Here is a 56,526-nt window from a genome sequence, read left to right as displayed (position 1 = left end):
TCGACCATCAATACGGCGCGGTCGCGGGCGACCTCGCGGATGATCGAGGAGACGACGCCGACATCCTCCTGCCCCATGCCGGCCATCGGCTCGTCGAGCAGCAGCACTTTCGGATCCAATGCCAGCGTGGTGGCGATCTCCAGCACGCGCTTGCGGCCATAGGAAAGATCTGCGGCGATGTGATCGCGCTCCTTGGACAGCCCGACGCTGGCGAGCAGTTGCTCGGCCCGCTCGTTCAGCCGGTCGAGTGCGGAAAGCGGCCGCCAGAACTGTGTGGAAAGATTGTTCGGCCGCTGCAGCGCCACGCGGACATTGTCGAGAACGGTCAGATGCGGGAAGACCGCCGAGATCTGGAAAGAGCGGACCAGCCCCATGCGCGCCACCTTGTCGGGCGGCGTCCTGGTAATATCGGTGCCCATCAGCGTGATGGTGCCTGAGGTCGGCTGCAGGAACTTGGTCAGCAGGTTGAAGACCGTCGTCTTGCCGGCGCCGTTCGGGCCGATCAGTGCATGCACGCTTGCATCATGCACGTCGAGATCGACGTTCTTGACGGCCGTGAAGCCGCCAAAATCGCGGCGCAGGCCACGGGCGGACAATACCACCCGCGGCTTTTCCTGAGTTTCAATTGCGGAAACCGCCATCGTGCTTACTTCACCAGATCGCAGCCGCTCTTGGCGGGATCGATATAGGCTTCCTTGCCGGGAATGGTGGCGAGCACGTTGAAGTAATCCCACGGCTCCTTGCTTTCGGAAGGCTTCTTGACCTGTAGCAGGTACATGTCGTGGATCATGCGGCCATTGGCGCCAACCGTGCCGCCGCGGCCGAAGACGTCGTCGACTGGCATTTCATGCAGCTGCTTGGCGACGGCTTCCGTTTCGTCGGTACCGGCCTTCTGCACCGCCTTCAGATATTGCGTCACCGCCGAATAGGTGCCGGTATGGATCATGTTCGGCATCTTGCCGGTGCGGGCGAAGAACTTCTTGGCGAAGGCGCGGCTTTCGTCGTCGCGGTTCCAGTAAAAACCTTCCGTCAGCGTCAGGCCCTGGGCCGCCTCAAGGCCGAGACCATGGACTTCGGCGAGCGTGAAGAGCAGTGCCGCCAAATGCTGGCCGCCCTGGGTGATGCCGAATTCGGCCGCCTGCTTGATGGCGTTCGCGGTATCGAGGCCGGCATTGGCAAGACCGATCACCTTGGCGCCGGATGATTGCGCCTGCAGCAGGAAGGACGAGAAGTCCTGGGTCGAGAGCGGATGGCGGACGGCGCCGACGACCTTGCCGCCGCTCGCCTTGACGTAATCGCTGGTTTGCTGCTCCAGCGAGTAGCCGAAGGCATAATCGGCCGTCAGGAAGAACCAGCTGTCGCCGCCCTGCTTGACGAGTGCGCCGCCGGTGCCGACGGCGAGTGCATGGGTGTCGTAGGCCCAATGGAAACCGTAAGGCGAGCAGGCCTTGCCGGTGAGATCGGTCGTCGCAGCACCCGTGACGATGTCGATCTTCTTCTTCTCCTTGCCGATCGCCTGCACGGCGAGCGCCACAGACGACGTTGTCAGTTCCATGATCGCATCCACCTGCTCGGTGTCGTACCACTGGCGGGCGATGTTGGAGGCAATATCAGGCTTGTTCTGGTGGTCGGCATCGACGATCTCGACCGGAACGTCGAGCACCTTGCCGCCGAAATCTTCGACCGCCATCTTGGCGGCTTCGACGGAGGACTTGCCACCGAAATCGGCATAGACACCCGACTGGTCGTTCAGGATGCCGATCTTGACCTTGCCGTCGGTCGCGCTCTGCGCGAGCACCGCAGTGCTGCTCGCAAGCAGAAATGCAACTGATGCAATGAGATTCTTACGCATATTCTCTCCTCCCAGAGATTGGCCAGATTGCGGATCTGTTCAAATTTGGCCAGCCGTATTCCTCAGAACGACCGACCCTCACCTTACGATCACGGAAATTCCGCCCTGAGGCAACGGGTGATTTACAACTAATTCCAAACAGTATCTGTTCATTTTTGAACAGAGAGGATCGCGATGAACAATCCACCGCAGTTTACTTGGGACGATCTGCAGTTTTTTCTAGCCGTCGCCCGCACCGGACAGCTGTCGACCGCGGCCCGTCAGCTGCGTTCCAGCCATGCCACCGTCTCGCGCCGCATCGACCGGCTGGAGTTCACCCTCAAGGTCAAGCTGTTCGAGCGCAATCCGCGCGGCTATGTGCTGACCGCCATGGGCACGCGCTTCGTCGAGACGGCCGAGAAGATGGAGCAGGAGACCGAGCGGCTGCGCGCCGATCTTGCCGCCGGCTCGATGGCGCAGCGCGGCCTGGTGCGGCTGAGCGCACCGGAGGGTTTTGCCAATTTCTTCTTCGCAACCGTGCTACCGCAGTTTGCCGCCCAGCATCCGCATCTCTCGCTCGAACTGGTGACGATCCAGCAGATCATGTCGCTGTCGCGAAAGGAGGCCGATCTTTCCGTCGTTCTCGACGAGCCGAAGGGCGGGGCTTATTTCGCCGAGAAGCTGACGGACTACCACCTGCAGGTCTATGGCTCGCGCGACTATCTGGCGAAGGCAGCGCCGATCACCTGCCGCGAAGACCTGCTCGGCCATCCTTTCGTCAGCTATATCGAGGAGATGATTTTCGCGCCGGGCCTGGATTATCTCGGCGATGTGCACCCGCGCATCAAGCCGCAATTCCAGAGCTCCAGCATCTTCGCGCAGCTGACTGCCACCAGAAACGGCCTCGGCCTCTGCATCCTGCCCTATTTCTTCGCCAGCCGTTATCCCGAACTCGTGCGCGTGCTGCCGGAGGAAATCGACCTCAAGCGCCATTACTGGATCACCTGCCACCGAGACCTGAAACAGGCGCCGCGCGTGCGCGCCGTCATCGATTTCCTGCGCGAGGCGGTGCGCGGCGAGGATACGCGCTTCGTACCGCCCTATGTCACCGCCGCCGGTCCGGCGCGCCGGGCAAAGGTGGAAACCTGACTATTTCAGGAATTCGGCCCGGTGCGGAGTGAATGCATCAATCAGCCGGCCCTTTTCCAGCGCCTTGACGCCGTGGACCAGATTGGGGGGCACGATGAAGCTGCCGCCCTGTTTCAGCACCTCGGTCCGGCCATCGATCGTCACTTCGAAACTGCCTTCGGCTACATAGCTCGCCTGAATGTGCGGATGCGAATGGGCCGCACCCACGGCGCCACTTTCGAAGGCCACTTCCACCATCATCATCTCGGGCAGATAGGTCATGATGCGCCTGACGACGCCGGGCTCGGGATTGACCCATTCGGCGCCTTCGGCCGATACGAACAGATCGCTTGACGACATTTCCGCCTCCTCGTTCCAGAATCGATCGCGGGCAAAGTGGATCATACCGACGCTTTTGAAAAGATGGCGCGGCCTGTCTTTTCGATGCGACCGCTCTCTGTTGACGCGGTCGGCTGGCGGGTCTATGCGACCTTGAGCGAGGCAAGCCTGAAGAAACGGTGAGGAGACGCCGCCATGCAGCATACGCGCGAAGTTTTCGACTGGGCCGATCCGTTCCGCCTGGTGGAGCAGCTGACCAGCGAAGAGCGCATGGTGCAGGACACCGCCCACGCCTATGCGCAGGAAAAGCTTGCGCCCCGCGTTCTCGACGCCTTCCGCAATGAAAAGACCGATCCTGAGATCTTCCGCGAAATGGGCGAACTCGGCCTGCTCGGCCCGACGATCTCGCCGGATTATGGCGGCGCCGGCCTCGGTTACGTCGCCTACGGCCTGATCGCCCGCGAGGTCGAAAAGGTCGACAGCGGTTACCGCTCGATGATGAGCGTCCAGTCCTCACTCGTGATGGTGCCGATCGAAACCTTCGGCTCCGAAGCGCAGAAGCTGAAATACCTGCCGAAACTCGCCACCGGCGAATGGATCGGCTGCTTCGGCCTGACCGAACCGGATCACGGCTCCGACCCCGGCTCGATGGCAACACGCGCCAAAAAGGTTGACGGCGGCTACAGCCTCACCGGCTCGAAGACCTGGATCTCCAACGCGCCGATCGCCGATGTCTTCGTCGTTTGGGCAAAGACCGAGGACGGCCTGATCCGCGGCTTCATCCTCGAAAAGGGCTGGAAAGGACTTTCGGCGCCTGCGATCCACGGCAAGGTGGGCCTGCGTGCCTCGATCACCGGCGAGGTGGTGATGGATAGGGTCTTCGTGCCTGAGGAAAACCTTCTGCCTGATGTGACCGGCCTCAAGGGACCCTTCACCTGCCTTAACTCGGCCCGCTTCGGCATCGCCTGGGGCGCGCTCGGTGCGGCCGAGGATTGTTATGCGAGAGCCCGGCAATACACGCTGGAGCGCAAGCAGTTCGGCCGGCCGCTTGCCGCCAACCAGCTGATCCAGAAGAAGCTCGCCGACATGGCGGCGGAAATCTCGCTCGGCCTTCAGGGCTGCCTGCGGCTTGGCCGCATGAAGGAGGAAGGCCATCCGCCGGTGGAGCTGACCTCGATCCTCAAGCGCAACAGCTGCGGCAAGGCGCTGGAGATCGCGCGGGCGGCCCGCGACATGCTCGGCGGCAACGGCATCTCCGACGAATTCGGCATCGCCCGTCATCTCGTCAACCTCGAAGTGGTCAACACCTATGAGGGCACACACGACATCCATGCGCTGATCATCGGCCGGGCGATCACCGGCATTGCCGCCTTTGCGAATTAGCGCATCGGCCCGAAAATCGGAATCGATTTTCGGAAAGCACGATGCGTAGATTCAAAGGTGTTAGAGCGTCCTTTGTGCATCCGAAAGGACGCACGGCGCTCTAGGCTCCAAACCCAATCAAGCCATTGATCAAAATGGATCGCTGTGATTCATTATGATGACAATGGGAGTTTTGATGATGGCAGGAGAGTTCTGGCTTGATGATCAGCAGTGGGCGGTGATTGCGCCCCTACTTCCCACGAACCAACCCGGTGCTCATCGCACTGACGACCGTCGAGTGATTAGTGGAATCATCCATGTCCTGCGATCGGGTTGCCGATGGCAGGATTGTCCCACTTGCTACGGGCCTTCAACAACCATCTACAATCGCTTCCATCGCTGGTCTGCGAAAGGAATATGGCGGCGGCTGTTTGAAGCTCTGGCGCAAACAACCGATCGGGATCTTCATATGATCGACAGCACCACCGCCAAAGCCCACCGATCAGCCGCTGGCGGAAAAGGGGGGCGGATGCCGAGGCAATCGGCCGCTCGCGAGGCGGCAGATCGACAAAAATCCATGCTGTTGTTGATGGTTGCGGCCGTCCAATCGCGCTGCGAATAACGCCCGGGCAGCGCGGCGACGCACCCGTTGCCGTTCCGCTGCTCACGCCCTTGCCTGCGAGCCGCCTATGTGCCGCAGACACCGCTTATGACAGCGACACATTACGCGACTTCCTCACCGCCCGCGGCACGCAGCCGGTCATTCCCAACAATCCTACTCGAAAGCGCATACAGCCCTTCGACCCCATTGCCTACAAGCGCAGGAATATTATTGAACGCACCTTCTGCCGCCTGAAGGATTGGAGGCGCATCGCAACACGATACGACAAGCTCATGATCAACTTCGAGGCAACTTGCTACATCGCTGCTCTCGTCATTTGGTGGGCATGATTGAGTCTGGAGCCTAAAGCGCCGCACGTCCGACAGGACGCGCTAAGGACGCTCTAACACTTTGAATCCGTGCATAATCCTTTCCGAAAATCGGAATCGATTTTTGGGGTTATGCGCAGGTCAGATGACGAGCGGCGAAACGCCGATCAACCATTCGTGCAGCTTCCAGATGATCAGCGCCCAGACGACGATGCCGATGATGATGGCATAGAGGTCGTATTTGGCCGAGACGAACGGCCGGAGCGTGATCTCGCCCGCCCGCTGCCGCCGTTTCAGGGAAATGCGCAGGATGACGCCCCAGGCGAGAAAGGCGGCAAACAGCAGGACCGACGACGTCTCGCCATTGGCAAGCAGGTGCGCCAGCGCCCAGATCTTCACCGACAGCACCATCGGATGTTTGGTCTTGGTCGCGATATGCCCCGCCGGCAGCAGCGAGGCGACGAGACAGATCATCGCGATCAGCATCAGCGTGATTGATATATGCGCCATCCAGACTGGTGGATTGTAGAGCATTCCGGTCACTTGCCTCGCCTGCCCGAAGCCGTAGATCAACAGGATCAGTGTGGCGATGCTGGCAATCGAATAGGCCGCCCGCCAGCCCTTCTCGCCGAGGCTTGCAATCATTGAGCGGCGAAAGTCCGGCAACAGCACCCGCACCAGATGCACCCCGAGGAAAAGTATGATGCCGACGATAAGCAATGTCATTGCGGATCCCTTTCGTGCCGTTTGTGTTGGCTTAGCCGCTGGCGTGAAAAAATGCCAGCGCGACCGCAGCTTCGCCGCAATTCTGTCGGAGGGAAACCGCGAACAAATTGTCGCGGTGCCCATGTCTCGTTCCCTCCTCTCCGCCTGCCTTTCTGTTTCGCTCCTCGTTCCGGCAATTGCAGAGGCGGCCGACCGGCCGAAACAGCTCGTCATCATTTCCTTCGATGGGGCCCACGACAACGCGCTCTGGCTGAAGAGCCGCGAGATGGCGGCGAAAAACGGCGCCCATTTCACCTATTTCCTTTCCTGCACTTTTCTGATGAACGAGGCGGCGAAGAAGGCCTACCAGGCGCCCCATCAGAAACGCGGAAAATCCAATGTCGGCTTCGCCCAGAGCGACGACGAGATCCGCGAGCGCCTCGGCAATATCTGGCACGCCCATCTCGAAGGACATGACATATCGAGCCATGCCTGTGGCCATTTCGACGGCCGCCTCTGGAGCGAGGCCGACTGGTCGGCCGAATACGCCACCTTCCATGCGACGTTGAAAAACGCCTGGAAGAGCGTCGACCTGCGGGAGCCGGCCGGCTGGCAGGATCTGGTCGATCACGGCATCACGGGCTTTCGCGCCCCCTATCTCTCGGCAACCGCGGGCGCTGACATGATCGCCGCCGAAAAGAAGGCGGGCTTCACTTATGATGCGAGCCTCGTCACCAAAGGGCCTGCCATGCCTGTCGAGGAAGATGGCATCATCCGCTTCGGCCTGCCGCTGATCCCCGAAGGCCCGAACGACAAGCCGATCATCGGCATGGACTACAATCTCTTCGTCCGCCATTCGAAGGGTGAGGAGGATACGGCCGACTCCGCGGAATTCGAGGACCGCGCCTATGCCGCCTTCAAGGAGGCTTTCGACAAGCAATATGCCGGCGCCCGCATTCCGCTACAGCTCGGCTTCCATTTCGTCGAAATGAACGGCGGCGCCTACTGGCGCGCCCTCGACCGACTGGTCAGCGACGTCTGCCACCGAACGGATGTGGCCTGCGTCAGCTATTCTGAAGCGATCCCGATGATCGAGGCGCGCGGGAAATTGCAGACGTCCGGTCTTTGACGGCGGCTGCTACCAAGACTGCAAGGTGTCTCTAGATCCGATTGGATGAGACGGCGTGCCGTGTCGCCCCCTCATCCGCCCTACGGGCACCTTCTCCCCGCTGGGGAGAAGAGGGAATCGAGACGTTGCGGAAAGTCTCTTCTCCCTGGCGAGGAGAAGGTGCCGGCAGGCGGATGAGGGTGCCACCCGCGCCGACGTTTCGATCACGAACAAGCCCTATCCATCAACCGTCGGCATGAACAACTCCCCCCTCACGCTCCAGGTAGCGCTGGTCAATCTCCGGCAGCGGTTCGTCGTCGATCGCCGCCTCGAAGGCCTTGAGGCGTTTGTGGATCGAGAGCAGTTCAATGATCGTCGTCCAGGAGTTGACGAGATATTGGAACGAATTGCTGACCTGTCCGAAGGCGGTCGAGATCTGCTGGAAGATACCATAGGTGATCGTGCCCGCCACGATCGTCGGCACCAGCATGAAGACCACGAAGAGCGCGTCGGCCTGGATATAGAAATAACGGGCGACATTGAAATACATGTAGTGGAAATACATGCGGTAATAGTTCCGGCGAACATTGCCGAAGAGCTCTCTGACGGTCAGCGGCTCAGCCCGTTCCGCATGGTCCTCGCCATAGACCAGCTCCTTGCGATATGCCGCTTCGACGCGCTGGTTGCGAAAATTCAGCCCCGGCAGCTTGACGCCGGCGATCGCCAGCAGGAGCGTCCCGAACGCCGACCAGAACAGCGCCAGCCAGAAGAGCGAATTCGCCACCGGCCCGATGAACGGCAGTTCGGTCACGTAATGCGACAGCGCCAGAAGGATTGGGAGGAATACCACGAGCGTCATCACCGAGTTGATGAGGCTGATACCAAGACCTTCGAGCGTGCTCGAAAAGCGCATCGTATCTTCCTGAACACGCTGGGAGGCACCTTCGATGTGACGAAGCTTTTCCCACTTCGACATATAGAAATTGTTCATCGCCGTTCGCCAGCGGAAGATGTAATGGCTGGTGAAGAAGTCAGTCATGATCGATACGAACATGCTGAGGAATGCGATCTGGCAGAAGACCCACATTAGGCTGTAAAAATTGTCGACGGAAATGCCTGGCTGTTTGGACAATGCGTTCTGCAGGAGGTCGCCAAAGGGCCGGCGCCAGTTGTTGATCACAACGCTGATCTGGACGCCGAAGTAGGTCACGAAGATGATCAGTGCCGAACCCCAGATCGACCAAATCTTCCAGGGGTGGTTCCGCGCCTTCAGATGCCATGCGCCGCAGAAGATCACCGCCGACAGAAGGAAATAGCCGTAGAACCAGACATTTTCGGGCAGCAGGAAGAAGGAGAGATCGATCGGCTGCTGCTCTTCAGGAACTGATGCAAAACCGAGAGAAGCACCAAGACCAGCGGCGAAGAAATACCAGCCAAAAATCGCAGCCAGCGTCCAGATTACGAGCGAAGTAAAGAACGCTTTTGGCTGAGGGAAGAAGGAATGAAACACGGGGAGCTTGCTTTCCTGAACTGTGAGTCTCGGGAGTTCGTCGAACACTGATTGTGCCGGAAACTAAGGCAGTTCGAAGGACGCAGCAATGGGTTCAGCCGATTGTTACGGAGTTGTAACCGGTTAAGCAATTTTCTTGATCACCGGCATCACCAGCGCTGCGCAGGCGACAAGTGCCACGGCGGCGATCATCGTGGGCACGGTGAAGCTGCCCGTGCGCTCAGCGATCCAGCCGGCAACAACAGGCCCGACGATCTGGCCGACACCGAAGGCGGCCGTCATCATCGCCAGGATCCGCCGCGGACTGTCAGGCGAAAGCTTGCGGCCGATCTGCAGCCCAAAAGCAGTAATCGCCAGGAACGTCGCCCCGAACAGCGCCCCGCCGATCAGCGGTGCGGCAGAAGGCGGTAGCGCGACCGTCGCAAGCACCCCGGCGGCCTCGACCAGAAGGGCTGCGACGTAGACGCCCCCAAGCCCGAGCGGCTTGACCAGCGGCTTCCAGGCAAACAGCGCCACCGCAGCCGTCAGGCCGGCGATGAACCAGCAGAGGAATTCGACGAAGGGTCCCGTTGCAGAAAGACGTGCGATGGTGACGAGGAAGGTCGCGGTGATGACGTAGCCGAAGCCGAACAGGCCGTAGGACAGCGTCAGCAGCACCATCGGCCGGTTCCAGACCAGCGCCGGCTCCTTGCCCGTCTGCGCCGATTGCGCCGGCGCCGACGGCAATAGCAGGAAGACGACGACGAGGCTTGCCGCGCAGTAGAGCGCCCCGCCAATCCAGTCGGCGCGCCAACCGCCCGGCCCGTCGTGAAAGGCAAGTCCGATCAGCAGCACCATGACCGAAGAAAGCGCAATACCTGCCCCCGGCCCGCCGAAATGTGCCGCCTGCACATGGTCGTTGCCGGCAGCAGCCCCGTGGCTGAGCACGATCGACGAGGTGAAGACCATCGCAAAAGCGCTGGCGATGCCGGCCAGGAAGCGAATGATGGCAAAGACGGCGACAGAATCGGTGGCGGCCATGGCGGCAAGCAGGATCGCGGTTGCCAGCAGCGACAGCAGCGCCACCAGCCGCTCACGTCCGGCCGCCCAGCCATAGGCGGCAAGCACAGCACCGACGAGATAACCGACAAAATTCGCCGATGCGATGAAGCCGGCATCTGCCGCCGAAAGCGGCACACCGCTGATCATACCGGGCAGGATCGGCGTGTAGGAGAAGCGCCCGAAGCCCATGGCAGCAGCCATGGCAACGGCGCCGGCAGCGGCGGTGGAGACGAGGTTCGGTGGGGAGTTTCGGGTGCGGGCGAGCATGCCCGTGTTTATCGCGCTGCAGCACCGGCATCACAATCAAGTAATTCTGATCGATCGATCAATTTCCCGAAACGTCGGAAAATTTCTCCCCCTCTTGAAAACAATTATCTTACGATGTATATTTTACGATATAGTTAACGATACATCTAACGATGAAAGGAAGGACCATGAGAGGTTTTAAAGGCGGCATGTTCGGCGGAGATTTCCGCATGGGCCGCAAATTTGCGGCTGGCGATCTCCAGCTCGTCATCCTGGCCCTGCTCGCTGAGCAGCCGCGCCACGGCTATGAATTGATAAAGTTGCTGGAGGAGCGGTCCGGCGGCTTCTACGTGCCGAGCCCCGGCGTCATCTATCCCGCCCTGACCTATCTCGAGGAAACCGGCCTTGCCGAGGTCGAGGTGGAGGGCGCCAAGAAGCTCTACCGTATCACCGAGGCCGGCCGCGGTCGCGTCGAGGAAAACCGCGCCATGATCCTGCATACGTTCGCCAAGCTGGAACGTATCGGCGAGAAGATGGCCCATGTGAAGCGTGTCTTCGAAACCGACCGTCACGGCGCCGACGAAGGCGATGACGGCGATTTCATGCAGGACGGTGGTGATATCCGCGCCGCCCGCATGCTGCTGCGCTCGGCCATGCGGATGCGCTATCCCTGGTCGAAACCCGAAGCCGCCCGCATTGCCGGCATCCTCGAACGCGCCGCCACCGAAATCCTGCAAGGCGGCAGGCCGGGAACGCGGGGCTGAGGCGAAGACTGTGTGGCGGGATTTGAAACGGAGTTAGCTCCCGCCATCTTCATTGTCCAGCGTCGGTCTTACGCCCGCTCATCCGGCAAGGTCAAAATCACCGGCCCGTTGCGCGTCGCGACCACCGTGTGTTCGTATTGCACGGTCGGCGCCTTCGGATCGGCATAGAGCGTCCAGGCATCGTCGCCGCCTTCGGCCCATGTCGCGCCGAGCGAGAGAAACGGCTCGACGGTGAAGACGAGACCTTCCGTCATCATCCGTTTTTCCGAAGGGTCCGGCCAGGTCGAGAGCTCGGTCGGCTCCTCATGCAGCGAGCGGCCGACGCCGTGGCTCGCAAGATTGGCGACCAGCGTATAGCGGTTCTTTTGCGCAAAGGCGCCGACGGCTGTGCCGATCTTTGCCAGCGGCTCGCCCGATTTGACCTGGTTGAGCCCGACCCAGAGCGCCCGCTTGCCGTCGCGGCAGAGCCGCTCGATCTTCGGCTTGACCGGCGGCATCGTGAAGGAGGCGCCGGTATCGGCGAAGAAGCCGTCCTTTTCCGCCGAGACGTCGATATTGATGAGATCGCCGGCGCGGATGACGCGCGGGCCGGGAATGCCGTGGGCGATTTCCTCATTGATGCTGATGCAGGTGGCGCCGGGAAACTGGTAGCAGAACTCCGGCGCCGAGCGGGCGCCCGAATCCTCGAGCACCTTGCGGCCGATCCGGTCGAGCTCCAGAGTCGTCATGCCGGGCTCCATCGCCGCCGCCATCACCTGAATGGCGTTGGCGCAGATGCGGCCAATCTCCTTGAGCTTTACCAGTTCGTCGTCGTTTGCGATAACCATTCGTCTGTTCCGGCCTTGCGCAGGGCGGCAGCGGCCGCCTTAGAGCGCCGCGCCTCCAACAGGAAGCCCTAAGGACGCTCTGTCACTTCGAATCTGCGCATACTCCGTTGCGAAAATCGATTCCGATTTTCGGCATTATGCGCTCGTCAAGCCGTGGCTTTCGCCTCTTCGCTGCTATCAGTCAACGCCTTTCTGACGATCGGCGCGACTTTCGTGCCGTAAAGCTCGATGCCGCGCATGATCTCGGCATGCGGCATCAGGCCGATGGCCATCTGCAGCAGGAAGCGGTCGTTCTTGAAGAGTGCATGATGGGCGATGATCTTTTCGGCAACCACCTCGGGATCACCGACGAAGAGCGCACCGTTCGGCCCGCGCGACATGTCGAAATGCGCCCGGTTCGTCGGTCCCCAGCCGCGCTCGCGGCCGATGCGGTTCATCACCTCGGCCTGCGGACCGTAGAACTGGTCGGCGGCGGCGGCCGTCGTATCGGCGATGAAGCCGTGGACATTGATGCTGGTCTTCAGCTTCGACTGATCCTGCCCTGCCCGGCGCGCGGCCTCGCGGTAGAGATCGAAGAGCGGCGCAAAACGGCGCGGCTCGCCGCCGATGATCGCCAGCGCCACCGGCAGGCCCAGCGCGCCGGCGCGCGCCACCGACTGCGGCGTACCGCCGACCGCGACCCAGAGCGGCAACGTATTCTGCAGCGGCCTGGGATAGACGCCGCGCCCGTTGATCGGCGCGCGAAGCTCACCCTTCCACTCCACAACCTCGCTGTCGCGCAGCGCCAGCAGCAGATCGAGCTTCTCCTCGAAAAGCTGGTCGTAGTCTTCGAGATTATAGCCGAACAGCGGGAAGGACTCGATGAAGGAGCCGCGCCCCGCCATGATTTCGGCCCGGCCGTTGGAGATCAGATCGAGCGTCGAAAACTGCTGGAAGACACGCACCGGATCATCGGAGGAGAGCACGGTGACCGCACTCGTCAGCCGGATATTCCTGGTCTTGACGGCAGCCGCCGCCAGCACGACTGCCGGAGCAGACGCCGCATAATCCGGCCGGTGATGCTCGCCGAGGCCGAAGACGTCGAGCCCCACCTGATCGGCAAGCTCGATTTCCTCGATAAGATGCTTCAGCCGCTCGGCCCCTTCCGCGCCCTTGGTGCGGGAGGGGTTGGGATTGACGTCGGCGAATGTGTAAAGCCCCAGTTCCATCATCGGCATCCTGTTGAATTCTCGGCTGAGATAAGGATGCCGGGGATGGAGCGCAAATACAAATTCTGGAACGGAATGTTCGAGAATTTCGATAGGCGGCATGATGTCTCTGACGATCTGGAAGATAGATCGAAGACCAATTCGAATCTGAATTCAACGACTTCGAAGCACCGGCGGAATCATCTTTCGAACCGCCTTAAACCTTACTTGAAGCGTCAGGACGACGCGGTCTCGCCGCGCCGCCTCACCTCGCCGCTCACATCTTCGCCAGCAGCTCCGCCAGTTGGTCCGCAGCCTTGCCCCATCCTTCGTGGAAACCCATCTTCTCGTGCGCTTCCTTGTCCTCGGCGCGCCAGTGCAGCGCCTTGGCCGTATATTTCGTGCGACCCTTGCCGAGATCTTCGAGCAGGATGACGCCCGTGAAGAAAGGTTTCTCGGCCGGCACCCAGGCGCTGGTATAGGCATCGGTGAAGACGATCTTCTCGTTTTCGACGATCTCGAGATAGACGCCACGGTTCGGGTATTGATTGCCCTCGGGGTCATGCATGACGACGACGCTGGAGCCGCCGGGGCGGACGTCGAGCGTTGCTTCCGCCACACCCCAAGGACGCGGCACGAACCACTGCTTCAGCAGGTCGGGATCGGTCCATGCCTTGTAGATCTTCTCGCGCGGCGCGTCGAATTCGCGAACGAGGACGAGTTTATGTTGCGTGCTGGCGGTCATTTCGACATCTCTCCATCTTGAGTGAAACCTGTTTCGTATCAGGTTGTTACAAGGACGTGTCGCAGTTCGCCGTTCCGACATCGCGCCGGCTTTTTCTTGATTTATTTTGCGATCGGCTGCGTCGCCTCTTCCTGCATCTTGTCGATCTGCCGGCGAATATGGGCTGCCTCAGCCGCCGAATGGGCCACTGCAATGGCGCGATCGAAGGCTTCGCGTGCCTGGTCGGCCAGGCCAAGCTGCTTCAGCAACCCGCCGCGAAGGCCATGATAATAGAAATAGCCGCAGAGCTTTTCGGCAAGTGGATCGATGAGATCGAGAGCATCCTGCGGACCTTGGAGCTTGGAGACGACGACGGCCCGATTGAGCGTTATCACTGGCGACGGCTGGATACGCTCCAGCGCGCGATAGAGCAGATCGATCTCCACCCAGTCTGTATCCTCGGCGCGTTTTGCACGGGAATGAACAGCGGCGATGGCAGCCTGAATCTGATAAGGAGCGGGCTTGCGGTGGCGCAGCGCCTTGTCGAGCAGCGCTAAAGCCTCATTGATGAACGGTTGGTTCCAGAGCGACCGGTCCTGATCTTCGAGCAGCACGATCTCGTCTCCGGCATTGAAGCGCGCCGGCCGGCGCGAGATCTGCAGGAGCATGAGCGCAAGCAGCCCCATCAGTTCCGGCTCGGATGGGAAGATATGCAGCATCAAGCGCGCCAGCCGGATCGCTTCGTCGCTGAAGGCAGCCGCCTCATGCCTGGGATCGGCCTGGCTGTAGCCCTCGTTGAAGATCAGGTAGATCATTGTGCTGACGATCGAGAGCCGCTCGGCCCTCTCCTGCGGGCTCGGTGTTTCGAAAGGCACACCGGCCTTGGCGACGCGCGCCTTGGCCCGGGTGATGCGCTGTTCCATGGCGCTTTCGGAAACCAGGAAGGCACGCGCGATCTGCTGCACCGAAAGGCCGGAAACGATGCGTAGCGCCAGCGCGATCTGCTGGGTTGCCGGCAGATCGGGATGGCAGCAGATGAACAGCAGCCGCAGAATATCGTCGCGATAATTGGAATCGTCCAGCCGCTCGGCGATATCGCTTTCGGCATCCTCGGTATCGGAGATGGCGTCCTCATCCGGCAGAGCCTGGATCTTTGCCCGCTTGCGCACCGCATCGATGCCGCTATTGCGGCCGACGAAGATGAGCCAGGCTGTGGGATCACGCGGTGGCCCTTTCTCCGGCCATGTCCGGATCGCCCTGAGACACGCTTCCTGAAACGCCTCTTCCGCGGTATCGAGATTGCGGAAATAGCGCAGCAGCGCGCCGAGCGCCTTCGGGCGGGCCGATGCAAGCGCGAGGTCGATCCAGGCAATGTCTGTCATGATGAAGCATCTCCGGGCCTGAAGACGTAGAAAGGCCGAATTTCGTAAGAGGTGGAACCTGGATTGACGGATGAAAGCTGCTTCGAGAAGGCGATCGCCTCGTCGAGCGTTTCAAAGTCGACGACATAGAAGCCGAGAAGCGCCTCTTTCGTTTCCGCAAAAGGCCCGTCGATGACCAGGGGCTCGTCCTTGCCCTTGCGCACCGTGGTCGCAGCCGTGGTCGGCATCAGCCGGCCGACAGGGCCGAGTTTGCCGGATGCGGCAAGTGGCTCCTGCACGGCGTAGAGTTTCTCCATGACGGCAGCTTCTTCCTCCTTGCTCCAGGCGAAGACGGTTTCCTCATGGGCGTAACAAAGGATTGCATAAAGCATCGCTCACTCCTCTTTTTGAATGACGAAGGAGTAACCGCTTACCCGACAGGCCGCATCAAAAAATTATTGATGGGAAATTCGTAATCTTCTCGAACACGGCGACGCCGTGGCTGAAAAAATGGCCGGGCGTCTCCCGGGACGAGCGGAGCTATAGTACGGCGCTGATCGCCCCTTAGCCCTCGCTCAAGGTCCGCTTGACCGCATTCTTCCAACCCTTGAGCTTTGCCGCCCGCACCTTCTCGTCCATCTCGGGCTCAAACCGCCGATCGCGTTTCCACGTCGCCGAAAAACCGTCCCGGTCCGGCCACACCCCTGCCCGGCTGCCGGCGAGCCAGGCGGCCCCCAGCGCCGTCGTCTCGAGAATGACCGGGCGGTCGACCGGGGCATCGAGCAGGTCGGCAAGGCGCTGCATCGTCCAGTTAGAGGCGACCATGCCGCCGTCGACGCGCAGCACCGTGTCCTCCGTGCCGTTCTTCCAGTCCTTCTGCATGGCGTCGAGCAGATCGCGGGTCTGGTAGCAGACGGCTTCCAGTGCTGCCCGGGAGAGTTCCGCCGGCCCGCTGTTGCGCGTCAGCCCGAAGATCGCGCCGCGCGCCTTGGCATCCCAATGCGGCGCGCCGAGACCGGTGAAAGCGGGAACAAGATAAACCTCCTGTGTCGGATCGGCCCTTTCGGCAAGGGCATTGGTCTCGGCGGCGCTGCCGATGATGCCGAGCCCGTCCCGCAGCCATTGCACCGCTGCGCCGGCGATGAAGATCGAACCTTCCAGCGCATAGGTCGTCTCGCCGTTCAGGCGATAGGCGATGGTGGTCAGCAGCCGGTTTTTGGACCGCACCATATCGGCGCCGGTGTTGAGCAGCGCGAAACAGCCGGTGCCGTAGGTTGATTTCATCATGCCCGGCGCAAAACACGCCTGGCCGATGGTCGCTGCCTGCTGGTCGCCGGCCACGCCGAGAATCGGGATAGCAGCACCGAAAATATCAGGATCGACCGTGCCGAAATCGGCGGCGCAATCCTTGACCTCCGGCAGCATGGCGGCGGGGACCCTCAGAATATCGAGCAGATCCTCGTCCCACGCGTTTTCGGCAATGTTGTACATCAGCGTGCGCGAGGCGTTGGTGGCATCGGTGACGAAGCTCTTGCCACCCGTCAGCCGCCAGATCAGGAAGGTGTCGATCGTGCCGAAGCAGAGATCGCCCCTGGCGGCGCGCGCCCGCGCGCCCTTCACGTTAGCCAGCATCCAGGAGAGCTTGGTGCCGGAAAAATACGGATCGAGGATCAGCCCGGTCTTCTTCGTGAACAGCCGCTCGAGATCCTGCCGTTTCAGATTGTCGCAATAGCTTGCCGTACGCCGGTCCTGCCAGACGATGGCATTCTGGATCGGCCGGCCCGTTTCGCGCTCCCAGACGACGACCGTTTCGCGCTGGTTGGTGATGCCGAGCGCGGCAAGATCCCTAGCCTCGATCCCGGCATCGCGCAGCGCCATGTGGACGGTGGAGACGACCGAATCCCAGATCTCCTCGGGATCGTGCTCGACCCAGCCGGAGCGCGGATAGATCTGGGTGAATTCCTTCTGGCCCTTGCCGGCGACATGCATGTCGCCATCGAAGACGATCGCCCGCGTCGACGTCGTTCCCTGATCGATCGCCAGAACATATCCGCTCATGAAAACCCTCCCTCAGCATGTCAATTGTCGAAGCAAATCAATAGGACACGGATGCGGGTGAGAAAAGCGAATAAAGCGGAATTGCCAGCCCGCCGGCTTTGGGCATAACTTCGCAGCCAACGCTGCAACGCAGCGTCGCGATTTCAGGGAGAACAGCATGAGCAGAACAGTCGTCGTCACCGGTTCCACCAGCGGCATCGGCCTTGCGATCGCCACTGCCTTCGCCGAAACGGGCGACAACATCGTCATCAACGGTTTCGGAAAGGCAGATGAAATCAAGGCGATCGTCGAACGGCTTGAATCATTGTCCAAAGGCCGGGCGCTCTATCATCCGGCCGACATGACGAAGCCCGCCGAGATCGCCGACCTGATCGAAACGGCTGCCAAGACCTTCGGTGGCGTCGATGTCCTGGTCAACAATGCCGGCATCCAGCACGTCGAGAAGATCGAGGATTTTCCGATCGAGAAATGGGACCAGATCATCGCGATCAATCTGTCGAGTTCCTTTCATACCATGCGCGCCGCGATCCCGCTGATGAAGGCAAAGAAACACGGCCGCATCATCAACATCGCCTCCGCCCACGGGCTCGTTGCCTCCCCCTTCAAATCCGCCTATGTCGCGGCAAAACATGGTATATTGGGCCTGACCAAGACGGCGGCGCTGGAGCTTGCCGAACTCGGCGTGACCGTGAACGCCATCTGCCCCGGCTACGTGCTGACGCCGCTCGTCGAGAAGCAGATACCGGATACCGCCAAGGCGCGCGGCATGACCGAGGAACAGGTAAAGAGCGAGGTCATCCTCAAGGCGCAGCCGACGCATGAATTCGTCAAGGCCGAGGAAATCGGCGCGCTGTCGCTCTACCTTGCCAGCGATGCGGCCCGGCAGGTGACCGGAACGCATATCTCGATTGACGGTGGCTGGACGGCGGCTTAACCATTTGGAAAAACAACCGGGAATATCATGAACGACAGCATCCGCTTCATCCTGAATGGCGAGGACATCGCGCTCACCGATGTCAGGCCAACCGAGACGCTTCTCGATTTTCTGCGGTTGAAGCGACGCCTGACGGGCACCAAGGAAGGATGCGCGGAGGGCGATTGCGGCGCCTGCACCGTGCTCGTCGGCCGGCTGGCGGACGGCAAGCTCGCCTATGAATCCGTCAATGCCTGCATCCGTTTCATGGGCTCGCTGCACGCCACCCATGTGGTAACGGTCGAGCATCTGGCCGGCAGGGACGGCGCGCTGCATCCAGTGCAGCAGGCATTGGTCGATTGTCACGGCTCGCAATGCGGCTTCTGCACGCCGGGCTTCGTCATGTCGCTTTACGGCCTCTGGCTCGCCAAGGAAAAGCCGAGCCGCCAGGAAATCGAAAAAGCGCTGCAAGGCAATCTCTGTCGCTGCACAGGCTACGAGCCGATCGTCAAGGCCGCCGAGCAGGTGAGCCTGATGCGGCCGAGCACGCTCTTCGATCCGCTGGAACGGACGCGCTCTGAAATCGTCGCGCGGCTTTGGGCAATGCAGGCGAGTGGCACGATCAGGATTGCGAATGGCGAAGACCGGCTGATCGTGCCGGCTTCGATGCAGGCACTGGCCGAAGTCCTCTCGCAGGAACCTGACGCAATTATCGTCGCCGGCGCGACTGATGTCGGCCTCTGGGTGACGAAGCAGATGCGCAGGCTAAGCCCGGTCGTCTTCATCAGCCACCTCAGCGAATTGCAGTCGGTCACGGAAGGCGAAGATGGCGTCACCATCGGCGCCGGCGTCAGCTATACCAAGGCCTTCGAGGCGATTTCTCAGAAAATCCCGGCGCTCGGGCGGCTGATCGATCGCATTGGCGGCGAGCAGGTGCGTAACATGGGCACGATCGGCGGCAACATCGCCAACGGCTCACCGATCGGCGACAGCCCGCCGCCGCTGATCGCGCTCGGCGCGACGCTGACGCTGCGGTCCCTGCAAGGCCAGCGCAGAATGCCGCTCGAGGATTTCTTCATCGCCTATGGCAAGCAGGACCGAAAGCCCGGCGAATTCGTCGAGAGCGTCTTCGTGCCCTATCCGGCAGCCGCCAGCCGCTTTGCTGCCTACAAGATCACCAAGCGCCGCGACGAGGACATCACTGCCGTGCTCGGCGCCTTCCTGTTGACGCTCGACGAGGCCGAAATGATCACCGACATCCGCATCGCCTTCGGCGGCATGGCGGCAACGCCGAAACGCGCCCGCACGGTGGAGGCGGCGCTGATCGGCAAACCATGGACGGAAGCGACGATCGAGGCGACCCGGTCCGCCTTCGACGCCGACTACCAGCCGCTGACCGACTGGCGCGCCTCGGCGGAATACCGACAACTGACGGCGAAGAACCTGCTGACGCGGTTCTATCTTGAGACCGTCGGCGCGCCGGCGGAGCTGAAGCGGTTCGAGGAGGTGGCGTGATGGTTTGTTTCGCTAACTGGCCTCCCAAAGTCACCACATCGCCCCTCACCCTAACCCTCTCCCCGCCTGCGGGGAGAGGGGACGTGCCCTGCGAGAGGTGGCGAGGAACGGAGACGGCGCGGCATATCCCTTCTCCCCGCAAGCGGGGAGAAGGTGGCGGCAGCCGGATGAGGGGCCGCCAAAACGGTGCCGGCCGTAGAGGACGCCGCTAATGGACAAATCCACCTTCGAAGACCGCAAGGCCATCATCGCAGGCCCGATGCACGGCTCGCTGCGGCATGATTCAGCGCATAAGCATGTCACCGGAACCGCTGATTATATCGACGATATTCCCGAACCCGCAGGTCTGCTGCATGGCGCCCTCGGCCTCTCCGACCGGGCGCATGCCGAAATCCTCAGCATCGACCTGTCCGCGGTCGCCGCCTATCCCGGCGTCGTCTGGGTCTTCACCGGCAAGGATGTGCCTGGCGTCAACGACGTCAGCTCCAACGGCAGCCATGACGAGCCGCTGCTGGCCGAAACTTTAGTTCAGTTTCATGGCCAGCCGATCTTTGCCGTCATCGCCGAGACGCGTGATGCCGCCCGCCGCGCCGCGCTGCTGGCCAAGATCGACTATCGCGACCTGCCGCATTGGAGCGATATCGACGGCGCGCTCGCCAATGGCAGCCCGCTGGTCATCACCCCGATGACGCTGCGGCGCGGCGAGCCGGACACGGAAATGAGCAACGCCGCCATGCGTCTGAAAGGTCAGATGCGCATCGGCGGACAGGAGCATTTCTACCTCGAAGGCCATATCGCTGTGGCGATCCCCGGCGAAGACGACGAGGTCACTGTCTGGTCCTCGACGCAGCATCCGAGCGAGATCCAGCACATTGTCGGCCACGTGCTCGACATCCCTTCGAACGCCGTGACCGTCAATGTGCGCCGCATGGGCGGCGGCTTCGGCGGCAAGGAGACGCAGGGCAACCAGTTCGCAGCCCTTGCCGCCATCGCGGCCAAGAAGCTCGGCCGTGCAATCAAATTCCGCCCTGATCGTGACGAGGATATGAGCGCCACCGGCAAGCGCCACGATTTCCTCGTCGATTACGAACTCGGCTTCGACGCCGAAGGCCGCATCCATGCGGTCGACGCCACCTATGCGGCGCGCTGCGGTTTCTCCTCCGACCTCTCGGGACCGGTGACCGACCGTGCCCTCTTCCATGCCGATTCCAGCTATTTCTATCCGCATGTGCATCTGACCTCGAAGCCGTTGAAGACGCACACCGTCTCCAACACCGCCTTCCGCGGTTTCGGCGGGCCGCAGGGCATGCTCGGCGCCGAACGCTTCATCGAGGAGATCGCCTATGCCGTCGGCAAGGATCCGCTCGATGTCCGCAAACTGAATTTCTACGGGCAGCCGGGTTCGGAGCGCACACTCACCCCCTACCATCAGGAGGTTGAGGACAATATCATCGCCCGCATCGTCGAGGAGTTGGAGGAAACGGCCGAATACCGGGCGCGGCGCAACGCCATCATCGCCTTCAACCGCGACAGCCGCTATATCAGAAAGGGCATCGCGCTAACGCCGGTGAAATTCGGCATCTCTTTCACCATGACCGCCTTCAACCAGGCAGGCGCCCTCGTCCACATCTACCAGGACGGCTCGATCCACCTGAACCATGGCGGCACCGAAATGGGCCAGGGCCTCTATACCAAGGTGGCGCAGGTGCTGGCCGACAGCTTCCAGGTCGATATCGACAGGGTGAAGATCACTGCGACGACGACGGCCAAGGTGCCGAACACCTCAGCCACCGCCGCCTCCTCCGGCTCGGACTTGAACGGCATGGCCGCCTATGACGCCGCCCGCCAGATCAAGGAACGGCTGGTGGCCTTCGCCGCCGAGAAATGGGATGTTGGGACCGCCGACGTCGTCTTCCTGCCGAACCGCGTGCGCGTCGGCGAGATCGAGATCCCCTTCCCCGATTTCATCAAGCAGGCCTATTTCGCCCGCGTCCAGCTTTCCGCCGCCGGCTTCTACAAGACGCCGAAGATCCATTGGGACCGCAAGGCCGGCCGCGGCACGCCCTTCTATTATTTCGCCTACGGCGCCTCCTGCACCGAAGTTTCGATCGACACGCTGACGGGCGAATATCTGATCGATCGCACCGACATCCTCCACGATGTCGGCCGCTCGCTGAATCCGGCGATCGATATGGGCCAGGTCGAAGGCGCCTTCGTGCAGGGACTGGGCTGGCTGACGACGGAAGAACTCTGGTGGGACGACAAGGGCCGGCTGCGCACCCATGCCCCCTCGACCTACAAGATCCCGCTCGCTTCCGACCGTCCGAAGATCTTCAACGTGCGCCTCGCCGAATGGTCCGAGAATACCGAAGCCACCATCGGCCGCTCCAAGGCCGTCGGCGAACCACCCTTGATGCTGGCGATCTCGGTGCTGGAAGCGCTGTCGATGGCGGTAGCAAGTGTGGCCAACTACAAGGTCTGCCCGAGGCTCGACGCTCCGGCGACACCGGAACGGGTGCTGATGGCGGTCGAGCGGATGAAGCAGGTGTAGGAGATGGAAACGCGTCCGGCTGGTTTGTTGCCCACGACGGTTGATCGGGGCGGGCAGGGAGCTTGGAGTGAGCGATACCCCTCTCTGTCCTGCCGGACATCTCCCCCACAAGGGGGGAGATCAGCAAGACGGAATGCTCTGCGCCTCGCTACCCTGCCGCTACATCACCAAAGTCCGACTCTACGCTACGACTTCTCTGTTTCGGAAAGCCGCCGCCTCATACCGATCTCCCCCCTTGTGGGGGAGATGTCCGGCAGGACAGAGGGGGGTGACACACCTACCAACCCATCGACCATCCACCGATGACCGACATCCACCCCTTCCTCACCGCCCACCCCGACGCGATCCTGGTCGACATCACCGGCACGCAGGGCTCGACCCCACGCGAGGCCGGCACCTTTATGCTGGTATCGCAAACCGCATTGTGGGGCACGATCGGCGGCGGCCAGTTCGAATTCATGGCGATCGCGAATGCGCGGGACATTTTGGCGGGAACCGGCGGGGTGGCGGAGATGGATATCCCGCTCGGGCCTGACATCGGTCAGTGCTGCGGTGGGCGCACGCAATTGCGGTTTCGCCGGGTGACGCAGGCGGTTGCCGAAGAAATCGGGGCCAGGCTAACCAGTGAGATCGAGCGCCTGCCCGAGGTCTATCTCTTCGGCGCCGGCCATGTCGGCCGGGCGCTGGCAACGGCCCTTGCGCCGCTGCCGCTGTCGGTGACGGTCGTCGAAACGCGGCAGGAAGAGCTCGCAAACCTGCCTGCCGAGACGAAGACGCGGCTCATGCCGATGCCGGAAGCGCTAGTGAAGGATATTCCGGCCGGCGGTGTGGTGGTCATCCTGACGCACGATCATGCGCTGGATTTCCTCATCGCCCGCGAAGCGCTGGAAAGAACGGATCTCGCCTATGCCGGCATGATCGGCTCGGCGACCAAGCGCGCCACCTTCGCTAGCTGGCTTTCTCGCGAAGGCGGCGGCAAGCGCGGCTGGATGGAGCGGCTGACGTTGCCGATCGGCGGCACGGCGGTCAGAGACAAGCGCCCTGAAGTGATCGCCGCCATGACCGCCGCCGAGATCCTGACGGCGCTTGGCGCCTACCGCATGCGCTCGTCTTCGTAATAGGGATCGCGCCCGTCGAGGAAACCGAGATCGCGCTTGACGCGATCGGGCGCCGTATCGAGATCAAGGCTGGGCATGCGCCAGATCCGCGCCAGCCGGCCGCCGAGGCGCCGGAAAATTCCGATGGTCGGCTGCGGCGGGCTCTGTTCGATAGCATAGCAATCCATGACATCACCTCGATGGTTTGATGGTATGAGTTGCAGTTTGCGGCCAAAAGTGCTGCAATTCCAATCGAACAACCGTCTGCCTGCATCAAGAGAACTTATCCATGAAACTCTCCAAACAATTCCCGTTGAATGCGTTACGCGTCTTCGAGGCCGCTGCCCGGCTGGGAAGTTTCACCAAGGCGGGCGACGAACTCGGCATGACGCAGACCGCCGTCAGCTACCAGATTAAGCTGCTGGAGGAGAATGTCGGCGAGCCGCTCTTCCTGCGCCGTCCCCGCCAGATCGCACTGACGGACACCGGCGAGCGGCTGGCGCCGAAGGTGACCGAAGCCTTCGCCATGCTGCACGACGCGATGGCGACGGCGCGCGATAGCGTCGAAGGCACGCTCGCCATCAGTTCGACCCATACCTTCGCCTCGAAGTGGCTGGCGCCGCGCCTCGGCTCCTTCCATTTGAAACATCCGGCCATCGCGGTGCGCTTTCAGGCGAGTTCGGATATCATCGACTTCGCCCGCGAGCAGATCGATGTCGGCATCCGCTGGGGCGACGGCAACTGGCCGGGGCTGGCGCTGCACCGGCTGATGGGCCTGGAATTCACGCCGATGCTGAGCCCCAAACTGGCGGAGGCGGCAGGCGGCATCAGGGAGCCGCGCGATCTCCTGAACTTCGATCTCTTCGACGCCGGCGACATCTGGTGGAAACAATGGTTCGAGGCTGCCGGCGTCACGGAGACGGATCTCGATCGGCGCCCGCGCAACCAGCTTGGCTCTCAGGCAGTGGAAGCCGATGCCGCGATCGCCGGCCATGGCGTCGCCATCCTTCATCCAGCCTTCTATGCGGCCGAGATAGCGCTCGGCCGGCTCTATCAACCCTTCGAACTGACCCGCAGCGACGGCAAGGCTTACTGGCTCGTCTACCCGGAAAACCGTCGCAACGTGCCCAAGATCAAGGCCTTCCGCAACTGGATCCTCGAAGAGATGAAGGCAGCCGGAAATTGATGCATGCCACCTAAAGTGTGCAGCCATTTTCGGACAACGACATGTCGGACCCGGTTCGTGAGCCGGGTCCGGTCCTCTGGCTCGGCTTCAAAATCCCATTTCCGGCGCATAGAAACAGCGCGGCGTATCCTCGTTCGGGAACAGACAGAGATGATAGTCGTTATCGCCGGATTGCATCGCCTTCGTCATCGGCAGCAGGAAGACATGAGCATGCGTGACCAGCCGGTGGTCGCCCGGCATCAGCGTCACTCGATATCCGCCTGGCGTCACCGTCACGCTTTTCGAAGGGATCATTTGGCAATCGCCATTATGACTGTTGCCGTTGCAACAATAGGGGTCGTAACTCCACCCCAAGGGTGCGTCGTGAGCCATCGCCAACGACGCATACGCAATCATCACACACGTCAGAATGCTGCGCATGGGCATCTTCTCCGTCGATGAATGCGCCGCCGATGATCTAACGGTTCTTATTTTATTCCGGCGGCCCGCAAAATAACTGTAATCGAGTCGTCGTAGTTCAAGGCCTGCTGAATTAGCAGATCAAGTATAAGGCAGGGATAATACACAGCCTTCTCGGCAGCTTTTAGGCACGCGACAGCAGATCGGCGACGCGGCCGCGATCGGCAGCTTCGGCAAAACCGCCGGAAATCGTCAGCGGAGCGCCGAAGATCTCGACGAGCCCGTTGCCGAGGATGAGACCTTCGCCGTCCCGGCATGCGAAAATGGGGGTTGCCGTCGTCTCGCTGTAGCGCAGCAGCGCGGAGAGATAGCCGGGATCGTCGTTCAGATGCGGGAAGAAATCGAAGGGCAAGAGATCAAGAGCCGCGCCATCCTGCACCGCATCAGGCGGACCGCCGGAAAAGAGCGCGTCGACGGCGATCGTCGGCGTCATCAAAATCGCCCCGGCGCTGGTTCCGACGAGAATGCCGTCGTCCAATGCCCATGAGCGCAGCTTGTCCAGCATGCCGTTTCGGCGCAGCCGTCTCAGAAAATCGCCGGTATGCCCACCGGAAAGATGGATGGCGTCGCAGGAAAACAACCGGCCGATCTCTTCGTCACCGGAAAGCACGTCGAGATCGAAGAAGAGATCGAGGGAAAGCCCGTAGCTGCGATAATATCGCCGTTTCTCGTTGAAAAACTCCCGCTGCGGGTCCGGACCGGATGCGATATAGCCGATGCGGTTTCCGCGCGCGAGGACGAGCGCGGCAAGCCGGCGGTCCATTGGCGCGTTTTCGGCGATGACCTGATCGCTGTAGAGTGCGGTGATCATTCCAATGCTCCTTTGGCCGCGTCAGCGATTGAGCGTGTGGTCCTTCAATCTCCTCTTCCCTCCCCGCCAAAATTTCCGCAATGTCACGAGTCGGAGGAAGATAGGGGAACTCGATGTATGAATATGCCATAGCATGGGAATGGCTCGCCTTTGCGGCGCGCTGGTTCCATGTCATTACCGCGATCGCCTGGATTGGATCGTCCTTCTATTTCATCGCGCTCGATCTCGGACTGGTGAAACGCCCACATCTGCCACCCGGCGCCTATGGCGAGGAATGGCAGGTCCATGGCGGCGGCTTCTATCATGTCCAGAAATATCTGGTAGCGCCCGCTCAGATGCCGGAACACCTGACCTGGTTCAAATACGAGAGCTATTTCACCTGGATATCCGGCTTCCTGATGCTGTGCATCGTCTATTACGGCGGCGCCGATCTCTTCCTGATCGATCGGCATGTGCTGGATATCAGTCCGCCCGTCGCGATCCTAATCTCGCTGGCATCGCTTGCCCTCGGCTGGGTCGTCTACGATCTGCTCTGCAAGTCGCCGCTCGGGCGGAACACCTGGGGACTGATGGCGGTGCTCTATGTCGTGCTCGTCTTCATGGCCTGGGGCTATACGCAGCTTTTCACCGGCCGTGCCGCCTTCCTGCATCTCGGCGCCTTCACCGCGACGATCATGTCGGCCAACGTCTTCATGATCATCATTCCGAACCAGAAGATCGTCGTCGCCGACCTCATCGCCGGACGGGTTCCCGATCCCAAATATGGGCAGGTCGCCAAGCAGCGCTCGCTACACAATAACTACCTGACGCTGCCCGTCATCTTCTTCATGCTGTCGAACCATTACCCGCTGTCCTTCGGTACGCAGTTCAACGGGGTGATTGCGGCTCTGGTTTTCCTGATGGGCGTCACCATCCGCCACTGGTTCAACACGACGCATGCCAGGAAGGGCCGGCCTACCTGGACCTGGATCGTCACCGTCATTCTTTTCATCCTGATCATGTGGCTTTCGACCGTGCCGAAGCTGCTGACGGGCGAAACGGATGCGGCGGCGGTCGCGCCCGCCTTCCAGCAATTCGCCGGCGATCCGCATTTCCCCGCCGTCAAACAACTGGTCTCGACGCGCTGTTCCATGTGCCACGCGGCCGAGCCGGTCTATGAGGGTATCGTGCGGCCACCCAATGGCGTGATGCTCGAAAACGACGCGGAAATCGCCGCCCGTGCCCGTGAGATCTATATACAGGCGGGCCGCAGCCATGCCATGCCGCCCGGCAACATCACCGACATTACGCCGGACGAGCGCAAGCTGCTGGTCACCTGGTTCGAGAGCGCAGTCGAAGGCAAGAAACAATGACGACGACACTCCTGCGCGGCCGCCTGCTTTCCTTCCATCGCGCGCCGCTAAGCCTCGCCGACAGCCAAAGCTATGTTTACGAAGAGGATGGCGGCCTGTTGGTCGAAGATGGGCTGATCACCGCTATCGGCCCCTATGCCGACGTCAAGGCAAAAGCAGCCGCGGACACGACCGAAATCGACCACCGCCCGCATCTGATCATGCCGGGCTTCATCGACATGCACCTGCATTTTCCGCAGATGCAGGTGATAGCCTCCTACGCCGCCAATCTGCTCGAATGGCTGAATACCTATACCTTTCCCGAGGAATGCCGTTTCGTCGAAAGCGCGCATGCGGAAAGGATCGCCACGCATTTCTACGACGAGTTGATCCGCCACGGCACGACGACGGCGGTCGCCTATTGCTCCGTGCACAAGACCTCGGCCGACGCCTTCTTCGCCGAGGCGATGAGGCGCAATATGCGCATGGTCGGCGGCAAGGTGATGATGGACCGCAATGCCCCGCAGGGCCTGCTCGACACGCCCGAGATGGGCTATGACGAGACCCGCCAGGTGATAGCGGACTGGCACGGCAAGGGCCGCAACCACGTCGCCATCACCCCGCGCTTCGCCATCACCTCGACACCGGCGCAGATGGAAGCGACATCAGTCCTTGCCCGCGAATTTCCCGATCTGCACATCCAGACGCATCTTTCGGAAAATCACGACGAGATCAGATTTACCTGCGAGCTCTATCCCGACGCGCTCGACTATACCGACATCTACTCCCACTACGGCCTGCTCGGGCCAAAAAGCCTTTTCGGCCATTGCATACACCTGTCCGAGCGCGAGGCCGACGCGATGAGCGAGGCGGGCGCCGTCGCCGTCCACTGCCCGACCTCGAACCTCTTCCTCGGCTCAGGCCTGTTTCCGCTGAAGGCACTGGCGCGGCGGGAAAAGCCGGTCCGTATCGGCGTGGCGACCGATATCGGCGGCGGTTCCAGCTATTCGATGCTGCGGACGATGGACGAGGCCTACAAGATCCAGCAGTTGCTCGGCGAACGGCTGAACCCGCTGGAAAGCTATTACCTGATGACGCGTGGCAATGCCGAGGCCCTCTCGCTGGCGGACCGGATCGGCACGCTGGAACCCGGCACCGAGGCCGATCTCGTCGTGCTCGATGCGGCAGCGACACCCGCCATGGCGCTGAAGATGGAAGTGGTGAAGACGCTGCCCGAGGAACTCTTCCTGCTGCAGACGATGGGCGACGACCGGGCGATCACCGAGACCTATGTGGCAGGTGTTGCGTTGAAGGCGGGGCTTCGATGACACGCCCTACTACTCTCGAATTTGGACCGTGAAAAGCAGCCCGGCACGGCCAGTTTCCCGTAACACCCCTGCCAAATTCATGTTATGGCCGATAGTCGCATTCAGATGTGAAGGTTCAATTCATGGCCACCCCGCTCACCATCGCCGACCTGAAAAAGCTGGCACGGCGCCGTGTGCCGAAGATGTTTTTCGACTATGCGGATTCGGGCGCCTGGACGGAATCGACCTACGCGGCGAACGAGAGCGATTTCAGCCAGATCAAGCTGCGCCAGCGAGTGATGGTCGATATGACCAACCGCACGCTGGCAACGACGATGATCGGCCAGAAAGTGTCGATGCCGGTGGCTCTGGCGCCGACCGGCCTGACCGGCATGCAGCATGCCGACGGCGAGATGCTGGCGGCACGCGCCGCCGAGGAGTTCGGCGTTCCCTTCACGCTTTCGACGATGAGCATCTGCTCGATCGAGGACGTGGCGTCAGCGACGACACGCCCCTTCTGGTTCCAGCTCTACGTGATGAGGGACAAGGATTTCGTCCTCAACCTCATCAACCGCGCCAAGGCGGCCGGATGCTCGGCGCTGGTGCTGACCGCTGATCTGCAGATCCTCGGCCAGCGGCATAAGGACCTGCGCAACGGCCTGTCGGCGCCGCCGAAATTCAGCCCGAAACATATCTGGCAGATGGCGACCCGGCCCTTCTGGTGCCTGGACATGCTGCAGACCAAGCGCCGCAACTTCGGCAATATCGTTGGCCATGCGAAAAATGTCACCAGTATCGCCTCGCTGGCCTCGTGGACACATGAGCAGTTCGATCCGCGGCTTTCCTGGGCGGATGTCGCCTGGATCAAGGAACAATGGGGCGGCCCGCTGATCATCAAGGGCATTCTCGATCCGGAGGATGCCAAGGCGGCCGTCGACACCGGCGCCGATGCGATCGTCGTCTCCAATCATGGCGGGCGTCAGCTTGACGGCGCCCCCTCCTCGATCAGTATGCTGCCGAAGATCGTCGACGCCGTCGGCGACCGTATCGAGATCCATCTCGATGGTGGCATCCGCTCCGGCCAGGACGTGCTGAAGGCCGTGGCGCTCGGCGCCAAGGGTACCTATATCGGCCGCCCCTTCCTCTACGGCCTCGGTGCCATGGGCAAGGAAGGCGTATCGCTGGCGCTCGGCATCATCCGCAAAGAGATGGACATCACCATGGCGCTCTGCGGCAAGCGCGACGTCAACGACGTGAATTCGTCGATCATCGACGGGCGGCAGTGACCTGCCGCCAGCGACGGACGCAGCAACGGCTCCCTAAATATCTCGATACTGGACGCTGCCCTCGGTCTTTCTAACTGCGCGTTAAGACTAGGTTGTATTTTTAGCGCCGCATCTTGAAAGCACAAAAGCGGTGCTTTATGTTTTGCCTATGGCTACCACAGGCAAGACACCGCATCCATCGCTGCTGCGCTACACGCTGGCGCCTGACGACTACGCCCGGCAGGCGCTGGACGACACCATTGCCGCCTATCTCAGGATGATCGAAATCCTGACCAGCCTCGTCGCCGACAAGGCGGGCGCCAATCTCGTCGTGCTGCATGACCTTGCCTATGAAACCGTCCGCGAGCAGACGGGCCTGCCGGCGAGACTGGTCACGCTCGGCCTTCGCGATTTCGCCGCCAATCGCGGCGCGACCGCCGATCCGCCGCATCTGCCACTCGACGATAAGCTCTTCGCTATCAAAGGCCCCTCGGACCTGACGATCGCCACGGTGCACGGACGCGTTGCCGTGCCCTTCGATGTCGCGGGTTATTCACGGGGATGGGAGAGTATTTTTCCGGCCTACCTCGTTGCGGGCCAGGACCGTTACGAGATTCACATCGGCGTCACGCCGAATTCCGCTCGGATGGAGGAAAACATGACGAACGAAGGCATTCTCTCACGCATGGGTCGCCTGATCGCGGGCATCGCGAATGCGGCGATCGACAAGGCGGAAGGCGTCAACAAGATCGCCGTCATCGAACAGGCGGTCCGCGAGATCGATGCGGCGGCTGATGAGGCCCGCACCGATCTCGGCAAGGCGCACGCCGAGGAATATCGCATCCAGAGCCGCAGGGACGAAATCGTCGAAGACCTGAACGCGCTCGACCAGAAGATCCGCCTCGCTGTCTCGTCTCAGCGGGATGACCTGGCAAAGGCCGGCGTTGCCCGCCAGATCGATCTCGAATCCCAGATCGCAGCTCTGGATAAGGCGCTGGCCGATGCCAGGGAACAGCTGGACGAAGGCCAGAAAGCCTTGCAGGCCGTGCTCGCCACGCGCCGCGAGGCGGACGCTCGCCTTGCCGATTTCAAGCGCAGCATTGCCCGGCATCCCGAACAGGCCGCAACCGGTCATAGCCAGTCCGCGCCGGGCGCAGATGCTGCCCGCGCTGCCGCAGCCGTCTCGCGGCTGACCGGAGTTCCCGCTGGCGAGCATGGCCACAGTTCCGAATTGGACGAACTCGACCGACTGCACCGCGAACAGGCAATCGAAGCCCGGTTCGCACGCTTCAAGGCGGATAACCGATAACACGATGGCACTCCTTTTCTCCCCTGAATGTGCGCCCTTTGCCATCGCCGCAGCGATCCTTGTCGGCCTGACCGCGATCGAGATGCTCGCGATGGTCATGGGTTTTTCGATGACGGAATTTCTGGGAAAGCCAGAGGTTCATGGCCATGACGGCATCCTGGCTTACCTTTCCTGGCTCAATCTCGGCGGTGTTCCCCTGCTGATTCTCATGATGCTGACGCTCGGCTTTTTCGCGATGACGGGCTTTGCGTTGCAGGCCGTCGCCAACGCCTTCTGGGCGCCGCTGCCAAGCTTGATAGCCGTCATACCTGCCGCGCTCGCAACCATCCCCATGGTCAGGGCATCGAGCAGAACCGTGGCGCGGATCGTACCGCACGACGAAACCTATGCGGTCGATCTCGACGCCTTGCTCGGCCGGACCGCCGAGGTCTCGATCGGCCCGCTCGATCAGGGACTGCCGGGCCGCGTCCGCGTCAAGGATCAGCATGGAAACTGGCATGTGCTTCGAGCCCGAGCCGCCAAGGGCGAAGGTCCGCTCGCGATCGGCGCTTCGGTTCTTCTCGTCGATCACAAGGCAAATGTGTTTATCGCCATTCCCGCGCCGGTCGACCCCGCCGATGCGGACAATCAATCTTTGAGGGAGCAGCAATGATGTACGACGTTATTCTACCAGCCGGCATTGGGATTGTTCTGATCTTCGGCATCGGTTTTGTCCTCGCCTCTCTTTACACGCGCTCCAGCCGCGATGAGGCCTATGTGCGCACCGGCCTCGGCGGCCAGAAGGTCGTGCTCGACGGCGGTTCGGTCGTCCTGCCGATCTTCCATTCGACCGCCCGGGTGAACCTGAAGACATTGCGCCTCGAGGTTCGCCGCGGCGAAGGCGATGCACTGATCACCAAGGACCGCATGCGCGTCGATATCGGCGCCGAATTCTATGTGCGCGTGAAACCCGATGCCTCCTCGATTGCGCTTGCAGCTCAGACACTCGGCAACCGCACCAACGACGCCGAGGCTCTCCGCATCCTGATCGAGGCGAAATTCGTCGACGGCCTTCGCTCGGTCGCCGCAACGATGAATCTCGACGCGCTGCAGGAACAGCGCATGGATTTCGTCAAGGCCGTGCAGGAAGCTGTCGGCGCCGACCTCCAGTCGAACGGCCTCGAACTCGAATCCGTGTCGCTGACACGCCTCGACCAGACCGATATCAAGCATTTTAACGCCAACAACTTCTTCGATGCGCAGGGTCTTGCGGCATTGACCCGCATCACCGAGGGACGCAAGAAGGAGCGAAACGAGATCGTTCGCGACACCGAAGTCGCCATCGCCCAGAAGGATCTCGAGGCCCGCCAGCAATCGCTAACCATCGAGCGGACCAAACGGGAAGCCGAACTCAGCCAGGAACGCGACATCGCCAACAAATCCGCGGCGACACGCGCCGAAACCGCGCAGCAGGAGCAGGCCGCAAAACGCGCCGAGGAGGAAGCCCGCATCGCTTCCGAACAGGCGATCGCCGAACGCGAGGCATCTGCCAAGCAGGCTCGCGAAAGCGCCAACATCGACGCCGCCCGCGCCGTCCAGCAACGCGAAACCGAAGCCAAGCGCGACCTCCAGATCGTGGCACAGGAGAGCGCCATCGCCGTTGCCAACAAGAGCCGTGAAGAATCCGAAGCGAAGGCGGCTGCGGAAACGGCGCGCGCGCTGGCGATAGCGGCAGAAGAAAAGGTCGGCACCGCCAAGGCGATCGAGATTGCCGAACGCGAAAAGCAGATTGCCGTCATCGACGCACGCAAGAAAGCCGAGACCGAAGCGACTGCCGTCACCGTCGGCGCCGAAGCCGAAAAACAGGCGGCAAGCGACCAGGCCGAGGCCATCAAGACGCTCGCCACTGCCGAGGCGGATGCGGCGATCATCAAGGCCAAGGGCATTCTCGAAACCGGCAAGGCCGCGGCCGAGAGCGAGGCGTTGCTCAACGACGCGCGCAACAAGTTGAGCTCTGCTATCATCGAGTTCGAGATCACCCGCGAACGCATCCGCATCATTCCGCAGGCGCTCGCCGAAGCGGTCAAGCCGATCGAGAAGATCTCCGATATCAGGATATTCGACACCGGCGGCATGCTCGGCCGCGGAAACGGAGCGGCCGGCGGAAATGGCATCGGGCTCGGCGAAGGACTGGCCGGCCAGCTCCTCTCCTACCAGGCGAACAAACCGATCCTGGACAAATTGCTGAAGGAAGCCGGCTTCGACGGCGACGATGCCATCTCATCCCTTCTTGGAAATCTCGATGGCGCAAAACCGGCAAGACCGGCAACGCCAGCTTCCGCCCCGGCAAAGACTGCAATGCCGACAGCAACTCCGACACAAACGATCATCCCTCCGGCGCCGAAGCCGGCACCGAAGAAGGACTGATCGCCGCGCAAGCGGATCTGGACTAGAACAGGATGATATTAGGCCGGTTCGGCCTAATATCTGAATCCTGTAAATAGTTAGAGCATGATGTCGCCCGAAAACCGCACACACTTTTCGGCATCATGCTCTATCTCACCCAACCCGCTGCCAGCGCGCCTGCCCAGTCGGCACGGCCCCTTTCGGCGGCCAGTGCCGACATCGCCATATGGTCATAGGCGACGGTTCGGAACTGCCATGTCCATCCGCCCGCCGCCTTTTCCAGAATGACATAACTCGCCAGCGGATGGCCGGCTTCCACCTTGTGATAATAAGGCAGCTCGTCGTCATAGGCCGGGCATCCGACGCTGCCAGGATTGACGATCAGGCGGCCGTCGGAAAGCCGGACGACTCGAGGGATGTGGCTGTGACCGCAGAGGATCAGCGGCAGGTCGATGCCTTCGGCTAGTGCTGCGATCGCTTCGATCGGCTTCAGGAAGACGAAGCCCTCCGGCGACACCGATTCCAGCCAGTAGAGATTGTCGTCCTTCGGCGTCGCGTGGCAGAGATAGACCTCGCCGCGATAGACGGTATCGAACGGCAGGCTTCGCACCCAATCGAGATGCGACGGCGACAATTGACGATAGGCGGCGGCATCCGAAACATGCATCGCCGCCGGATCCTGTTCGATCAGGTATCGGTCGTGATTGCCGCGAACCGATGTCAGATTAAGCGGCATCATCAGATCTGCCGTCTTGCCCGCCTCAAGTGGTCCGCTGAAGAAGTCGCCGAGATTGACGATCTCCTCGATGCCCTGCGCGCGAATGTCATCAAGCACGGCTTCAAGCGCCAGGTGGTTGCCGTGAATGTCGGCGATTGCCGCAAACCGCATTTTTTAGCTCCCTCGGTAGGTAGAATAGCCGTAAGGCGATATCAGCAACGGCACATGGTAATGCGCCGTGACGTCGGCAATGCCGAAGCGGATCGGCACGAGATCGAGGAAGGCGGGATGCGGCAGCGGCGTGCCGCTGGCCCTCAGATAATCGCCGGCGTGGAAGACCAGTTCATAGGTTCCGGCCCGAAAATTTTCGCCAATGAGGATGGGGCCGCCGTCAACCCGGCCGTCGGCATTGGTCTCCACCGTCTTCAGATGCCTGCGAATCTCGCCGTCAAGCTGGAAAAGATCGATCCTCAAGCCCTCGGCCGGTTTGCCGAGAGCGGTGTCGAGAACATGTGTGGTCAGTCCGGTCATGGGGCTGGCTCTTTGATGATATAAGGGGTTTCGAAGAAGTACTCTTCCAGATTATTGCCCGGCCCGTCACGGTCGACGACCAGGAAATCACAGGCTTGGCCGAGCGCCATCAGCGGATGATGCCAGACGTTGCGGCGATAGTTCACGCCCTGATCGCCGCGCGCCAGAAACACCTGCGGCCTGCCCGGGCGGCCGTTCTCGTCATCGGAGACGACGACGAGAAAAGGACGGCCCGAGACCGGCGAGAAACTCTGGCTGCCGAAAGGATGGCGCTCCATCATGGTGACTTCATAGGGGAAGCTGCGCGGCTGGCCGCGAAAGAGGTTGATGATGACGCGCGCACCCTCGCCCGTCGCCTCGGTGGCGGCGAGCGCATGGAAACGCTCCGTCGTGCCGCCATTGATGAGCCGCATCGAGGCGGGATCGGCTTCGATCACCTCGCCGAAGGAAGCAAAGGCGGATCTCGTAAGCGGACGGATGTCGAGATGTGGGGGCAATCGCTCACTCACCTTCGGCATGCCAGTGACGGATGGCATCGATCGCGGAAAGAAGCTCCGGCAGCGTGCGATACGTCGCCTCCCAGATGTCGGAAGGATCGAGGTCAAAGACACCGTCGAGGATACGGTTGCCCGTGCCGCAGATTTTCGTCCACGGCAGATCGGGATGCTCGCTCGCAAATTCCGGATGAGTCACCAGCAAGCGGGATGCCGCGGCACCGATGGTGAAGTGGCAAAAGGTGACCGCCTTGAAAGTGAGCTTGTCCCCGGCAAACGCCGCCCCATCCATTCCGCCGACGAAAGACAGCGCTTCGGATGCCGCCTCATACATCTCATTGAGATAGTCGATCGCGCGCCGCTCGTTCATTCAGCCTCCGGCAGCATCGTCGTCAGGCGCAGCAGCGCGATCCGCTCGACTTGCGCCGTCGCGGTCGCAAATTCTTCGTCCCTGCCATTGCCGATCCGTGTTTCGAAGGCCGACAGGATATCGTCCTTGCCGAGCCCCTTGACGGCGATGATGAAGGGAAAGCCGAATTTTTCGACATAGGCCGAATTGAGTTCGGTGAAGCGGGCATGTTCGGCCGGGCTCAAGCGGTCGAGACCGGCGCCGGACTGCTCCTTCCGGCTGTCTTCAGTGAGTTCGCCCGCTATCGCGAGACGCCCGGCAAGGTCAGGATGGGCGCTGAGCACGCCGCTCCGCTCCTGCGGGCTTGCCGCCCGGAAGACAGCGGTTAGCGACGCATGCACGCCGGCCGCCTTCAGCGGCTCCGTCACGTGGCCGGCGTCATAGGCGCGCTCGGCGATGAAAGGCGAATGTTCAAAGACGCCGCCGAAGCGGGAAACGAAATCCTCGCGCGACATCATCAGAGCGCTTCCGGCTGATGATGCTTGTGCCAGTGCTCGGCGATCTCGATGCGGCGCGGAATCCAGACCTTGTCGTGCTTCAGTACATATTCGATAAAGCGCTTCAGCGCTGCCGCCCGGCCGGGACGTCCGACGAGGCGGCAATGCAATCCGACCGACATCATCTTCGGGCTGCCCGCCTTGCCTTCCTCATAAAGCGTATCGAACGCGTCCTTCAGATAGGTGAAGAACTGATCGCCGGCATTGAAGCCCTGCGGCGTCGCAAAACGCATGTCGTTGGTTTCGAGCGTATAGGGGATGATCAGGAAGGGCTTACCGTCGACGCCCTTCACCCAGTAAGGCAGGTCGTCGGCGTAGGAATCGGAGGAATAGAGGAAACCGCCCTCCTCCTGCACCAGCCGAAGCGTATTGTCGGAAGGCTTGCCCTGATACATGCCGTAGGGCCGCTCGCCGGTAAGCTCGGTGTGCAGGCGCACGGCTTCGAGGATATGCTTGCGCTCAAGATCTTCGGGAAAATCCTTATATTCCAGCCAGCGGTAGCCGTGGCTGGCGATCTCCCAGCCGGCCTCCTTCATCGCGGCGACGGCCTCGGGGTTGCGGGCCATCGCCAGCGTCACGCCGTAGACGGTCGTCTGCACCTTGAGATCGGTGAACATCCGCCAGAGCCGCCAGAAGCCGGCGCGCGAACCATACTCATAGATCGATTCCATGTTGAGGTTGCGCTGCCCCGGCCAGGCGGCCGCACCGACGATCTCCGACAGCAGGTTTTCGGAAGCCGGATCTCCGTCGAGGATCGAGCTTTCGCCGCCCTCCTCGTAGTTGATGACGAACTGCACAGCGACGCGTGCCTCGTCCGGCCATTTCGGATCGGGCGTCAGACGCCCGTAACCGACTAGATTGCGCGGATAAGTCTCGGATACCATCAAATCACCTTCTGAAAAGACGGGGAACGGTAGCATCCGCAGCCGGAATGTCGAGACGGAAACTGCTCCGCCGGATTTTGCCTTTACGGCACAAGCCTTTAGCTCATCAGCAGATTCAAGCGATTTTGCGCGCGCTGACCTTGCCCATCGGATGCAGCGAATGAACGCGGAAAGGACCGCCAGTGCCCTCTTCGATCATCAGGGCAACGTTGGAAACCATTACAGGTTCGCAGAGGACTGGCTCGAAGATCGTCCGCAACACCGGCTCGATGCGCGGCATGTCGATCGCGTTGACGGGGCCTGTCACAGGCATATGGAAGCGGAACTCCTCCATCACATAGGGATTGCCCCAGCGATGCAGATTGGAAAACTGCGTCGCCGACAGCCCGTCCGGATCGCTGCGTTCGATCTCGGCCTCGCTGAGCGGTGCGCGAAAACGATCGAATTCCTGCACGATCGCCGAGGCGAGATACTGGATCTGCTCGCAGGGAGTGCTCGGCAGCAGGCTGTAGAAATTGCCGAGCCGGGCAACTTCGATACGCGGAATCTGAAAGGGAACGAAGGTCCCGGAAAACCGCATAAGATCGCGCAGGAGTTGCGATTCGGGCATGTCGTGGGATAGGTGAAAGGGCGCCTTCAAAACGCCGTGAAAGCCGTAGCGCCGCGGCACGGCGGTATGGAAGGCGATCTCGTGAATACCGAGGCCACGAACTGCCGGAGGCTCCATCATATCGCCCGAAAACACGTTTCGGCCAAGCCAATTGGCGGCCACGAGCGACAACGGGTCGCTCGCCGGAGGCGTGAAGCAAATGGCATAGCGCATGCAATTTCCTCCATCAAGGAAGTGAGCGCCGTTCAGATCCGACGCTGTCGATGCGCAAGCAGATAGGTGATTTGCATGACAGAATAACGAAGCAGAGCAGCGGCTAATTCACGTTTAACGTGAAGCCACCGCGATATGGCTCGAAATCGCGAAGCTTTGCGGCAGCGAAAATTCGTGAGGTTCATCGCCTGCGATACATATCGCCGCCTCCGCCAGCAGGTGCGCGAGGCCGAAACTGACCTTGAAGCCGCCGGTCAGCGCGATCAGGCGCGGATGGTCAGGGTGGCAGCCCACCATTGGATCGCGGTCGATCGCCTTCGGGCGAAGCCCCGCCCAGCGCTCGACGACCGGCGCGGAACGAAGCGCCGGCACGATCGCACGCGCCGCGTCGATCAGTGCGTCGAGCTGGGCATCGGTGGAAGTAGGATCGTCGAAACGGTTCTCGCTGGTGCTGCCGATCGCGGCATGTCCGCCCTCATGGGCCACGACATAAAGCCCATCGAGGAAGATGGTCGGCAAGGCAGGATCGATATCGGCCTTGAGCAGCGCCGCCTGCCCCTTCACAGCTTGGCCGAGTGGCTGTTTCAGCCCCGGCGTCAGGCCTTCGAGCAGTGGAAAGGACTGGTGGCCGGCGGCGATGATGCAGCGCCCGAAGGCAACGGTCTCGCCGCCGACCTCGGCAATGCCGCGTTCGGGATCGAGGCCGGCAACCGTCGCATGCTCCAGGATGCGAACATGCTTTGCCCGCCGCAGGAAGGCTGTGAGCACCGCGATCAACGAGCGGGGCGCCACGCGGGCGGCGAGTGTGTCGTGCACGAAGCCGCTCTCGCCGGCGGACGCCTCGATCCAGCCGTCGACCGGCGGCCTGTCGAGCACATGCCACTGGAAACGGCGGTCCCCTGACCGCCAATGGTGTTCGGCGTCCCTGGAGTGACCGAGCGCTATTTTATTGAGATGCGGCTTCGGTAGCGGGATCAGCCGCCCGGACCTGTTATAGCAGGCTGAAAGTCCGGTTTCGGCTTCGAGCCCTGCGATCTCGGCTTCGAGCGAGACCAGCGCATCGAACTGGAACTGCTTCTTCTCCGACCAGCGATCCGGCATGTGCGGCATCAGCGCCCCGAGCAGGCCGCCGCTCGCACCTCCGCCTAGGCTGCCGGCGTCCGCGACAAAGGTACGGATACCACGGCGCTCGGCATGGACGGCCGCCCAGAGACCCATAATGCCGCCGCCGACGATCAGCAATTCGCAGGACGATTGACCTGAGACCGGCGCAGGACTATCGGCTTTTTCCATGACAGACGTGAACCCCGATCAGATTGGCGCAGGCGCCCCGCAGCCGCTCGAATGGCGCGACGGCGATATGCCCTATTCCACCGCCTTTGGCGATCATTTTTATTGCCAGACCGACGGGCGGCTGGAATGCGGCCATGTTTTTCTCGCCGGCAACGGCCTGCCGGAACGATGGAGCGGGCGGAAGCACTTCCTGATCGGTGAGCTCGGCTTCGGCACCGGCCTGAACTTCGCCGAGACCTGGCGGCAATGGAAACTCCACCGTGCAGACGGCCAGCACCTGCATTTCATCTCCTTCGAACTCCACCCGATGCGCGGCGAAGAAATCGGCCGGGCGCTGTCGCACTGGCCGGAGATCGATGCCGAATGCGAAGCGCTGACAGCGGCGTGGCCGCAAGCGCCTGATGGCATCGTTGAGCTCGATCTCGATGCCCAGACCACGCTCAGCGTCGTATGCGGCCATGCCTTGGAGGGCGTGACGGCGGCCACGCCCGGCTTCGACGCCTGGTATCTCGACGGCTTCGCCCCGTCGCGCAACAGCGATATGTGGTCGGAGCAACTGATGCGGCTCGTCTGCGAGAAAAGCGCAGCCGGTGGCACCTTCGCCACCTATGCGGCGGCCGGCTTCGTGCGCCGCAACCTCATCGCCGCAGGCTTTGCCGTCGAGCGCCGCAAGGGCTTTGCCGGCAAGCGCGAAATGCTCTGCGGCGTAAAAATGTTGGGCGCTGAAGCACTACCCACCAACCATCACCGTTCATAAAAATTATCCGGAGGTCAGTAGCTGGTGCGCTCCGGCTGCTGCTCGCTCGTTCCGAGCCACTGGCGGATTTTTTCCTCGAGCAGTTCGGGGCTGATCGGCTTCGACATGTAGTCGTCCATGCCGGCATCGAGGCAGAGTTCGCGGTCGCTTTCGAGCGCATGGGCGGTGACGCCGATGATCGGCACCCGGTGGCCCTGCCCCTTTTCCCGTTCGCGGATCGTCTGGGTCGCCTGATGGCCGTTCATGACGGGCATTGAGACGTCCATCATGATAATGCGCGGCGTATGCCGCTCCCAGGCGGCGACCGCCTCCTTGCCATTGTCGACGACGAGGAAGGAAAGACCCGTGCCTTGCAGGATCTGCGTGAAGACGATCTGGTTGACCTCGTTGTCCTCGGCAACGAGCACGTCGACGAATTCAGCGGCCCGCTTCTGCGGCATAGGCGCCGGCTCCGGCGCGGCCGCTTCCGTCTGCAGCCGGGCAATCTCGGCTTCGGAAGCCTGCTTGACGCGGCTGGCGCGCACCACTTCGACGACCGTGTTGCGCAGCACGTTGGCGCGCGCCGGCTTCATCAGATGCGCGTGGCCGTTCAGCGCCGCGAATTCCTTTTCGGTGCCCGAAATATCCATCGACGTCAGGAAGATGATCGGCAGTTCGACGAAGCGGGGATCGGCGCGCAGCCGGCGCGCGACATCGGCGCCGTTCATATCGGGCATGTGATAGTCGAGCACGACGGCGTCGACGGTAACGCCGAGACCGGCCGCCGCCTCCAGGATCGCAAGCCCGGTGCCGCCGCCCTCGGCGGCCACGCCGTCGAAGCCCCAGAGAGACAGCTGCTCGGTGAGGATTCGCCGGTTTACTTCATTGTCGTCGACGACGAGGATACGCGCACCCTGCACATTGATCGGCAACGGCTTGGGCTCAAGGCGGGCAGCCGCCACCGCAAACGGCAGGTTGATGGTGAAGACGGAGCCCTTGCCCCATTCACTTTCGACGCTGAGATAACCGCCGAAAAGGTCGACGAGCCCGGCGGTGATCGCAAGACCGAGGCCGGTTCCTTCATGCCGCCGGGTCGACGAGGCGTCCACCTGCGAGAATTTATCAAAGACCGATTCGAGCTTCTCCGGCGGGATGCCGATGCCGGTATCCTCGATGCGGATGCACGCCATGACCTCGCCGCCGGCCGCCGGCTGGAAGCCGACATCGACGAAGACATGGCCGCGCTCGGTGAACTTGACGGCGTTGCCGACGAGATTGGTGACGATCTGGCGGAAACGCCCGGCGTCGCCGATCACAGCGGCGGGCAGATCGGGTGCGGCCCGCACCAGGAGTTCGATGTTCTTCTCGGCGGCGTGCGAGGACAAGAGTGTCGCCACGTCCTCCACCGCTTCGGTGATATCGAAGGCGGCCTTGCGCAGTTTCATCTGCCCGGCGTCGATCTTCGAGAAGTCGAGGATATCGTTGATGATCGTCAGCAGCGCGTTACCCGACTTGACGATGATATCGACGAAGGTCTTCTGGCGGGTATCGAGATTGGTCTTGGCGAGCAGCTCCGCCATGCCGAGCACGCCGTTCATCGGCGTGCGGATCTCATGGCTCATATTGGCAAGGAATTCGGATTTGGCGCGATCGGCGGCTTCGGCGCGCGACAGCAGTTGGCGTAGCTCCTCCTCGCGGCTCTTGAGCTCGGTGACGTCGGTGAAGAGCGCCACCCAGTGTTGCCCCTTGCTGACCGTCGCATCCATGTTCACCCAGCGCTCGCCGCCGACATGGAAGGCCGTGGAGATCGGCAACCTGGCCGCGATACTGTCGCGCCAACCTTGCAGAATCTCGGCCGCGTCCTCGTGGAAGTCGCCGCGCGCCGCGCAGAACTCGAACATGCCGAGCCAACCCTGCCCGGTCTCGATATAGGTGGAGGGAATCTCCAGGATATGAGCCAACGCCTCATTGGACATCTTGATAATGCCGTCCTGAACGATGGCTAGGCCCTGCGGCATGGCATGCGTCGCGTCGCGCAACAACTCGCCGAGATGTTCCAGCGCGGCACGGGCCTCGTGGACTTCATTTTCCCGCTCACGCACGGCCGTAATGTCGGCATAGGTGAGCAGGATCCGGTCGTTCGAGATACGGCGGCTATCGAAGATGACGGATTTGCCGCCCGCCCAGCCGAGCTCGATCGGCTCGGGCTCCTCGGTCTCGAACAGGTGCTTGCGGAAATCGTAGATCTCCTCGGGCGTCTGCGTGCCGTCGTAGCGACCGAGCTCATAATTGCGGCGGATGACGTCGATGAAGGGCCGGCCATCGAAGGGATCGTCGAGTGGCAGCTCCCAGATGCCGTAGAACTCGTCGTTGACGTAGAGGATCCGGTGGTCGTTATCGAGGATCAGCACGCCGACCGGCAACGAGCGTAGGATATTCTCGATATCCCGGTGCAGCACCTCTTTGTGTTTCTGCGCCTCGATCAGCGCCTTCTCTCGTTCCTTGAGTGGCGAGATGTCCGAAAAGGAGCCGACGACATAGGGCCGACCATCCGCTGTCACGACGCGGTTGACGCGCGAGAGGACGGAATAGATATGGCCGTCCTTGCTCGGCAGCAGGCTTTCGATCTCCTTCGACCTGCCTCCCTGCAACGCCAGCAGGTTTTCCTGGTAGATCGCCTCGCCCCCGTCCGGACCGAACATTTCGTGTTCGGTCATCCCAAGGACCCGAGAACGGCTATGACCGCTGAAGGTCTCGTAATATTGATTGGCGTAGACGAGGCGATGCTTCTCGTCGCGCACGAAGGCTGCGACCGGGAGGTCCTCCAGGATGGTCCGCAGCAGGTCGAGCTCATTGACGCTCTCGTGCCAGGCCGTGTCGCCGACAGCCGCGGGCTTTGCACCGTTGCGATAGGCGGCGTTGACGACCAGCGGCCGGCCATCCCCTGCAAAGATGCCGATCGGCTGGTCGAGCTGTTCCAGCGCCTCGCGCACGCGAGCGAAATCGGCGGCGGCGCTATCGTCCGCGGCCCGGCGCTGCGGCGCTCGCACTTCGAAAATGCCGAGCACATAAGCCCGGTCCGGCGACGGCGAGAAGCTTTCGATCTGGATGCGCTCATGCCCGACACCCGCCGCATCGAAGCAGATGGCGTTTTCCTCGGTGCCGAACACCAGCGCGCGGCGTTCCTTGTCCTCGCGCTCCTCTTCCTCGGGGCGGTCGAGAAGCTCGCGGCTGCGCCTGCCGATGAAATCGGAGATCTCGCGGCCTAGAAAGCGGGCATAGGCCTCGTTGACGGCGATATAACGCAGCTCGCTGTTCTTGACATAGGCCGGGGTATCCAGATCAGCGATCCGGCGGCAAGCCAACTCCAGAAGTTCCCCGGCTGATTTCAAAAAATATCGCTCCCGCAATAAATGAAATATCGACTACAAAAACTATAACGCCAAGGCTTTTAACAAGGTTTTAACCATAAAATTCGACAGCGGAATTTTACGAGCCGGCTCACCAAGCTGAAGATAATTCGGGATTACCAGCCCCGGCTTGCACGAGACTGAAAGGTCGCCTGCGATAAATCCTTTCGACGTCGGGATCCGCTGAAATCATGACGAAAATTTAATGCCGAAACCGCTTGCGCGGACATTGCGCTGCCGCGATCCGGGCCGAGTCTGCGGCATGGCTTTATGGAAGCCATGCCCATGAAAGGAAAATACCATGTCCGTTCTTCATAAGACCATGGCGACGGGCCTGATTGCGCTGACCTTTGCCGGCGCCTCGCTCGCCACCGCCACCACCGCCGATGCCCGTCCACGCGATGCCTTCTGGGGCGGCCTTGCCGCCGGCGTCGTCGGCGGCGCCCTGCTGTCGGAGGCCGTCCGTCCCGCCTACCCGGCCTATCCCGCTTACCGCCCCTACCCCGTTTACCGGACCTATTACCGGCCGGACTATTGCCACTTCGAATGGTTGCACGACGATTGGGGCAATCCCTATCGCGTCAAAGTCTGCCAGCGATAACAGAAACCGCATCCGGCGCCGCTTGACCTCCCGGCGGCGCCGACCCAGTGCCATCAACGACGACCAAATGAAACTGGCGGATTTTCATCCGCCAGTTAAAAGCCGATCGGGCCGTATTTTCAACGGTTACGGAGAAAGTTCCTCCAGCACGCGGTCCTTGGTTTCGATCGCAAACAACATCGTGATGATTGCACCGACGATCAGAATGGCTGCGAAGCTCGCAAAGACATACTGGATGCCCATGGAAGACATCACCGTGCCGACAAGGATCGGGCCGGCCGATGATCCGAGGCGAAGCCAGGCACTGCCGGTTCCTGTTCCCAATGCCCTGAGGCGCGTCGGGTAGATCTCTGCCGAGTACAGGTAAAGGGAGAATGTGACAGTCTGGACGATCGCATAAGCGAGACCGGCTAGGACCAAAACCTGGATGGGAGAGGTCGCGCCGAGCCATGCGAGAGCCAGCAGCGGGACGGGAGCGAGAAGCAGCGCTCCCGTGTACCAGCGCTTGCGTCCCACCTTGTCGATGAGCAGCGCGCAGATCACAGCGGCGATTACGCCTCCGACCGATGTCAGGAAACCATAAAAGATGCTGGTTTGAAGCGGGAGGTTGAAGACCTGTCGATACAGGGTTGGCAGCCAGGTGATCGTACCGTTGGCAACCGTATAGGCGGTGAACCACATGGCCCAGATGGAAAGCGTCCGCTTCAAGTAGACGCCCTGGAAGAGTTCGCGCCAGTCCGACTTGCGGCGGACCGGCGCCTGGATGAGCTTCGGTTCGGGCAGTTCCTTGCCGGCTGCACGAGCACTTTCTTCCATGCGGGTGACGATAGCGTTTGCTTCGCCGTAGCGGCCGTTGGCAGCTAGCCAACGCGGTGATTCCTTCAGGAACCAGCGCAGAGGAACCATGATGATTGCGGGAACGAGACCGACGACGAACATCGCCTTCCAGCCGTAAACCGGCACCAAGAAGTAGCCGATCAGCCCGGCGCCGACGAGGCCCATCAGGAACATGACCTCATAGAGGAGGAAGAACTTGCCCCGCCCCTTCGATCCGATCAACTCGTTGATGTAGGCGCTGGCGACCGGGACCTCGCCGCCGGTGCCGATCCCCTGGACGAAACGGAAGGCCATCATCATGCCGGCCCCGGCAGCAAACAGGCATGCGACATCCATGCTGACGAACAGCAGGATGGTGAACAGAAGAACTTTCAGCCGACCGACCTTCTCGGCGAGCCAGCCAAACAGGATCGCACCGATCAACTGTCCCAGATAACCCATCGACAGGATCATGCCGGTCTGTGAGGGGGTCAGGCCCCACTCGCGGACCAGGACGGGCATGGCATAAGCGATGGCGATGACCGTGTAGCCGTCGAAGAACGTTGCGGCGCCGACGATGTTGCGCGCCCAGAATACCTCGCGGGTGATGGGAAGACGCTCCAGACGAGCGCTGATTTCGGCCTGAGGATCAGCGGCATTCGCCGTCTCAGCCGGTATAGGCTGCATGACATTCATTGGTTCCTCCTTCTCGCCCCGTGGCCTACCACTCTCCCGGCCAGGGGCGCTCCTGCTTGATGGTTGCTACTGCGCGTCAGTTCGTCCTGTCAGGGCAATGGCCTTCAAAGACGTTCAAATCTGCCTTGGCGGGCCCCATGGTTTCCTCCTCCCTTCGCAATGCGCCCCTGCGACCTGCGCAGGGGCGTCAAAGAGGTCACTCGGCAGCCAGCAACTGGTCAACGCGACCGATACCGGCGGCGTCGAAGGCAGCAAAGATCTCCGCTTCGGCCTTTTCGCCAAGGCTCTTCAGCGGCTCGCGGATCGTGGCGTGATCAAGGATACCGCGGTGGACGAGGCCGAGTTTCAGGGCCACGGTGCCTTCCATATGAGAGCCGCGGTGATAGACGGCACGCGTCACCGGAAGAAGACGTTCGAAGATCTTGCGCGCTTCCGGATAGTCCTGCGCCTTGCCAGCTTTGATCAGGTCGATCAGCAGTTCCGGCGCGATATTGCCATAACCGACGAGCAGACCGTCGACATCGAACATGGTTGGCAGCAGCCATTCGTCATGGCAACTCAGAACCTGCAGCTTTGGATTGGCCTTCTTCAGCTCCGGAATTTCGACATACCAGCGCTTCATGTTGCGCACGCCGTTCTTGGTAGCGACGACGCCTTCCTGGGTAGCAATCGCAAGCTGTGTATCCAGATCGTATGATGCCTTGGTGGCGTCAGGATATTGGAACAGGATGCACTGGAGGCCAGACTCCTGCCAGATTGCCTTGTAGCGATCCTGAGGCGCTCCCTTCTGAAAGCCGAAACGCAGCCAGCCGTGGTTCGGATAGACGAGCGCGCCGGTGGCACCAGCGGCCTTGCATTTCCTGGCCTCTTCGGCGGCGACCCTCGTGCCTTCACCGGTAATCCCGGCAATGATCGGAACGGCACCGTCGACCGCTTCAACATAAGTGCGGATGAGAGCAAGACGCTCATCTTCCGTCAGGAAGGTGCCTTCGCCGGCATGGCCGAGGATGACGAGGCTTTTGACGCCTTCCATCGAGACCAGCCATTTGGCGAGCTTGGCGTTGGCTTTGTGATCAACTTCACCGTCGCGGGTGAAAGCGGTAACGGGGGCCGGGCTCAGCCCGCGCATATCCATCGGTTGCATATTGGTCTCCTCCTTCGTGCAATCGCGGTTCGTTCGCAATCGATATAGGATCGTTTACGGGAACGTTCCCACTATCGTTGTCGAATTCTCTGGAGTCAATATCTTTTTTGAGGCATGCTGGAGAGCGGCGGCTCAATGCCGACTCGAATGGAAAAGGCTCAATGAATTCAAAGACGGATGAAGTTCCGGGGCAGACCCGCGTCACCATTCACGGCGTCGCTGCCGCAGCCGGTGTCTCCAAGTCCACCGTGTCCCGCATTCTCGACGAAAGGCTTCCGCGATCTGACAGCGAGACCGCGCGTCGCGTGCGCAAGGTTGCCGAAGAGCTGGGATACGTTCGGGACGTTTCCGCAGCGAGCCTCAGGCGCGGCAACACGATGACAATCGGGGTGATCGTGCCCAGGCTGACGGATACGGTCATGGCCATGCTTTACGAAGCACTGGCCAAGGCCTGCAGCCGTAGTGGCCGCTTCGCGATTGTCGCAACGACCGACGACAAGCCAAAGGCAGACCGGCTTGCGGCCGAGTCTCTGCTGAAGCGCGGTGTCGATGGACTGATTCTTTCGACAGCGCGGGAAGACGATGACTTTCCGGACGAGCTGGCAAAACGCGGTATTCCTTATGTCCTGGCACTCCGGACGGATGGCCACAGCCTCTCGTCGGTCGGCGATGACAGGCTCGGTGGGTACCTCGCCGCCCGCCACCTCCTCGATCTCGGCCATCGCAGAATCGGCGTCATTGCCGGTCCATCCTATGCCTCCAGTTCGCGGGGCCGCGTGGAGGGTTTCCGCCACGCCCTGGAAGAGGCTGGATTGAATGCAGATCCCTCATACATCATTCCCTCGACATTCGGCATCGAGTCCGGTGCGGTAGCCGTCGAGACACTGATGCACCTTAATCCGCGCCCAACCGCTATTTTCGCGGTGAACGACAATACCGCCATCGGCGCCTTGTCGGGACTGACGAAACTTGGCCTTTCCGTGCCGCAGGACATCTCGATCGTAGGCTATAACGACATTCCGATTGTCAGCCACCTCCCCACGCCGCTGACGACGTTGCGGGTGCCGTTCGAGCAAATTGCATCAAACGCCCTTGATCTTCTTGCCGGTGACAACAGTCCTGCCGACGAGCGTATTCGGATCTCGGCCCCAACCCTTATTCCAAGGAAATCGACGGCACCGATACGCTGAAAGGCCGCGAGGCCGCGCGCACTTCCCCGCATCTGCATACGATTGCTCGAATGGATGCGATCACTCTATTCTCCGACACAAATGACCGGATGTTTCGCAGACCATGCTGCCCTCATGCGGCCGGCATGCGGCGGCCGCATAAAGAGGAAGGACCAGCATGCCGGAACCGCTCAAGAACCTGCTGCATGAGGCATTGGTCGGCGATATGGCCGATCGCATTGCCGGCAACGCGCCGACTTTCGATAAAAACCGCTTCGTGATGCTGGCGACCGACGGCCTCGGAGCGTTGGAGCTGATGGAGCGCTCCGCCCTGATCCGCGACGCGCTATTTGGCACGCTTCCCGGTGATTTCCGGGAGGCCGCAGCCATTCTCAAGGCCAGCCTGCCCGCCGCCGGCAGGCCGGGGCTCTCCGGCTGGATGCTGCTGCCGGTCAATCAGTTCATCGCGGCACGCGGCCTTGATCACTTCGATCTCGGTCTCGATCTCCTGAAGGCGCTGACGCCGCATTTCACTGCCGAATTCGGCATCCGCCCCTTTATCCACCGCGACCAGCAGCGCGCGCTGGCCATCATTTCCGGCTGGCTCGACGATCCCGACCAGCATGTGCGCCGGCTGGCGAGCGAGGGAACGCGGCCGCGCCTACCCTGGGCGATGCGCCTGCCGCAGCTCGTCAAGGATCCGGCACCGATCCTGCCCATCCTAACCGCGCTGATGGATGATCCGGAGGATTATGTGCGCCGCTCCGTGGCCAACAGCCTGAACGACGTCGCCAAGGATCACCCGGATCTGGTTGCCGCCTTCATCGCCAGTCATATCGACGGCGCTTCATCCGAACGCCGCTGGCTGCTGAAACATGCCTCGCGTACGCTTCTGAAGAAAGGCCACGCGCAGGCGCTCGCCAATTTCGGCTTCGCCGCCACCGCTTCGCTCGAATGCGAACTGCAGCTCAGGAATGCTGAGGTGATGTTCGGCGAAGGGCTGGATTTCGAAATCCGGGTGACAAACGCCGGCGAGCGAGCGCAGTCACTGATGATCGACTACGCCATTCACCATGTGAAGAGCGACGGTTCGCTCTCACCCAAGGTCTTCAAGTGCAAGGCGATCTTGCTCGCTCCGGGGCAAAGCCATACAATTGAGCGCCGCCACGCCATGCGGCCGATCACCACGCGACGCTACTATCCAGGCGAACATCGCATCGCCATCCTCGTCAACGGCGCAGAGACCGCATCGCAAAGCTTCGTCCTCGTCATGCCCTCACCTGACCCAGCTTGAGGCTTTCTTGTGCACTGCACTTGACTTTCCACGCGAACTAGCCCAAATGCGGGTCAGCTTTCACCCTTCCGGCCGCCGCGTGAGCGTGCCCCTGCTGAAAAATACAGACGCAGGAAGAAGGGACAAAAGCGCATTTCGATAGAGCGCCGCACTCCCATGAGCGGCCAGAAGCGCTGGAAAGCTTTTTCCAACTCACAAGTTCCCACTTCACGCGGGGTTCTTGACGCCAGAATGAAACCGGATCGCATGGTGCGTTCCGGCGATAGTCATTGTGGCGCCCCGAAAGGTTATACCTTGACTAATTTTGAATCGCTTGGTGTCTCCAAGCCGATCGTCGCTACTTTGTTCCAGCTCGGCATCGAAACGCCGACGCCGATCCAGGAACACTCAATTCCTCTCCTCCTCGAAGGCCGCGATCTGATCGGCCTTGCCCAGACAGGCACCGGCAAGACCGCCGCTTTCGGCCTGCCGCTGATCGAAAAGCTGCTCGCCGACGAACGGCGTCCCGACAACCGCACGACGCGGACGCTCATTCTCGCCCCGACCCGCGAACTGGTGAACCAGATCGCCGAGAGCCTGAAGAAGTTCATCCGCAAATCGTCGCTGCGCATCAATGTCGTCGTCGGCGGCGTCTCGATCAACAAGCAGCAGCTTCAGCTCGAAAAAGGCACCGACATCCTCGTCGCCACGCCCGGCCGCTTGCTCGACCTTATCAATCGCCGCGCGATCACGCTGACTGCGGTTCGTTATCTCGTGCTCGACGAAGCCGACCAGATGCTCGACCTCGGCTTCGTCCACGATCTGCGCAAGATCGCCAAGATGGTGCCGAAAAAGCGCCAGACCATGCTGTTCTCAGCCACCATGCCGAAGGCGATCGCCGATCTTGCCGGCGAATATCTCGTCGATCCCGTCAAGGTCGAAGTCACGCCCCCCGGCAAGGCTGCCGACAAGGTCGAGCAGTACGTCCATTTCGTCGCCGGCAAGAACGACAAGACGGAACTGCTCCGCAAGTCGCTGACCGAAAATCCTGACGGCCGCGCCATGGTCTTCCTGCGCACCAAGCACGGTGCCGAGAAGCTGATGAAGCATCTCGAGAATATCGGCTATTCCGTCGCCTCGATCCACGGCAACAAGAGCCAGGGCCAGCGCGAACGGGCGCTGAAGGCCTTCCGCGACGGCAGCATCAAGACGCTGATTGCCACCGACGTCGCCGCCCGCGGCATCGACATTCCTGCTGTCAGCCACGTCTACAACTACGACCTGCCTGAGGTGCCCGACGCCTATGTCCACCGTATCGGCCGCACGGCGCGCGCCGGCCGCGACGGTATCGCCATCGCTTTCTGCGCTCCCGACGAAGCCAAGCTGCTGCGTGATATCGAGCGCCTGATGGGCATCGACATCACTGTCGCAAGCGGCGAAGCGCCGGCAAATATCGGCGGCGGCCCCCGCCGTGCCAACGGCAATGGCAACAACCGCAATCGTAATGGCGGCCAGGGTCGCGAAGGCCAGGGTCGTGGCGAAGGCCGTGGCGACCAGAACCGCTCGGAGCATCGCGGCAGCCGTCAGGAACGCCGCCCGCGCCGCGAAGGTGAAGGCAGCGAAGTCCGCGCCGGCGGCGAGGAGCGTCGTCCGCGTCCGGAGCGTCCGTCTAGCCGCAACGAGGACTTCCGCGGTCAGCGTCGCGGTGAAGCGACCCCGGATCTCGGCCCCGACAACGATCTGGCCTCGACCTCCGATTTCCGTGCCTCTGCAAAGCCGCAGCGTCCGGCCCATCACGGCGCCCATGCCAATGGTGAGCCGAGCGGTCATCACCGCGGCAACAGCCGCCATGCCCACGGCCGCCCGGCCCGCAAGCATGGCGAGGACCGCGGCCCGCAGCAGGCCCAGGCCGGCGAACCGCGCCGCGACGGTAACGGCGGCAACCGTCGCGGTGGCTCCGGCTCCCGCAACGGTGGCGGCCAGCGCCGCGAACGCGCCTGATCGTCGAGCGACTGAAAAGCAGAAAGGCCGGGGATTTCTCCGGCCTTTTTATTATCACGCCTCCGCAGGCCTATGCTCGCTGAACGCCTTGCGGTTCGTCAGATAGACGCCTGTCACGACGACCACGGTGCCGACGATCAGCGGCAGGGTCAGCGGTTCCCCGAAGGCGATGAAGGCTTCGAGAGCGACCGCTGGCGGCATCAGGTAGATCAGCGAGGCGGCGCGTGACACCTGACCGCGGCGGATCAGATAGAGCAGCAGCCCGACGCCGCCCATCGACAGACCGAAGACCGACCAGGCCAGCGCGCCATAGGCCTGCGCGGCGCCGTCGAAATGCTGATGCTCGAAGATCAGCGACAGCGGCAGGGTGAGGATCAGCGCGCCGACATATTGCAGGGTCGCAATGGTTCTGAGGTCGCCGGATTGCAGGTGTTTCTTCTGATAGAGCGTGCCGTAGGTGACCGACGCCATGGCGACGAGGTTGATCGCCAGCGGCAGGGCGGCATGTGTGAGATCGGCGGTCGCCGGATCGAGCAGCTTCGGCGAAATGGCGATGGCAATGCCGATGAAGCCGAGGGCAAGGCCGAGTTTTTGTGCCGGCTGCAGCCGCTCGCCGATGAGGAAGGGAGCTGCCATTGCCGTCAACAGTGGCTGCAGCGCCGCGATAATGCCCGATATGCCGGCCGGCACGCCATTGGCGATCGCCCACCAGAGACCGGCGAGATAGAAACCATGAAGGAAGAAGCCGGAATAGACGGCGCGCAGCGCCGTCGCCCGGCTCGGCCATTGCGCCCGCACCACCAGGCAAAGCGCCAGGAATGCCGCCGCCGACAGCGCATAGCGTATCGAAAGAAAGGTGAAGGGCTCGGAATGCAGCGAGGCATATTTCGCCACCACCCAGCCCGTAGACCAGAGCAGGACGAAAACGGCGGGGGCAAGGCGATCGAGGGACATGGGGCGCGCGGCTCGACAGAGGAGGGTTCGCCGTGCTGATAGCCCCACCCGGCGGCTGCAGTCAAAAGCGAAGCGTTGATGCTTATTTGAAATTTCACTGATGCAAAGACCGATGGCGGTTCTGCAGGGGGCGGCGAGCCTCGCACGCATGACCATATTCGATCACCTTGATAGACCGAAAAACGGTCACATGCTCAGATTTTGCGCAGACACCTGGGATGAATATCCGCCATGCCGCAGCGCATCACTTTAAATGCCCAGATTTTCACCCGTTTCCCGCAGCGCAAAATCTTTTCCCCGAACTGCGCATGGTTCTTGCATTGCCATTTGCGTTGTATTCAAATGAACAAAAAGGGGAGCCGCGCTTTTGGCATTTGATGAAATGATTACCGGGGACGAAAGCCCTCGCCCGCCTTACGACAAATACTTCGAGTGGTACAACAGCCAAGACCGGGCGCATCTGATTGCCAAGTCCCGCGATGCGGAAAACATCTTCCGGAAGACCGGCATCACCTTCGCGGTCTACGGCCATGCCGACAGTTCCGAAAAACTCATCCCCTTCGACATCATTCCCCGCATCATCTCCGCCCGCGAATGGCGCAAGCTCGCCCAAGGCATCGAGCAGCGGGTGATCGCGCTCAATGCCTTTCTCGACGATATCTACCATAAGCAGGAGATCATCCGCGCCGGCCGCGTTCCGCGCGAGCTGATCGAGAACAACGTCACTTTCATCCCCGAAATGATCGGCTTCCGGCCGCCCGGCGGCGTCTATACCCACATCGTCGGCACCGACATCGTGCGCACCGGCGAGGACCAGTTTTACGTGCTGGAGGATAATGCCCGCACGCCCTCCGGTGTCAGCTACATGCTGGAAAACCGGGAAACCATGATGCAGATGTTCCCTGAGCTCTTTCACGAGAACAAGGTGCAGCGTGTCGAGGATTATCCCTATCTGCTGCGTCAAAGCCTCGCCTCGCTCGCCCCTCCCGGCTGCAAGGGCAAGCCGCGCGTCGCCGTGCTGACGCCGGGCATCTACAATTCCGCCTATTACGAGCATTCGTTCCTCGCCGACATGATGGGCGTCGAACTGGTCGAGGGCGCGGATCTGCGCGTCATCGACGGCAAGGTGAAGATGAGGACGACACGCGGTTACGAAGCGATCGACGTGCTCTACCGCCGCGTCGACGACGATTTCCTCGATCCCCTGACCTTCCGGTCCGATTCCGCGCTCGGCATTCCCGGCATCATGGATGTCTACCGCTCCGGCAACATCACCATCGCCAATGCGCCGGGCACCGGCATTTGCGACGATAAGGCGATCTACTCCTATATGCCCGAGATCGTCGAATTCTATACCGGCCGCAAGGCGCTGCTCGAAAACGTGCCGACCTGGCGCTGTTCGGAAGCCGACAGCCTGAAATATGTGCTGGAACACCTGGAAGACCTCGTCGTCAAAGAGGTGCACGGCTCCGGCGGCTACGGCATGCTGGTCGGCCCGACGGCATCGAAGAAGGAGCGCGCCGATTTCGCCGAAAAGCTGAAAGCCAAGCCGAACAATTACATCGCTCAGCCGACGCTGTCGCTCTCCACCGTGCCGATCCTCGTCAACAAGGGCATCGCGCCGCGTCATGTCGACCTTCGCCCCTATGTGCTTGTATCCGACAAGGTACAGATCATTCCGGGCGGGCTCACCCGCGTGGCGCTGAAGCAGGGCTCGCTGGTGGTCAATTCCAGCCAGGGCGGCGGCACCAAAGACACTTGGGTATTGGAGGACTGATGCTCGGAAGAACAGCAAACGGCCTCTACTGGATGTTTCGTTACATCGAGCGCGCCGAAAATATCGCCCGCCTGATCGATGCGGGGTTGCGCATGTCGCTGACCCGCAGCAGCACTGGCGATGACAATTGGGATGGCGTGCTGCAAAGCGCGGGCGTACGCGAGGCTTATGACGAAGGCCACAACAAGCTGACCAACGCCGACGCGATCGACTATCTCCTGCGCGATCGCACCAATCCGTCGAGCGTCATGTCTTGCATCGATTCCGGCCGCAACAATGCCCGCATGGTGCGCACGGCGCTGACGCGTGAGACCTGGGAAGCCACCAACGAATGCTGGATCGACTTGAAGTCGCTGCTCGAAAAACGCGTCAAGGCGGCCGAAATGCCAGAGGTGATCGATGTCATCAAGCGCCGCGCCGGCCTCATCCGCGGTGCCTTCCATGGCTCGACCCTGCGCAACGAACTCTATAATTTTGCCCGTATCGGCACCTTCATCGAGCGGGCCGACAATACCAGCCGCATCCTCGACGTGAAATATTACGTGCTGCTGCCCTCGGTTTTATCAGTCGGCTCCTCCCTCGACAACGTGCAGTGGGAATCGATCCTGCGCTCGGTCTCAGCCCACCGCGCCTATAGCTGGGCCTATGACGGCGAATACCGGGCGATGAACATCGCCGACTTCCTGACCCTCAATGTCCAGATGCCGCGCTCGCTTGCCTATTGCTACGAGAAAATCGTCAGCAATCTCGGCTATCTCGCCCAGGATTACGAGGAGCGGCTCCCTGCCCACGATACCGCGGATTCAATCCGCACCACGCTGCAGACAAGGGCGATCCGGGATATCATGGATCAGGGCCTGCACGAGTTCCTGGAGGATTTCGTCTCGCGCAACAACAAGCTCGGCGCGGAAATTTCCGATGGCTACCGGTTCTATGTATAAGCGGATAACAACATGAGACTGAAGATCAGCCACCTCACCGAATACCGCTACGACGAACCGGCGCAATTCTCGCTGCAACGGCTGCGGTTGACGCCACCGACGAACTCCACTCAAAAAGTACTCGGCTGGGCCCTGAAGGTCGAGGGCGCGACGCCGGAGGTCGAATATGACGACCAGTACGGCAATCACGTCAACCTCGTCTCGCTGGAAGGCGAGCAGGACGTAACGCGCATCCTGGCCGAAGGCGAAGTCGAGACGGAAGACAACAACGGCGTCACCGGTCCGCATACCGGCTTCTGCCCGCTTTGGCTCTTCCTGCGCGACACACCGCTGACCAAGGGCGGCAGGCTGGTGAAGGAACTCGTCAAGGGCGTCAGCGGTGACAATGAGCTTGCCCGCATGCATGCGTTGATGGCGGCGATCCACGAGACGGTCGATTATAAGCCCGGTACCAGCAACACCGAGACGACGGCCGAACAGGCGCTGGAGAGGAAGAGCGGCGTCTGCCAGGACCACGCGCACATCTTCATTGCCGCCGCCCGCGCCCTGCAGGTGCCCGCGCGTTACATCTCCGGTTATCTGATGATGGAGGAAAAGATCGAACAGGCCGCGACCCATGCCTGGGCCGAGGCGCATATTCCCGGCCTCGGCTGGGTCGGGTTCGATCCCGCCAACGAGATCTGCCCGGATGCCCGCTACGTCCGTGTCGCCTCTGGCCTCTGCTATCGCGACGCCGCGCCGATTTCAGGCATGCGCATCGGCACGCCGGGCGAAACGCTGTCGGTCTCCGTGAAGGTCGAGGATGGCGGACAGATGCAAGGCCAGAGCCAAAGCTGAGCCGGGCATACAGACAGCTTTACCGCACCCTGCGATGAAACCGATGGAATAGCTGGCCGAACTCGCCGCGAAACAAACATGCCGGACTTGAATATAGAGACCGGCGGTCCCGAAATTTCGCCTGATTCCGGACGCGGCGCACGTTATAATTGCCGTTCCTCAATTTTTCATTGCAGACTAAACTCTATTTTAAGGCCGCAGGCACAAGCTTGTCTGCGGCGACGCCTGGTGCATTTCGGCAGGCGCCGTTTAAGAAGCGGCATGATGCAGGCTTTCATGATGATGTTCAGCTGCCGGCACGGATGAGGCGACGAACGCGCCCTCCGATGAGGCGGCCTGTTTGTTTCTGGGATTTAACGGGATCGTCCATGCCTCTTCTTATCGTTGACGACAGCGAATCCAGCCTTCTCGCCCTGGAGACCGCCGTCCGTGGTTTCGCCGGCTGTGTGGTCGAAAGCTTCACCAATCCGCTCGAAGCCCTTGCTCGCTGCCAGGCCGTCGATTTCGACGTCGTGCTGGTCGATTATATGATGCCTGAGATGAACGGTATCGAGATGATCCGCAGGCTGCGCCGCCAGCCGGGCTATGAGGATGTGCCCGTCGTGATGATCACCTCGCAGGCGAAGCGGTCGGTTCGGCTGGAAGCGCTGGAGGCCGGCGCCACGGATTTTCTCGCCAAGCCCTTCGACCCGTTGGAACTGCAGGCACGCGTCCTCAACCTGATGGCCCTGCATAAGGCCCAGCTGGCGCTTGCCGACCGGGCGAAATCACTCGACATGGCCTTCCGCCATGCCACAGAACAGGCCGACATGCGCGAGCAGGAGATCATCTGGTGCCTTGCCCAGGCGATGGCCTCGCGCGATGGCAATACCGGCGATCATATCGAGCGCGTCGCCAATATCGCCGAGCTGATCGCCGAAGGCCTCGGCCTCGACCGCATCCAGCGGCGCAATATCTATCTCGCCGCTCCCCTGCACGATATCGGCAAGATCGCCATTCCCGACGCCATCCTGCAGAAGCCGGGCAAGCTCGAGCGCCACGAGATCGAACGTATGCGCGAGCATGTCCCGATCGGTGTCGCCATTCTTGCCAACAGCTCTGCCGAGCTTTCGCGCGTCGCGACCGCCATCATCGCCGGCCATCATGAGAAATGGGACGGAAGCGGCTATCCCAAGGGCCTCTCCGGCGATGCGATCCCGATCGAAGCGCGCATCGTCGCAGTCGCCGACGTCTTCGAAGCGCTCTGCTCCGACCGCCCCTACAAGCAGGCCT

Annotated in this window: 53 protein-coding genes (2 of these 53 only partly in view); 26 read left to right on the top strand and 27 right to left on the bottom strand. The window is 61.6% G+C overall.

Going from position 1 to position 56,526, the window contains the following annotated elements; genetic code table 11:
- Window positions 1-641, bottom strand: the 5' portion of a protein-coding gene (locus GR198_RS01575) for an ABC transporter ATP-binding protein (protein WP_029874929.1). 142 nt of this gene lie to the left of the window's left edge; only the first 641 of its 783 coding nucleotides appear in the window; it begins with the start codon at window positions 639-641; its stop codon lies off the left edge, out of view.
- A 5-nt stretch (window positions 642-646) separates the two neighbouring features.
- On the bottom strand, window positions 647-1,852 hold the full coding sequence (locus tag GR198_RS01570) for an ABC transporter substrate-binding protein (RefSeq protein WP_029874930.1): 1,206 nt from the start codon (window positions 1,850-1,852) through the stop codon (window positions 647-649).
- A 174-nt stretch (window positions 1,853-2,026) separates the two neighbouring features.
- On the opposite strand from GR198_RS01570, the gene GR198_RS01565 reads away from it, so the two are divergent.
- Entirely contained in the window at window positions 2,027-2,980 is a 954-nt protein-coding gene (locus tag GR198_RS01565; protein ID WP_011655129.1) for a LysR family transcriptional regulator, read from the top strand.
- Here the strand turns inward: GR198_RS01565 and GR198_RS01560 are convergent, their stop codons facing one another.
- Window positions 2,981-3,319, bottom strand: coding sequence for a cupin domain-containing protein (locus tag GR198_RS01560; RefSeq protein WP_011655128.1), 339 nt, complete (start codon window positions 3,317-3,319; stop codon window positions 2,981-2,983). It abuts the gene before it with no gap.
- A gap of 174 nt (window positions 3,320-3,493) precedes the next feature.
- Here GR198_RS01560 and GR198_RS01555 point away from each other — a divergent pair, with 174 nt between their 5' ends.
- Window positions 3,494-4,681 carry an acyl-CoA dehydrogenase gene (locus GR198_RS01555; RefSeq protein WP_029874931.1) on the top strand — a complete coding sequence of 396 codons (1,188 nt, stop codon included), beginning with the start codon at window positions 3,494-3,496 and terminating at the stop codon, window positions 4,679-4,681.
- Window positions 4,682-4,859: 178 nt separating this feature from the next.
- Window positions 4,860-5,611 (top strand): IS5 family transposase gene (locus GR198_RS01550; protein ID WP_094231186.1). Its coding sequence is split into 2 segments (ribosomal slippage): window positions 4,860-5,187 and window positions 5,187-5,611, totalling 753 coding nucleotides; the frame shifts between segments, so codons are not numbered across the junction.
- Between the two features lie 120 nt (window positions 5,612-5,731).
- Here GR198_RS01550 and GR198_RS01545 read toward each other — a convergent pair.
- Window positions 5,732-6,316, bottom strand: coding sequence for an NnrU family protein (locus tag GR198_RS01545; RefSeq protein WP_003541910.1), 585 nt, complete (start codon window positions 6,314-6,316; stop codon window positions 5,732-5,734).
- 121 nt (window positions 6,317-6,437) lie between these two features.
- On the opposite strand from GR198_RS01545, the gene GR198_RS01540 reads away from it, so the two are divergent.
- Window positions 6,438-7,424 carry a polysaccharide deacetylase gene (locus GR198_RS01540; RefSeq protein WP_164051082.1) on the top strand — a complete coding sequence of 329 codons (987 nt, stop codon included), beginning with the start codon at window positions 6,438-6,440 and terminating at the stop codon, window positions 7,422-7,424.
- A 223-nt stretch (window positions 7,425-7,647) separates the two neighbouring features.
- Here the strand turns inward: GR198_RS01540 and sbmA are convergent, their stop codons facing one another.
- Window positions 7,648-8,913, bottom strand: a complete 1,266-nt coding sequence (gene sbmA / locus GR198_RS01535) for a peptide antibiotic transporter SbmA (RefSeq protein ID WP_025395529.1) — start codon at window positions 8,911-8,913, stop codon at window positions 7,648-7,650.
- A 123-nt stretch (window positions 8,914-9,036) separates the two neighbouring features.
- Window positions 9,037-10,221: a YbfB/YjiJ family MFS transporter gene (locus GR198_RS01530; RefSeq protein WP_164051081.1), complete on the bottom strand. Its 1,185-nt coding sequence runs from the start codon at window positions 10,219-10,221 to the stop codon at window positions 9,037-9,039.
- Between the two features lie 167 nt (window positions 10,222-10,388).
- Here GR198_RS01530 and GR198_RS01525 point away from each other — a divergent pair, with 167 nt between their 5' ends.
- The gene (locus tag GR198_RS01525) at window positions 10,389-10,964 is read left to right on the top strand and encodes a PadR family transcriptional regulator (protein WP_003541914.1); all 576 of its coding nucleotides are present in this window, start codon (window positions 10,389-10,391) and stop codon (window positions 10,962-10,964) included.
- A gap of 68 nt (window positions 10,965-11,032) precedes the next feature.
- Here GR198_RS01525 and map read toward each other — a convergent pair whose 3' ends face one another.
- From map to glpK, 6 genes are all read right to left on the bottom strand, one after another.
- Entirely contained in the window at window positions 11,033-11,791 is a 759-nt protein-coding gene (map, locus tag GR198_RS01520) for a type I methionyl aminopeptidase (protein WP_164051080.1), read from the bottom strand.
- 146 nt (window positions 11,792-11,937) lie between these two features.
- Window positions 11,938-12,999, bottom strand: coding sequence for an LLM class flavin-dependent oxidoreductase (locus GR198_RS01515; protein WP_164067073.1), 1,062 nt, complete (start codon window positions 12,997-12,999; stop codon window positions 11,938-11,940).
- Between the two features lie 256 nt (window positions 13,000-13,255).
- Window positions 13,256-13,723 carry an SRPBCC family protein gene (locus tag GR198_RS01510; protein WP_164067070.1) on the bottom strand — a complete coding sequence of 156 codons (468 nt, stop codon included), beginning with the start codon at window positions 13,721-13,723 and terminating at the stop codon, window positions 13,256-13,258.
- A 101-nt stretch (window positions 13,724-13,824) separates the two neighbouring features.
- Complete coding sequence (locus GR198_RS01505; RefSeq protein ID WP_164067067.1) at window positions 13,825-15,084, bottom strand: RNA polymerase sigma factor; 1,260 nt, start codon at window positions 15,082-15,084, stop codon at window positions 13,825-13,827.
- Entirely contained in the window at window positions 15,081-15,455 is a 375-nt protein-coding gene (locus GR198_RS01500; RefSeq protein ID WP_011653034.1) for a YciI family protein, read from the bottom strand. Before GR198_RS01500 ends, GR198_RS01505 begins: the two co-directional genes overlap by 4 nt.
- A gap of 172 nt (window positions 15,456-15,627) precedes the next feature.
- Window positions 15,628-17,121: a glycerol kinase GlpK gene (glpK, locus tag GR198_RS01495; RefSeq protein WP_062939666.1), complete on the bottom strand. Its 1,494-nt coding sequence runs from the start codon at window positions 17,119-17,121 to the stop codon at window positions 15,628-15,630.
- A 157-nt stretch (window positions 17,122-17,278) separates the two neighbouring features.
- Between glpK and GR198_RS01490 the strand changes: the two genes are divergently transcribed.
- The 4 genes from GR198_RS01490 to xdhC all read left to right on the top strand — a co-directional run bounded on the left by GR198_RS01490 (window position 17,279) and on the right by xdhC (window position 23,218).
- A complete protein-coding gene (locus tag GR198_RS01490; RefSeq protein WP_164067064.1) occupies window positions 17,279-18,055 on the top strand; it encodes a 3-hydroxybutyrate dehydrogenase in 777 nt (258 codons plus the stop codon).
- Window positions 18,056-18,082: 27 nt separating this feature from the next.
- The gene (gene xdhA, locus GR198_RS01485; protein WP_164067061.1) at window positions 18,083-19,549 is read left to right on the top strand and encodes a xanthine dehydrogenase small subunit; all 1,467 of its coding nucleotides are present in this window, start codon (window positions 18,083-18,085) and stop codon (window positions 19,547-19,549) included.
- Between the two features lie 211 nt (window positions 19,550-19,760).
- On the top strand, window positions 19,761-22,100 hold the full coding sequence (gene xdhB / locus GR198_RS01480) for a xanthine dehydrogenase molybdopterin binding subunit (protein WP_164067058.1): 2,340 nt from the start codon (window positions 19,761-19,763) through the stop codon (window positions 22,098-22,100).
- 302 nt (window positions 22,101-22,402) lie between these two features.
- Window positions 22,403-23,218, top strand: a complete 816-nt coding sequence (gene xdhC, locus GR198_RS01475; RefSeq protein ID WP_164067055.1) for a xanthine dehydrogenase accessory protein XdhC — start codon at window positions 22,403-22,405, stop codon at window positions 23,216-23,218.
- Here xdhC and GR198_RS01470 read toward each other — a convergent pair.
- A complete protein-coding gene (locus tag GR198_RS01470; protein ID WP_025395541.1) occupies window positions 23,194-23,385 on the bottom strand; it encodes a hypothetical protein in 192 nt (63 codons plus the stop codon). The genes xdhC and GR198_RS01470 overlap by 25 nt on opposite strands.
- Window positions 23,386-23,486: 101 nt before the next feature.
- Between GR198_RS01470 and gcvA the strand changes: the two genes are divergently transcribed.
- Window positions 23,487-24,383 (top strand): transcriptional regulator GcvA, encoded by an 897-nt coding sequence (gene gcvA, locus GR198_RS01465; protein ID WP_011653043.1) that lies wholly within the window; start codon window positions 23,487-23,489, stop codon window positions 24,381-24,383.
- An 87-nt stretch (window positions 24,384-24,470) separates the two neighbouring features.
- Here gcvA and GR198_RS01460 read toward each other — a convergent pair whose 3' ends face one another.
- Together GR198_RS01460 and GR198_RS01455 are read right to left on the bottom strand one after the other, a co-directional pair.
- Entirely contained in the window at window positions 24,471-24,803 is a 333-nt protein-coding gene (locus GR198_RS01460) for a hypothetical protein (RefSeq protein WP_164067052.1), read from the bottom strand.
- 163 nt (window positions 24,804-24,966) lie between these two features.
- Window positions 24,967-25,653, bottom strand: a complete 687-nt coding sequence (locus GR198_RS01455; RefSeq protein WP_164067049.1) for a Type 1 glutamine amidotransferase-like domain-containing protein — start codon at window positions 25,651-25,653, stop codon at window positions 24,967-24,969.
- Window positions 25,654-25,766: 113 nt separating this feature from the next.
- Here GR198_RS01455 and GR198_RS01450 point away from each other — a divergent pair, with 113 nt between their 5' ends.
- The 6 genes from GR198_RS01450 (at window position 25,767) to GR198_RS01425 (ending at window position 33,271) form a co-directional block, all read left to right on the top strand.
- On the top strand, window positions 25,767-27,005 hold the full coding sequence (locus GR198_RS01450) for a urate hydroxylase PuuD (protein WP_164067046.1): 1,239 nt from the start codon (window positions 25,767-25,769) through the stop codon (window positions 27,003-27,005).
- Window positions 27,002-28,312 carry a guanine deaminase gene (gene guaD, locus GR198_RS01445; protein ID WP_164067043.1) on the top strand — a complete coding sequence of 437 codons (1,311 nt, stop codon included), beginning with the start codon at window positions 27,002-27,004 and terminating at the stop codon, window positions 28,310-28,312. Before GR198_RS01450 ends, guaD begins: the two co-directional genes overlap by 4 nt.
- 122 nt (window positions 28,313-28,434) lie before the next feature.
- Window positions 28,435-29,577, top strand: coding sequence for an alpha-hydroxy acid oxidase (locus tag GR198_RS01440; RefSeq protein ID WP_164067040.1), 1,143 nt, complete (start codon window positions 28,435-28,437; stop codon window positions 29,575-29,577).
- Between the two features lie 130 nt (window positions 29,578-29,707).
- On the top strand, window positions 29,708-30,865 hold the full coding sequence (locus GR198_RS01435; protein ID WP_029872315.1) for a PspA/IM30 family protein: 1,158 nt from the start codon (window positions 29,708-29,710) through the stop codon (window positions 30,863-30,865).
- A 4-nt stretch (window positions 30,866-30,869) separates the two neighbouring features.
- A complete protein-coding gene (locus GR198_RS01430; protein WP_003541958.1) occupies window positions 30,870-31,517 on the top strand; it encodes an OB-fold-containig protein in 648 nt (215 codons plus the stop codon).
- Complete coding sequence (locus GR198_RS01425; RefSeq protein WP_029872316.1) at window positions 31,514-33,271, top strand: flotillin family protein; 1,758 nt, start codon at window positions 31,514-31,516, stop codon at window positions 33,269-33,271. Before GR198_RS01430 ends, GR198_RS01425 begins: the two co-directional genes overlap by 4 nt.
- A gap of 127 nt (window positions 33,272-33,398) precedes the next feature.
- On the opposite strand, the gene GR198_RS01420 is transcribed toward GR198_RS01425, so the two are convergent.
- The 8 genes from GR198_RS01420 to GR198_RS01385 form a co-directional block, all read right to left on the bottom strand.
- Entirely contained in the window at window positions 33,399-34,139 is a 741-nt protein-coding gene (locus GR198_RS01420; protein ID WP_029872317.1) for a metallophosphoesterase family protein, read from the bottom strand.
- A gap of 3 nt (window positions 34,140-34,142) precedes the next feature.
- Window positions 34,143-34,499 (bottom strand): hydroxyisourate hydrolase, encoded by a 357-nt coding sequence (gene uraH, locus GR198_RS01415; protein WP_003541961.1) that lies wholly within the window; start codon window positions 34,497-34,499, stop codon window positions 34,143-34,145.
- Window positions 34,496-35,017: an ureidoglycolate lyase gene (locus GR198_RS01410; protein ID WP_164067037.1), complete on the bottom strand. Its 522-nt coding sequence runs from the start codon at window positions 35,015-35,017 to the stop codon at window positions 34,496-34,498. Before GR198_RS01410 ends, uraH begins: the two co-directional genes overlap by 4 nt.
- Entirely contained in the window at window positions 35,001-35,363 is a 363-nt protein-coding gene (locus GR198_RS01405; protein WP_017994887.1) for a HepT-like ribonuclease domain-containing protein, read from the bottom strand. The genes GR198_RS01410 and GR198_RS01405 overlap by 17 nt, the downstream gene beginning before the upstream one ends.
- Window positions 35,360-35,860 carry a 2-oxo-4-hydroxy-4-carboxy-5-ureidoimidazoline decarboxylase gene (uraD, locus tag GR198_RS01400; RefSeq protein ID WP_164067034.1) on the bottom strand — a complete coding sequence of 167 codons (501 nt, stop codon included), beginning with the start codon at window positions 35,858-35,860 and terminating at the stop codon, window positions 35,360-35,362. Before uraD ends, GR198_RS01405 begins: the two co-directional genes overlap by 4 nt.
- A complete protein-coding gene (gene puuE / locus GR198_RS01395; RefSeq protein WP_164067030.1) occupies window positions 35,860-36,783 on the bottom strand; it encodes an allantoinase PuuE in 924 nt (307 codons plus the stop codon). The genes uraD and puuE overlap by 1 nt, the downstream gene beginning before the upstream one ends.
- A 115-nt stretch (window positions 36,784-36,898) precedes the next feature.
- The gene (locus GR198_RS01390) at window positions 36,899-37,606 is read right to left on the bottom strand and encodes a DUF1045 domain-containing protein (RefSeq protein ID WP_011653058.1); all 708 of its coding nucleotides are present in this window, start codon (window positions 37,604-37,606) and stop codon (window positions 36,899-36,901) included.
- Window positions 37,607-37,720: 114 nt separating this feature from the next.
- Window positions 37,721-38,899 (bottom strand): NAD(P)/FAD-dependent oxidoreductase, encoded by a 1,179-nt coding sequence (locus GR198_RS01385; RefSeq protein ID WP_164067027.1) that lies wholly within the window; start codon window positions 38,897-38,899, stop codon window positions 37,721-37,723.
- Between GR198_RS01385 and mnmD the strand changes: the two genes are divergently transcribed.
- Entirely contained in the window at window positions 38,898-39,656 is a 759-nt protein-coding gene (mnmD, locus tag GR198_RS01380; protein WP_164067025.1) for a tRNA (5-methylaminomethyl-2-thiouridine)(34)-methyltransferase MnmD, read from the top strand. The genes GR198_RS01385 and mnmD overlap by 2 nt on opposite strands.
- Window positions 39,657-39,670: 14 nt before the next feature.
- On the opposite strand, the gene GR198_RS01375 is transcribed toward mnmD, so the two are convergent.
- Window positions 39,671-43,027, bottom strand: coding sequence for a PAS domain-containing hybrid sensor histidine kinase/response regulator (locus GR198_RS01375; protein WP_164067023.1), 3,357 nt, complete (start codon window positions 43,025-43,027; stop codon window positions 39,671-39,673).
- 319 nt (window positions 43,028-43,346) lie between these two features.
- On the opposite strand from GR198_RS01375, the gene GR198_RS01370 reads away from it, so the two are divergent.
- Window positions 43,347-43,646 carry a hypothetical protein gene (locus tag GR198_RS01370; RefSeq protein WP_029872324.1) on the top strand — a complete coding sequence of 100 codons (300 nt, stop codon included), beginning with the start codon at window positions 43,347-43,349 and terminating at the stop codon, window positions 43,644-43,646.
- A gap of 126 nt (window positions 43,647-43,772) precedes the next feature.
- On the opposite strand, the gene GR198_RS01365 is transcribed toward GR198_RS01370, so the two are convergent.
- Window positions 43,773-45,158, bottom strand: coding sequence for an MFS transporter (locus GR198_RS01365; protein WP_164022854.1), 1,386 nt, complete (start codon window positions 45,156-45,158; stop codon window positions 43,773-43,775).
- A gap of 196 nt (window positions 45,159-45,354) precedes the next feature.
- Window positions 45,355-46,302: a dihydrodipicolinate synthase family protein gene (locus GR198_RS01360; protein ID WP_029872326.1), complete on the bottom strand. Its 948-nt coding sequence runs from the start codon at window positions 46,300-46,302 to the stop codon at window positions 45,355-45,357.
- A 161-nt stretch (window positions 46,303-46,463) separates the two neighbouring features.
- Between GR198_RS01360 and GR198_RS01355 the strand changes: the two genes are divergently transcribed.
- From GR198_RS01355 to GR198_RS01345, 3 genes are all read left to right on the top strand, one after another.
- A complete protein-coding gene (locus tag GR198_RS01355; protein ID WP_003541983.1) occupies window positions 46,464-47,492 on the top strand; it encodes a LacI family DNA-binding transcriptional regulator in 1,029 nt (342 codons plus the stop codon).
- A 157-nt stretch (window positions 47,493-47,649) separates the two neighbouring features.
- On the top strand, window positions 47,650-48,765 hold the full coding sequence (locus tag GR198_RS01350) for a DNA alkylation repair protein (protein ID WP_164067021.1): 1,116 nt from the start codon (window positions 47,650-47,652) through the stop codon (window positions 48,763-48,765).
- A 246-nt stretch (window positions 48,766-49,011) separates the two neighbouring features.
- Window positions 49,012-50,745, top strand: coding sequence for a DEAD/DEAH box helicase (locus tag GR198_RS01345; protein ID WP_164052970.1), 1,734 nt, complete (start codon window positions 49,012-49,014; stop codon window positions 50,743-50,745).
- A gap of 54 nt (window positions 50,746-50,799) precedes the next feature.
- Here GR198_RS01345 and GR198_RS01340 read toward each other — a convergent pair whose 3' ends face one another.
- Complete coding sequence (locus tag GR198_RS01340; RefSeq protein ID WP_164052690.1) at window positions 50,800-51,699, bottom strand: DMT family transporter; 900 nt, start codon at window positions 51,697-51,699, stop codon at window positions 50,800-50,802.
- Between the two features lie 218 nt (window positions 51,700-51,917).
- Here GR198_RS01340 and GR198_RS01335 point away from each other — a divergent pair, with 218 nt between their 5' ends.
- From GR198_RS01335 to GR198_RS01315, 5 genes are all read left to right on the top strand, one after another.
- The gene (locus GR198_RS01335; protein ID WP_155248925.1) at window positions 51,918-52,085 is read left to right on the top strand and encodes a hypothetical protein; all 168 of its coding nucleotides are present in this window, start codon (window positions 51,918-51,920) and stop codon (window positions 52,083-52,085) included.
- The gene (locus tag GR198_RS01330; RefSeq protein ID WP_017961596.1) at window positions 52,067-53,476 is read left to right on the top strand and encodes a circularly permuted type 2 ATP-grasp protein; all 1,410 of its coding nucleotides are present in this window, start codon (window positions 52,067-52,069) and stop codon (window positions 53,474-53,476) included. Before GR198_RS01335 ends, GR198_RS01330 begins: the two co-directional genes overlap by 19 nt.
- Window positions 53,476-54,417 carry an alpha-E domain-containing protein gene (locus GR198_RS01325; RefSeq protein ID WP_003542019.1) on the top strand — a complete coding sequence of 314 codons (942 nt, stop codon included), beginning with the start codon at window positions 53,476-53,478 and terminating at the stop codon, window positions 54,415-54,417. The genes GR198_RS01330 and GR198_RS01325 overlap by 1 nt, the downstream gene beginning before the upstream one ends.
- A 12-nt stretch (window positions 54,418-54,429) precedes the next feature.
- A complete protein-coding gene (locus GR198_RS01320; RefSeq protein WP_164067019.1) occupies window positions 54,430-55,254 on the top strand; it encodes a transglutaminase family protein in 825 nt (274 codons plus the stop codon).
- A 368-nt stretch (window positions 55,255-55,622) separates the two neighbouring features.
- On the top strand, window positions 55,623-56,526 hold the 5' portion of the coding sequence (locus GR198_RS01315) for an HD domain-containing phosphohydrolase (RefSeq protein ID WP_164067017.1). Its footprint extends 158 nt past the window's final position; the window shows 904 of its 1,062 coding nt (coding positions 1-904); it begins with the start codon at window positions 55,623-55,625; the stop codon falls past the right edge of the window.

The sequence above is a fragment of the Rhizobium leguminosarum genome, from assembly GCF_010668065.1.
In the GTDB taxonomy this organism is placed as follows: domain Bacteria; phylum Pseudomonadota; class Alphaproteobacteria; order Rhizobiales; family Rhizobiaceae; genus Rhizobium; species Rhizobium leguminosarum_S.
The sequence above is the reverse complement of the archived record's forward strand: the minus strand, read 5'-3'. Positions and strand labels throughout refer to the sequence as shown.

What these genes read in the sequence shown, in the direction of transcription:
- GR198_RS01570 (WP_029874930.1), bottom strand. Translation starts at nt 1,852, where the DNA reads ATGCGTAAGAATCTCATTGCATCAGTTGCATTTCTGCTTGCGAGCAGC.
- GR198_RS01490 (WP_164067064.1), top strand. Translation starts at nt 17,279, where the DNA reads ATGAGCAGAACAGTCGTCGTCACCGGTTCCACCAGCGGCATCGGCCTT.
- GR198_RS01500 (WP_011653034.1), bottom strand. Translation starts at nt 15,455, where the DNA reads ATGCTTTATGCAATCCTTTGTTACGCCCATGAGGAAACCGTCTTCGCC.
- GR198_RS01320 (WP_164067019.1), top strand. Translation starts at nt 54,430, where the DNA reads ATGAGACTGAAGATCAGCCACCTCACCGAATACCGCTACGACGAACCG.
- GR198_RS01370 (WP_029872324.1), top strand. Translation starts at nt 43,347, where the DNA reads ATGTCCGTTCTTCATAAGACCATGGCGACGGGCCTGATTGCGCTGACC.
- GR198_RS01410 (WP_164067037.1), bottom strand. Translation starts at nt 35,017, where the DNA reads ATGCCGAAGGTGAGTGAGCGATTGCCCCCACATCTCGACATCCGTCCG.
- GR198_RS01470 (WP_025395541.1), bottom strand. Translation starts at nt 23,385, where the DNA reads ATGGATTGCTATGCTATCGAACAGAGCCCGCCGCAGCCGACCATCGGA.
- GR198_RS01350 (WP_164067021.1), top strand. Translation starts at nt 47,650, where the DNA reads ATGCCGGAACCGCTCAAGAACCTGCTGCATGAGGCATTGGTCGGCGAT.
- GR198_RS01545 (WP_003541910.1), bottom strand. Translation starts at nt 6,316, where the DNA reads ATGACATTGCTTATCGTCGGCATCATACTTTTCCTCGGGGTGCATCTG.
- GR198_RS01505 (WP_164067067.1), bottom strand. Translation starts at nt 15,084, where the DNA reads ATGACAGACATTGCCTGGATCGACCTCGCGCTTGCATCGGCCCGCCCG.
- GR198_RS01455 (WP_164067049.1), bottom strand. Translation starts at nt 25,653, where the DNA reads ATGATCACCGCACTCTACAGCGATCAGGTCATCGCCGAAAACGCGCCA.
- GR198_RS01530 (WP_164051081.1), bottom strand. Translation starts at nt 10,221, where the DNA reads ATGCTCGCCCGCACCCGAAACTCCCCACCGAACCTCGTCTCCACCGCC.
- uraD (WP_164067034.1), bottom strand. Translation starts at nt 35,860, where the DNA reads ATGATGTCGCGCGAGGATTTCGTTTCCCGCTTCGGCGGCGTCTTTGAA.
- GR198_RS01420 (WP_029872317.1), bottom strand. Translation starts at nt 34,139, where the DNA reads ATGCGGTTTGCGGCAATCGCCGACATTCACGGCAACCACCTGGCGCTT.
- GR198_RS01335 (WP_155248925.1), top strand. Translation starts at nt 51,918, where the DNA reads ATGAATATCCGCCATGCCGCAGCGCATCACTTTAAATGCCCAGATTTT.
- GR198_RS01340 (WP_164052690.1), bottom strand. Translation starts at nt 51,699, where the DNA reads ATGTCCCTCGATCGCCTTGCCCCCGCCGTTTTCGTCCTGCTCTGGTCT.
- GR198_RS01425 (WP_029872316.1), top strand. Translation starts at nt 31,514, where the DNA reads ATGATGTACGACGTTATTCTACCAGCCGGCATTGGGATTGTTCTGATC.
- glpK (WP_062939666.1), bottom strand. Translation starts at nt 17,121, where the DNA reads ATGAGCGGATATGTTCTGGCGATCGATCAGGGAACGACGTCGACGCGG.
- GR198_RS01560 (WP_011655128.1), bottom strand. Translation starts at nt 3,319, where the DNA reads ATGTCGTCAAGCGATCTGTTCGTATCGGCCGAAGGCGCCGAATGGGTC.
- GR198_RS01525 (WP_003541914.1), top strand. Translation starts at nt 10,389, where the DNA reads ATGAGAGGTTTTAAAGGCGGCATGTTCGGCGGAGATTTCCGCATGGGC.
- puuE (WP_164067030.1), bottom strand. Translation starts at nt 36,783, where the DNA reads ATGGTATCCGAGACTTATCCGCGCAATCTAGTCGGTTACGGGCGTCTG.
- xdhA (WP_164067061.1), top strand. Translation starts at nt 18,083, where the DNA reads ATGAACGACAGCATCCGCTTCATCCTGAATGGCGAGGACATCGCGCTC.
- GR198_RS01405 (WP_017994887.1), bottom strand. Translation starts at nt 35,363, where the DNA reads ATGAACGAGCGGCGCGCGATCGACTATCTCAATGAGATGTATGAGGCG.
- GR198_RS01355 (WP_003541983.1), top strand. Translation starts at nt 46,464, where the DNA reads ATGAATTCAAAGACGGATGAAGTTCCGGGGCAGACCCGCGTCACCATT.
- map (WP_164051080.1), bottom strand. Translation starts at nt 11,791, where the DNA reads ATGGTTATCGCAAACGACGACGAACTGGTAAAGCTCAAGGAGATTGGC.
- gcvA (WP_011653043.1), top strand. Translation starts at nt 23,487, where the DNA reads ATGAAACTCTCCAAACAATTCCCGTTGAATGCGTTACGCGTCTTCGAG.
- GR198_RS01390 (WP_011653058.1), bottom strand. Translation starts at nt 37,606, where the DNA reads ATGCGCTATGCCATTTGCTTCACGCCTCCGGCGAGCGACCCGTTGTCG.
- GR198_RS01430 (WP_003541958.1), top strand. Translation starts at nt 30,870, where the DNA reads ATGGCACTCCTTTTCTCCCCTGAATGTGCGCCCTTTGCCATCGCCGCA.
- GR198_RS01365 (WP_164022854.1), bottom strand. Translation starts at nt 45,158, where the DNA reads ATGAATGTCATGCAGCCTATACCGGCTGAGACGGCGAATGCCGCTGAT.
- GR198_RS01325 (WP_003542019.1), top strand. Translation starts at nt 53,476, where the DNA reads ATGCTCGGAAGAACAGCAAACGGCCTCTACTGGATGTTTCGTTACATC.
- GR198_RS01540 (WP_164051082.1), top strand. Translation starts at nt 6,438, where the DNA reads ATGTCTCGTTCCCTCCTCTCCGCCTGCCTTTCTGTTTCGCTCCTCGTT.
- GR198_RS01345 (WP_164052970.1), top strand. Translation starts at nt 49,012, where the DNA reads ATGGTGCGTTCCGGCGATAGTCATTGTGGCGCCCCGAAAGGTTATACC.
- GR198_RS01510 (WP_164067070.1), bottom strand. Translation starts at nt 13,723, where the DNA reads ATGACCGCCAGCACGCAACATAAACTCGTCCTCGTTCGCGAATTCGAC.
- GR198_RS01515 (WP_164067073.1), bottom strand. Translation starts at nt 12,999, where the DNA reads ATGGAACTGGGGCTTTACACATTCGCCGACGTCAATCCCAACCCCTCC.
- mnmD (WP_164067025.1), top strand. Translation starts at nt 38,898, where the DNA reads ATGACAGACGTGAACCCCGATCAGATTGGCGCAGGCGCCCCGCAGCCG.
- uraH (WP_003541961.1), bottom strand. Translation starts at nt 34,499, where the DNA reads ATGACCGGACTGACCACACATGTTCTCGACACCGCTCTCGGCAAACCG.
- GR198_RS01385 (WP_164067027.1), bottom strand. Translation starts at nt 38,899, where the DNA reads ATGGAAAAAGCCGATAGTCCTGCGCCGGTCTCAGGTCAATCGTCCTGC.
- GR198_RS01460 (WP_164067052.1), bottom strand. Translation starts at nt 24,803, where the DNA reads ATGCGCAGCATTCTGACGTGTGTGATGATTGCGTATGCGTCGTTGGCG.
- GR198_RS01555 (WP_029874931.1), top strand. Translation starts at nt 3,494, where the DNA reads ATGCAGCATACGCGCGAAGTTTTCGACTGGGCCGATCCGTTCCGCCTG.
- GR198_RS01360 (WP_029872326.1), bottom strand. Translation starts at nt 46,302, where the DNA reads ATGCAACCGATGGATATGCGCGGGCTGAGCCCGGCCCCCGTTACCGCT.
- GR198_RS01565 (WP_011655129.1), top strand. Translation starts at nt 2,027, where the DNA reads ATGAACAATCCACCGCAGTTTACTTGGGACGATCTGCAGTTTTTTCTA.
- GR198_RS01440 (WP_164067040.1), top strand. Translation starts at nt 28,435, where the DNA reads ATGGCCACCCCGCTCACCATCGCCGACCTGAAAAAGCTGGCACGGCGC.
- xdhC (WP_164067055.1), top strand. Translation starts at nt 22,403, where the DNA reads ATGACCGACATCCACCCCTTCCTCACCGCCCACCCCGACGCGATCCTG.
- xdhB (WP_164067058.1), top strand. Translation starts at nt 19,761, where the DNA reads ATGGACAAATCCACCTTCGAAGACCGCAAGGCCATCATCGCAGGCCCG.
- guaD (WP_164067043.1), top strand. Translation starts at nt 27,002, where the DNA reads ATGACGACGACACTCCTGCGCGGCCGCCTGCTTTCCTTCCATCGCGCG.
- GR198_RS01450 (WP_164067046.1), top strand. Translation starts at nt 25,767, where the DNA reads ATGTATGAATATGCCATAGCATGGGAATGGCTCGCCTTTGCGGCGCGC.